Annotated in this window: 62 protein-coding genes (2 of these 62 running past the window's edge); 33 read left to right on the plus strand and 29 right to left on the minus strand. The window is 39.4% G+C overall.

All coding sequences use genetic code 11. The features are described from left to right. From IEV36_RS02715 to IEV36_RS02725, 3 genes are all read left to right on the plus strand, one after another. Positions 1-211: the 3' portion of a hypothetical protein gene (locus IEV36_RS02715; protein ID WP_005257821.1), read on the plus strand. Its footprint begins 1,301 nt before the window's first position; the window shows 211 of its 1,512 coding nt (coding positions 1,302-1,512); its start codon lies beyond the left edge, outside the window; it ends in the stop codon at positions 209-211. A gap of 145 nt (positions 212-356) precedes the next feature. Next, positions 357-1,841, plus strand: coding sequence for an alkaline phosphatase (gene phoA / locus IEV36_RS02720; RefSeq protein ID WP_005257822.1), 1,485 nt, complete (start codon positions 357-359; stop codon positions 1,839-1,841). A gap of 124 nt (positions 1,842-1,965) precedes the next feature. After that, complete coding sequence (locus tag IEV36_RS02725; protein ID WP_005257823.1) at positions 1,966-2,577, plus strand: CDP-alcohol phosphatidyltransferase family protein; 612 nt, start codon at positions 1,966-1,968, stop codon at positions 2,575-2,577. Here the strand turns inward: IEV36_RS02725 and IEV36_RS02730 are convergent. Both IEV36_RS02730 and rpiA read right to left on the minus strand, forming a co-directional pair. Continuing rightward, entirely contained in the window at positions 2,574-3,269 is a 696-nt protein-coding gene (locus IEV36_RS02730) for a M48 family metallopeptidase (protein WP_005257826.1), read from the minus strand. The two genes, IEV36_RS02725 and IEV36_RS02730, sit on opposite strands and share 4 nt — an antisense overlap. After that, positions 3,269-3,940: a ribose-5-phosphate isomerase RpiA gene (gene rpiA / locus IEV36_RS02735; RefSeq protein WP_004772412.1), complete on the minus strand. Its 672-nt coding sequence runs from the start codon at positions 3,938-3,940 to the stop codon at positions 3,269-3,271. Before rpiA ends, IEV36_RS02730 begins: the two co-directional genes overlap by 1 nt. Positions 3,941-4,044: 104 nt before the next feature. Here rpiA and ilvA point away from each other — a divergent pair, with 104 nt between their 5' ends. Beyond that, complete coding sequence (ilvA, locus tag IEV36_RS02740) at positions 4,045-5,583, plus strand: threonine ammonia-lyase, biosynthetic (RefSeq protein WP_004772413.1); 1,539 nt, start codon at positions 4,045-4,047, stop codon at positions 5,581-5,583. 189 nt (positions 5,584-5,772) lie between these two features. Here the strand turns inward: ilvA and IEV36_RS02745 are convergent, their stop codons facing one another. Beyond that, positions 5,773-6,099, minus strand: a complete 327-nt coding sequence (locus tag IEV36_RS02745) for a hypothetical protein (RefSeq protein WP_005257827.1) — start codon at positions 6,097-6,099, stop codon at positions 5,773-5,775. 304 nt (positions 6,100-6,403) lie between these two features. Between IEV36_RS02745 and IEV36_RS02750 the strand changes: the two genes are divergently transcribed. Then, positions 6,404-7,054, plus strand: a complete 651-nt coding sequence (locus tag IEV36_RS02750) for a potassium channel family protein (protein ID WP_004772416.1) — start codon at positions 6,404-6,406, stop codon at positions 7,052-7,054. A 1-nt stretch (position 7,055) separates the two neighbouring features. After that, complete coding sequence (locus IEV36_RS02755) at positions 7,056-8,393, plus strand: TrkH family potassium uptake protein (RefSeq protein WP_005257829.1); 1,338 nt, start codon at positions 7,056-7,058, stop codon at positions 8,391-8,393. On the opposite strand, the gene IEV36_RS02760 is transcribed toward IEV36_RS02755, so the two are convergent. The 4 genes from IEV36_RS02760 to IEV36_RS02775 form a co-directional block, all read right to left on the minus strand. Beyond that, positions 8,381-8,908 carry a cysteine peptidase family C39 domain-containing protein gene (locus IEV36_RS02760; RefSeq protein WP_005257830.1) on the minus strand — a complete coding sequence of 176 codons (528 nt, stop codon included), beginning with the start codon at positions 8,906-8,908 and terminating at the stop codon, positions 8,381-8,383. The genes IEV36_RS02755 and IEV36_RS02760 overlap by 13 nt on opposite strands. Beyond that, on the minus strand, positions 8,909-10,075 hold the full coding sequence (locus IEV36_RS02765) for a phospholipase A (protein ID WP_004772421.1): 1,167 nt from the start codon (positions 10,073-10,075) through the stop codon (positions 8,909-8,911). Positions 10,076-10,095: 20 nt separating this feature from the next. Further along, complete coding sequence (locus IEV36_RS02770; RefSeq protein WP_005257835.1) at positions 10,096-13,035, minus strand: insulinase family protein; 2,940 nt, start codon at positions 13,033-13,035, stop codon at positions 10,096-10,098. A 132-nt stretch (positions 13,036-13,167) separates the two neighbouring features. Beyond that, positions 13,168-13,617 carry a GNAT family N-acetyltransferase gene (locus IEV36_RS02775; protein WP_005257836.1) on the minus strand — a complete coding sequence of 150 codons (450 nt, stop codon included), beginning with the start codon at positions 13,615-13,617 and terminating at the stop codon, positions 13,168-13,170. A gap of 112 nt (positions 13,618-13,729) precedes the next feature. Here IEV36_RS02775 and IEV36_RS02780 point away from each other — a divergent pair, with 112 nt between their 5' ends. The 8 genes from IEV36_RS02780 (at position 13,730) to IEV36_RS02815 (ending at position 19,581) form a co-directional block, all read left to right on the plus strand. Next, the gene (locus IEV36_RS02780) at positions 13,730-14,743 is read left to right on the plus strand and encodes an adenosine kinase (protein ID WP_005257837.1); all 1,014 of its coding nucleotides are present in this window, start codon (positions 13,730-13,732) and stop codon (positions 14,741-14,743) included. Between the two features lie 16 nt (positions 14,744-14,759). Continuing rightward, on the plus strand, positions 14,760-15,065 hold the full coding sequence (locus IEV36_RS02785; RefSeq protein ID WP_104021878.1) for a Rieske (2Fe-2S) protein: 306 nt from the start codon (positions 14,760-14,762) through the stop codon (positions 15,063-15,065). A 22-nt stretch (positions 15,066-15,087) separates the two neighbouring features. Beyond that, positions 15,088-15,699, plus strand: a complete 612-nt coding sequence (locus IEV36_RS02790; RefSeq protein ID WP_171066990.1) for an OB-fold-containig protein — start codon at positions 15,088-15,090, stop codon at positions 15,697-15,699. A 554-nt stretch (positions 15,700-16,253) separates the two neighbouring features. Further along, positions 16,254-16,445 (plus strand): cytochrome oxidase putative small subunit CydP, encoded by a 192-nt coding sequence (gene cydP / locus IEV36_RS02795; RefSeq protein WP_004653758.1) that lies wholly within the window; start codon positions 16,254-16,256, stop codon positions 16,443-16,445. Beyond that, positions 16,445-18,022 (plus strand): cytochrome ubiquinol oxidase subunit I, encoded by a 1,578-nt coding sequence (locus IEV36_RS02800; RefSeq protein WP_005257838.1) that lies wholly within the window; start codon positions 16,445-16,447, stop codon positions 18,020-18,022. The genes cydP and IEV36_RS02800 overlap by 1 nt, the downstream gene beginning before the upstream one ends. After that, positions 18,019-19,164, plus strand: a complete 1,146-nt coding sequence (gene cydB, locus IEV36_RS02805; protein ID WP_005257840.1) for a cytochrome d ubiquinol oxidase subunit II — start codon at positions 18,019-18,021, stop codon at positions 19,162-19,164. Before IEV36_RS02800 ends, cydB begins: the two co-directional genes overlap by 4 nt. 14 nt (positions 19,165-19,178) lie before the next feature. Then, entirely contained in the window at positions 19,179-19,280 is a 102-nt protein-coding gene (gene cydX, locus IEV36_RS02810) for a cytochrome bd-I oxidase subunit CydX (protein WP_000270276.1), read from the plus strand. A gap of 4 nt (positions 19,281-19,284) precedes the next feature. Further along, positions 19,285-19,581 carry a cyd operon YbgE family protein gene (locus IEV36_RS02815; RefSeq protein WP_005257841.1) on the plus strand — a complete coding sequence of 99 codons (297 nt, stop codon included), beginning with the start codon at positions 19,285-19,287 and terminating at the stop codon, positions 19,579-19,581. Between the two features lie 78 nt (positions 19,582-19,659). Here the strand turns inward: IEV36_RS02815 and IEV36_RS02820 are convergent, their stop codons facing one another. Then, positions 19,660-21,819 carry a TonB-dependent siderophore receptor gene (locus IEV36_RS02820; protein ID WP_005257845.1) on the minus strand — a complete coding sequence of 720 codons (2,160 nt, stop codon included), beginning with the start codon at positions 21,817-21,819 and terminating at the stop codon, positions 19,660-19,662. A 168-nt stretch (positions 21,820-21,987) separates the two neighbouring features. Here IEV36_RS02820 and IEV36_RS18755 point away from each other — a divergent pair, with 168 nt between their 5' ends. The 3 genes from IEV36_RS18755 to IEV36_RS02830 are packed head-to-tail and all read left to right on the plus strand — an operon-like array spanning position 21,988 to position 24,195. Further along, positions 21,988-22,245, plus strand: coding sequence for a hypothetical protein (locus tag IEV36_RS18755; protein ID WP_005257846.1), 258 nt, complete (start codon positions 21,988-21,990; stop codon positions 22,243-22,245). A gap of 1 nt (position 22,246) precedes the next feature. Then, the gene (locus tag IEV36_RS02825; RefSeq protein ID WP_005257848.1) at positions 22,247-22,534 is read left to right on the plus strand and encodes a hypothetical protein; all 288 of its coding nucleotides are present in this window, start codon (positions 22,247-22,249) and stop codon (positions 22,532-22,534) included. A 2-nt stretch (positions 22,535-22,536) separates the two neighbouring features. Then, complete coding sequence (locus IEV36_RS02830; RefSeq protein ID WP_005257851.1) at positions 22,537-24,195, plus strand: PepSY-associated TM helix domain-containing protein; 1,659 nt, start codon at positions 22,537-22,539, stop codon at positions 24,193-24,195. Positions 24,196-24,287: 92 nt separating this feature from the next. Here IEV36_RS02830 and IEV36_RS02835 read toward each other — a convergent pair whose 3' ends face one another. Both IEV36_RS02835 and IEV36_RS02840 read right to left on the minus strand, forming a co-directional pair. After that, positions 24,288-24,977, minus strand: a complete 690-nt coding sequence (locus IEV36_RS02835; protein WP_005257853.1) for a DUF2057 family protein — start codon at positions 24,975-24,977, stop codon at positions 24,288-24,290. A gap of 1,195 nt (positions 24,978-26,172) precedes the next feature. Beyond that, complete coding sequence (locus IEV36_RS02840; protein ID WP_005257854.1) at positions 26,173-26,634, minus strand: hypothetical protein; 462 nt, start codon at positions 26,632-26,634, stop codon at positions 26,173-26,175. Between the two features lie 369 nt (positions 26,635-27,003). Here IEV36_RS02840 and IEV36_RS02845 point away from each other — a divergent pair, with 369 nt between their 5' ends. Next, on the plus strand, positions 27,004-27,492 hold the full coding sequence (locus IEV36_RS02845; protein WP_005257855.1) for a pyridoxamine 5'-phosphate oxidase family protein: 489 nt from the start codon (positions 27,004-27,006) through the stop codon (positions 27,490-27,492). 148 nt (positions 27,493-27,640) lie between these two features. Here IEV36_RS02845 and IEV36_RS02850 read toward each other — a convergent pair whose 3' ends face one another. From IEV36_RS02850 to IEV36_RS02865, 4 genes are all read right to left on the minus strand, one after another. After that, on the minus strand, positions 27,641-28,237 hold the full coding sequence (locus tag IEV36_RS02850; RefSeq protein WP_004772449.1) for a nitroreductase family protein: 597 nt from the start codon (positions 28,235-28,237) through the stop codon (positions 27,641-27,643). Positions 28,238-28,569: 332 nt separating this feature from the next. Further along, positions 28,570-29,691, minus strand: coding sequence for a signal recognition particle-docking protein FtsY (gene ftsY / locus IEV36_RS02855; protein WP_005257856.1), 1,122 nt, complete (start codon positions 29,689-29,691; stop codon positions 28,570-28,572). Between the two features lie 116 nt (positions 29,692-29,807). After that, on the minus strand, positions 29,808-30,137 hold the full coding sequence (locus IEV36_RS02860; RefSeq protein ID WP_004772452.1) for a hypothetical protein: 330 nt from the start codon (positions 30,135-30,137) through the stop codon (positions 29,808-29,810). A 113-nt stretch (positions 30,138-30,250) separates the two neighbouring features. After that, a complete protein-coding gene (locus IEV36_RS02865) occupies positions 30,251-30,610 on the minus strand; it encodes a hypothetical protein (RefSeq protein ID WP_004772454.1) in 360 nt (119 codons plus the stop codon). Positions 30,611-30,836: 226 nt separating this feature from the next. Between IEV36_RS02865 and IEV36_RS02870 the strand changes: the two genes are divergently transcribed. The 3 genes from IEV36_RS02870 (at position 30,837) to IEV36_RS02880 (ending at position 32,352) form a co-directional block, all read left to right on the plus strand. Further along, entirely contained in the window at positions 30,837-31,070 is a 234-nt protein-coding gene (locus tag IEV36_RS02870) for an SEL1-like repeat protein (RefSeq protein ID WP_004772455.1), read from the plus strand. Between the two features lie 334 nt (positions 31,071-31,404). Further along, positions 31,405-31,782 carry a DUF2750 domain-containing protein gene (locus tag IEV36_RS02875; RefSeq protein WP_032863918.1) on the plus strand — a complete coding sequence of 126 codons (378 nt, stop codon included), beginning with the start codon at positions 31,405-31,407 and terminating at the stop codon, positions 31,780-31,782. Positions 31,783-31,920: 138 nt separating this feature from the next. After that, the gene (locus tag IEV36_RS02880) at positions 31,921-32,352 is read left to right on the plus strand and encodes a CBS domain-containing protein (RefSeq protein WP_004772457.1); all 432 of its coding nucleotides are present in this window, start codon (positions 31,921-31,923) and stop codon (positions 32,350-32,352) included. 58 nt (positions 32,353-32,410) lie between these two features. Here the strand turns inward: IEV36_RS02880 and IEV36_RS02885 are convergent, their stop codons facing one another. Then, positions 32,411-33,625 carry an aspartate aminotransferase family protein gene (locus IEV36_RS02885; protein ID WP_005257858.1) on the minus strand — a complete coding sequence of 405 codons (1,215 nt, stop codon included), beginning with the start codon at positions 33,623-33,625 and terminating at the stop codon, positions 32,411-32,413. Between the two features lie 163 nt (positions 33,626-33,788). Here IEV36_RS02885 and grxD point away from each other — a divergent pair, with 163 nt between their 5' ends. After that, positions 33,789-34,130 (plus strand): Grx4 family monothiol glutaredoxin, encoded by a 342-nt coding sequence (gene grxD, locus IEV36_RS02890; protein ID WP_004772459.1) that lies wholly within the window; start codon positions 33,789-33,791, stop codon positions 34,128-34,130. A gap of 51 nt (positions 34,131-34,181) precedes the next feature. Here grxD and IEV36_RS02895 read toward each other — a convergent pair whose 3' ends face one another. Continuing rightward, positions 34,182-34,505 carry a hypothetical protein gene (locus IEV36_RS02895; RefSeq protein WP_004772461.1) on the minus strand — a complete coding sequence of 108 codons (324 nt, stop codon included), beginning with the start codon at positions 34,503-34,505 and terminating at the stop codon, positions 34,182-34,184. A gap of 89 nt (positions 34,506-34,594) precedes the next feature. On the opposite strand from IEV36_RS02895, the gene IEV36_RS02900 reads away from it, so the two are divergent. Together IEV36_RS02900 and IEV36_RS02905 are read left to right on the plus strand one after the other, a co-directional pair. Then, on the plus strand, positions 34,595-35,023 hold the full coding sequence (locus IEV36_RS02900; protein ID WP_005257859.1) for a hypothetical protein: 429 nt from the start codon (positions 34,595-34,597) through the stop codon (positions 35,021-35,023). Positions 35,024-35,078: 55 nt separating this feature from the next. Beyond that, on the plus strand, positions 35,079-35,999 hold the full coding sequence (locus tag IEV36_RS02905) for a LysR family transcriptional regulator (protein WP_005257867.1): 921 nt from the start codon (positions 35,079-35,081) through the stop codon (positions 35,997-35,999). 31 nt (positions 36,000-36,030) lie between these two features. On the opposite strand, the gene map is transcribed toward IEV36_RS02905, so the two are convergent. Continuing rightward, positions 36,031-36,825, minus strand: coding sequence for a type I methionyl aminopeptidase (gene map / locus IEV36_RS02910; protein WP_004772465.1), 795 nt, complete (start codon positions 36,823-36,825; stop codon positions 36,031-36,033). A gap of 357 nt (positions 36,826-37,182) precedes the next feature. Here map and brnQ point away from each other — a divergent pair, with 357 nt between their 5' ends. Further along, positions 37,183-38,484 (plus strand): branched-chain amino acid transport system II carrier protein, encoded by a 1,302-nt coding sequence (gene brnQ / locus IEV36_RS02915; RefSeq protein WP_004772466.1) that lies wholly within the window; start codon positions 37,183-37,185, stop codon positions 38,482-38,484. A 426-nt stretch (positions 38,485-38,910) separates the two neighbouring features. Next, on the plus strand, positions 38,911-39,171 hold the full coding sequence (locus IEV36_RS02920) for a hypothetical protein (RefSeq protein ID WP_004772467.1): 261 nt from the start codon (positions 38,911-38,913) through the stop codon (positions 39,169-39,171). Between the two features lie 13 nt (positions 39,172-39,184). On the opposite strand, the gene IEV36_RS02925 is transcribed toward IEV36_RS02920, so the two are convergent. After that, positions 39,185-39,640 (minus strand): hypothetical protein, encoded by a 456-nt coding sequence (locus IEV36_RS02925; RefSeq protein ID WP_005257874.1) that lies wholly within the window; start codon positions 39,638-39,640, stop codon positions 39,185-39,187. 134 nt (positions 39,641-39,774) lie between these two features. On the opposite strand from IEV36_RS02925, the gene IEV36_RS02930 reads away from it, so the two are divergent. Both IEV36_RS02930 and IEV36_RS02935 read left to right on the plus strand, forming a co-directional pair. After that, the gene (locus tag IEV36_RS02930) at positions 39,775-40,632 is read left to right on the plus strand and encodes an alpha/beta hydrolase family protein (RefSeq protein WP_005257876.1); all 858 of its coding nucleotides are present in this window, start codon (positions 39,775-39,777) and stop codon (positions 40,630-40,632) included. 640 nt (positions 40,633-41,272) lie between these two features. Further along, the gene (locus tag IEV36_RS02935; protein ID WP_004772470.1) at positions 41,273-41,737 is read left to right on the plus strand and encodes a MarR family winged helix-turn-helix transcriptional regulator; all 465 of its coding nucleotides are present in this window, start codon (positions 41,273-41,275) and stop codon (positions 41,735-41,737) included. 55 nt (positions 41,738-41,792) lie between these two features. On the opposite strand, the gene IEV36_RS02940 is transcribed toward IEV36_RS02935, so the two are convergent. The 5 genes from IEV36_RS02940 to IEV36_RS02960 form a co-directional block, all read right to left on the minus strand. Continuing rightward, the gene (locus IEV36_RS02940) at positions 41,793-42,458 is read right to left on the minus strand and encodes an SOS response-associated peptidase (protein WP_005257878.1); all 666 of its coding nucleotides are present in this window, start codon (positions 42,456-42,458) and stop codon (positions 41,793-41,795) included. 77 nt (positions 42,459-42,535) lie between these two features. Beyond that, positions 42,536-43,156 (minus strand): 2OG-Fe(II) oxygenase, encoded by a 621-nt coding sequence (locus IEV36_RS02945; protein WP_004772473.1) that lies wholly within the window; start codon positions 43,154-43,156, stop codon positions 42,536-42,538. 177 nt (positions 43,157-43,333) lie between these two features. After that, positions 43,334-45,496 (minus strand): malate synthase G, encoded by a 2,163-nt coding sequence (locus IEV36_RS02950; protein WP_005257880.1) that lies wholly within the window; start codon positions 45,494-45,496, stop codon positions 43,334-43,336. A 290-nt stretch (positions 45,497-45,786) separates the two neighbouring features. Next, positions 45,787-46,932 carry a cell division protein ZapE gene (zapE, locus tag IEV36_RS02955; RefSeq protein ID WP_004772477.1) on the minus strand — a complete coding sequence of 382 codons (1,146 nt, stop codon included), beginning with the start codon at positions 46,930-46,932 and terminating at the stop codon, positions 45,787-45,789. A gap of 118 nt (positions 46,933-47,050) precedes the next feature. Beyond that, the gene (locus tag IEV36_RS02960; RefSeq protein WP_004772479.1) at positions 47,051-48,070 is read right to left on the minus strand and encodes an AraC family transcriptional regulator; all 1,020 of its coding nucleotides are present in this window, start codon (positions 48,068-48,070) and stop codon (positions 47,051-47,053) included. Positions 48,071-48,225: 155 nt separating this feature from the next. On the opposite strand from IEV36_RS02960, the gene IEV36_RS02965 reads away from it, so the two are divergent. Next, positions 48,226-49,740, plus strand: a complete 1,515-nt coding sequence (locus IEV36_RS02965) for a flavin-containing monooxygenase (protein WP_005257882.1) — start codon at positions 48,226-48,228, stop codon at positions 49,738-49,740. 231 nt (positions 49,741-49,971) lie between these two features. Beyond that, complete coding sequence (locus tag IEV36_RS02970; protein WP_005257883.1) at positions 49,972-51,198, plus strand: multidrug effflux MFS transporter; 1,227 nt, start codon at positions 49,972-49,974, stop codon at positions 51,196-51,198. Positions 51,199-51,223: 25 nt separating this feature from the next. Here the strand turns inward: IEV36_RS02970 and IEV36_RS02975 are convergent, their stop codons facing one another. Continuing rightward, entirely contained in the window at positions 51,224-51,799 is a 576-nt protein-coding gene (locus IEV36_RS02975) for a TetR/AcrR family transcriptional regulator (protein ID WP_005257885.1), read from the minus strand. 227 nt (positions 51,800-52,026) lie between these two features. Here IEV36_RS02975 and IEV36_RS02980 point away from each other — a divergent pair, with 227 nt between their 5' ends. Further along, positions 52,027-52,944: a LysO family transporter gene (locus IEV36_RS02980; protein ID WP_005257887.1), complete on the plus strand. Its 918-nt coding sequence runs from the start codon at positions 52,027-52,029 to the stop codon at positions 52,942-52,944. 12 nt (positions 52,945-52,956) lie between these two features. On the opposite strand, the gene pyrF is transcribed toward IEV36_RS02980, so the two are convergent. Beyond that, positions 52,957-53,637, minus strand: coding sequence for an orotidine-5'-phosphate decarboxylase (gene pyrF / locus IEV36_RS02985; RefSeq protein WP_005257888.1), 681 nt, complete (start codon positions 53,635-53,637; stop codon positions 52,957-52,959). A 113-nt stretch (positions 53,638-53,750) separates the two neighbouring features. Continuing rightward, positions 53,751-54,299, minus strand: a complete 549-nt coding sequence (locus IEV36_RS02990) for a helix-turn-helix domain-containing protein (protein WP_004772490.1) — start codon at positions 54,297-54,299, stop codon at positions 53,751-53,753. 89 nt (positions 54,300-54,388) lie between these two features. On the opposite strand from IEV36_RS02990, the gene IEV36_RS02995 reads away from it, so the two are divergent. Continuing rightward, positions 54,389-55,045: an AzlC family ABC transporter permease gene (locus IEV36_RS02995; RefSeq protein ID WP_005257890.1), complete on the plus strand. Its 657-nt coding sequence runs from the start codon at positions 54,389-54,391 to the stop codon at positions 55,043-55,045. Next, entirely contained in the window at positions 55,042-55,368 is a 327-nt protein-coding gene (locus IEV36_RS03000) for an AzlD domain-containing protein (RefSeq protein ID WP_004772494.1), read from the plus strand. Before IEV36_RS02995 ends, IEV36_RS03000 begins: the two co-directional genes overlap by 4 nt. An 85-nt stretch (positions 55,369-55,453) precedes the next feature. On the opposite strand, the gene IEV36_RS03005 is transcribed toward IEV36_RS03000, so the two are convergent. The 3 genes from IEV36_RS03005 to rpsA all read right to left on the minus strand — a co-directional run. Beyond that, positions 55,454-55,819, minus strand: a complete 366-nt coding sequence (locus IEV36_RS03005; RefSeq protein ID WP_004772496.1) for a lipopolysaccharide assembly protein LapA domain-containing protein — start codon at positions 55,817-55,819, stop codon at positions 55,454-55,456. 14 nt (positions 55,820-55,833) lie between these two features. Further along, the gene (locus tag IEV36_RS03010; RefSeq protein ID WP_004653854.1) at positions 55,834-56,136 is read right to left on the minus strand and encodes an integration host factor subunit beta; all 303 of its coding nucleotides are present in this window, start codon (positions 56,134-56,136) and stop codon (positions 55,834-55,836) included. Positions 56,137-56,293: 157 nt separating this feature from the next. Then, positions 56,294-56,524, minus strand: the final stretch of a protein-coding gene (gene rpsA / locus IEV36_RS03015) for a 30S ribosomal protein S1 (protein ID WP_004772497.1). Its footprint extends 1,452 nt past the window's final position; only the last 231 of its 1,683 coding nucleotides appear in the window; the start codon falls outside the window, past its right edge — the gene reads right to left on this strand; the stop codon is at positions 56,294-56,296.

Consider the following 56,524-nt stretch of genomic DNA (forward strand, 5'->3'; position numbering starts at 1 on the left):
GGACAGTACCGACAACCTGTTACAGGTCAATAAAACAACTCACGAATATCTTTTAAATAGCAGTTCATCGCAACCCACCAATGCCACCTTCCAATATAATTTTATTCAGATCCAAATCAAAGCCAATCAGGTAGTCAGTGCAAGTGCTGGGCTTGACAATCGTAAAGCTCCAGATCAACTGCAAACAACACAATTACAATGTAGTTTTTAAAAACTTAAAATATAAATAAAGGCACTGGAATCTCGATTTCAATGCCTTTTTTAAATAATATAAAGAAAATCAAAATATAATTTTAACCAAACCTTAACATTTAATTATTACTATCCATTTCAACTAATCTTTAGGTTGAAATTAAGTGAAACTTAAACCATTACTTTTACCTGCTCTTATTTCATTACTTGTTGGTTGCGGAAGCGACAATGATTCCTCTAATAATAACCAGCCAACCCCACAACCAAAACCACCAACAACTGAACCCCCTATTACCTCTCCTAACCCACAGCCTGGAGAATTATTAGAACCTGGTGCAAAAGGTGATATTCGTCAGTTCGGTGGCGCAACTCGCTTAAAACAAGAACGCACACAAGCATTAAAAGATTCTTTAAGTGATAAGACCGTAAAAAATATTATTCTCTTTATTGGTGATGGTACCAGTGATTCAGAGATTACCTCTGCGCGAAATTATGCAGAAGGCGCTGCGGGTTACTTTAAAGGTTTAGATGTACTCCCTTTTACAGGTAGTTATACAACCTATGCGCTGGATAAAAATGGTGCAATTGATTATGTAACAGACTCGGCAGCTTCCGCGACTGCATGGGCTTCTGGGGTTAAAACTTATAATAATGCACTTGGCGTAGACATTTATCAAAAACACCATGCAACTATTTTGGAACTTGCGAAAAAAGCTGGTTTTGCGACAGGTAATGTCACGACGACTGAACTGCAAGATGCAACCCCAGCTGCTTTGGTCTCTCATATCAGCGCACGTAAGTGTTATGGGCCAAATGAAACAACCAAACGCTGTCCTGAAAGCGCACTGGAAAATGGTGGATTAGGTTCGATCACAGAACAGCTTCTAACAACACGTGCTGACGTGACTTTAGGTGGCGGTAAGAAAACATTCTATGAAGTTGCAAAAGCAGGTCCTTTCAAAGACAAAACTTTGCTTGAGCGTGCGAAATTAGAAAATTATCGTATCGTTGAAGATCTAAACTCGTTAAAAGCCGTTGATAGCGCCAATCAAAACCAGCCTTTACTTGGTTTATTTGCAAATGGCAACCTTCCTGTGATTTGGAGCGGTCCAACAACACAATTAAATGGTCATAAGAAAGAAGCTGAAAGCTGTAGAGATAATCCTGAATTTACGGCCTCTACACCACGTTTGGCTCAAATGACTGATAAAGCAATTGAACTGCTTAAACCAAATCCTAAAGGTTTCTTCTTACAAGTTGAAAGCGGTTCAATTGATAAAAGAAATCACGCTGCTGATCCATGCGGTCAGATTGGTGAAACAGTACAACTCGATGAAGCGATTCAGGTTGCCTTAAAATTTGCAAAAGAACATGGTGATACCCTGATTATTGTTACAGGTGACCATGCGCATACCAGTCAGATCATTCCAGTAGATGGTGACAGCCCAGGTCAAACGGCAGCGCTTAAAACCAAAGATGGTGTCGCAATGGCAATCAACTACGGCACTGCACCTGAAGGTAAGAGCCAGCATCATACAGGTTCCCAAGTTCGTACAGCCGCTTATGGCCCACGTGCAGCCAATGTATCAGGCTTACTCGATCAAACGGATTTATTCTTCATCATGCGCGATGCTTTTGGCATTAAATAAAATCGTTCTAACACAACAGCAGCCTTTCAAGGCTGCTGTTATTTACATGAAATAGATAATTTTAAAATTCATTCATTTACTCGGATGCTATACTCAGAATAAATAATGTTATTTCAATTCATGAATGTCTCTAAAATATCAAATTCCGATCTTACTTGTTTATTCCCGAGTCATTCTCGGTTTTCTTATCGTCGCAGTGACGTTATTCCAGCCAGAATTTTATCCGATCTACACCGTCATTTTTCTCACAATAGGTCTGCTTAGCGATATCTTCGATGGCATGCTCGCCCGACATCTCGGGGTTTCGAATGAGCGCTTACGCCGACTTGATTCCAATGTTGATCAAATCTTTTTTATTTGTGCAATCGTTTCGATTTACCTGCAACAGCCCGCATTTTTTCAACAGCATCTCTATCCAATCATTATTTTAGTTGCATCTGAAATTGCAATTTATGTGGTTAGTTTCATTAAATTTCGCAAAGAAGTTGCCACCCATAGTCTCGGTGCCAAAATCTGGACTTTGTTTTTATTCGCACTATTGGTACAAATAACTCTAACTGGACAATCCCACATTCTATTTCTAATTGTGTTCTGGCTAGGAATTCTGACCCGTGCAGAAATCATTGCCATCATCTTTGTGCTGAAACACTGGCAAAATGATGTTCCAAACCTTAAACAGGCTTGGCGTATCCGAAAAGGTTTAGCTGTGCAACATAACCGCTTTTTTAACGGTTAGTCCTTTTTATAGTACCAGCTCGGCAATTGAATTTGCTTCAGTTGCTGACGATGGATCAGATAATTTTCATCATATTTGGCAACTTCATTCCAGAACGCCGCACTATGATCAAAATGTTTGGTATGTGCTAATTCATGCACGCATACAGCTCGGACATTGTGTTCAGGCATCAGCGCTAATGCTGCACTGAGCATAATGTCATGTTTGGAACTACAACTTCCCCAACGGGTTTTCGGATTTCGAATAGTACAAGCTTGATAAGCCAAGCCGATTTCCTGACTGACCTGATCCAGATAATCAGGTAAAAATTGCTTGGCATAGGCCATAACAGCTGTCTGTAACGCTTTTTCCGACGCCGTATCTCTTATAAAGATCGTTTGCTGTTCCCAATCAAACTTAAAAATATGTCGTTGAGATTGTCGAATAATCTGAAAAGGTTGGGAATGAAAGAATAATGAAAGTTGCTCAGGCAAATCCACGTTCAAACTAAATTGTTTTTGTTGTCTACCCCAAGTTTCAACCAGCCATTGCTCAGAATGAGTTAAAAACTGCTGGATCTGTTTTTTACTACAAAATAGCGGAACCGTTAAACGAATACCTGTGGGCTCCACACGCAAGCGCAGATTTCTCGCCCTTGCATGTCGAACCACCTTAATTTCAGGTAATAACGTTTCTAATGAAACTGCCTGCATTATTGTGCAGTACGCTCTTCGATACCATTATTAGTTGCAACAATCGCAATGCTTGCTGCATTTAATGCAAAGATACCGTTGGTGACAACACCAGGAATGTCATTAATGGTTTTTTCCAGTTCAAGTGCATTAAGAATGTTTAAGTTAAATACATCCAGAATCACGTTACCATTATCCGTAACCACACCTTCGCGATAAACTGGATCACCGCCTAAAGCGACGATTTTACGTGCAACAGCAGAACGTGCCATCGGAATCACTTCAACAGGAAGTGGAAAATCACGACCCAACTGGTCAACCCATTTTGAATCATCAACGATACATACAAATTTCTTTGCAATCGACGCAACAATTTTTTCACGGGTTAATGCAGCGCCACCGCCTTTAATCATATGCATATGACGGTCGATTTCGTCAGCACCGTCCACATAGGCATCTAGGCCACCTACCGAGTTCATATCCACAACTTCAATACCGAGCTTCTTCAAACGCTCAGCGGTTGCATTCGAACTAGCGACAGCTGCTTCTAATTGCAATTCAGGCAATAAATCAATTAAAAAATTAACGGTACTTCCTGTTCCTACGCCCAAAATGCCGCCTTTAGGCAAATGTTTCAAAGCTGCTTTTGCCGCAGCTTGTTTTTTTTCATCTTGGGTTGCATATAGACTCATGACTTCACTCAACTATTTTGACATTTGCTGCAAGAAAACAGCGCAAATGCACAGGGGTTTGCTACAATGATCGTCTATTTTAAACTGTTATAGGGAAGAAGAACATGCTGTCTCGTGTGGTACGACAAATTTTACAAGCAACGGTTTATGATGTTGCAATTGAAACACCGCTTGAAGCAGCTCCACGAATTAGTCAAAAAATTAATAATAACATTCGATTTAAGCGTGAAGATTTACAACCTGTGTTCTCTTTCAAGCTCCGCGGTGCTTATAACCGTATCAGCCAGCTACCTAAAGACCAGCTTGATCGTGGTGTCATTTGTGCATCCGCAGGTAACCATGCGCAAGGCGTGGCATTGTCTGGAAAAAAATTAGGTATTCCTGCAATTATCGTTATGCCGAGCACGACACCTGATATTAAAGTTCAAGCTGTTAAACGCTTGGGTGGTCAAGTAGTGTTATACGGCGATAGCTTTGATGTTGCCAACAAATATGCAAAACAACGTGCGGAAGATGAAGGACTGGTTTTCATTCCACCTTATGACGATGAGCTAGTGATTGCTGGTCAAGGCACAATTGCCAATGAATTACTGCGCCAATGGCGTGATGTTGAATATGTTTTCGTTGCTGTTGGTGGTGGCGGACTCATTGCGGGCGTTGCGGCCTATCTCGGTGAAGTGGCACCGCATGTCAAAGTCATTGGCGTTGAATACGAAGAATCGGCATGTTTAAAAGCGGCACTCGAATCAAATGAACGCGTGGTATTGCCGCATGTAGGTCTATTTGCTGATGGTACAGCGGTCGCTCAAATTGGTGAATTACCCTTTGATGTGATCCGTTTACGTAAGTCGGATAATTCAGGCCCAATCGTTGAACCTGATATCGTAACGGTTGATACAGACGAAATCTGTGCTGCCATTAAAGATACCTATGATGAAAATCGTAGTATTGTCGAACCATCTGGTGCCATGGCCTTGGCTGGCATCAAGAAATATGTTGCAGAGCATCAATTGACTGATAAAAACATGGTCTCGATTGTATGTGGCGCCAACATGAACTTTGACCGTTTACGTTATATTGCAGAACGTACCGAGCTGGGTGAACGCCGTGAAGCAATTTATGCCGTGACGATTCCTGAGCAAAAAGGTGCATTCCTCAACTTCTGCCGTGCATTGCAAGGTCGTAACATTACTGAGTTTAACTATCGTGCCAGCTCAAGCAATCTGGCTCAAGTTTTTGTCGGAATTAGCTTAAAAGGCGGTGAAGCTGAACGTCATGAAATTCACAACATGTTGAAACAGCAATATGAAGTGGATGATTTATCTGATGATGAAGTGGCAAAACTGCATATTCGTTATCTAATTGGTGGGCATGCCAATATTGAAAATGAACGCTTGTTCCGTGTTGAATTCCCGGAACGTCCAGGTGCTCTACTCACCTTCCTTGAACGCTTGGGGCCAACCCATAACATTACCCTGTTCCATTACCGTAATCACGGTGCAGCGGAAGGTCGTGTATTGGTAGGTCTGGAAGCGACGGATGCCAAACAGAATCCAGATGGTCTGATTGAAACATTAGAGCAAATCACTTATCCATATGCTGAAATCAGCAACAATATTGGTTATAAGCGTTTCCTTAAATAAGCAGCTTAGCGACTTAAAGCCGGCATGATGTCGGCTTTATTTTTATATTTGCTCATTGCATATACTGTGTTGTGAAGTCTTACGAAAAATATTCCTTTTTCTATTAGATGGTTAAAAAAACTCCAGTTAGAATCATATTCTAAGCTATCTAATATTACGTTCTAAAACTGGGCAAAATTCAATTTACAATTACTTATCTTTAAATTTTTTATGCCACCATAGAGCTATTGAAATACTTGCAATTAAGTATATAAAAGCAAAAATTGTTTTGAATACAAATAAAAATAGCAAAGCTCCAAGTGATAACATTATAATCACAGGTCTCAATTTATTTTTATTAGGATTATTTTCATAGGTTACTGTTGCAATTATGAAAGCCACACCGACATACATAACTATTAGTGCAACCACCCTCTGATCTTTTTCATTAAATATCTTTGATAACTCCAACAATAAGCCATATAGAAAACCAGGACCAATTAAAGGAACAATTAAAAATATAAGCCATTTCAGCATTTAAGAATCCTAAGAAATATTTAATATAATTTTTTGATAAAATAAATATTATTAAATCATAAGCACATATTACAGAAAAAAATACAATGATTTCAAAAATTATGAGAATAATTCAAAATTACCTTTATATTCTTCCACCTCTTTAGCAACATCCATAGTCTGCAACTTCTTTAAAAAGATGTTTTTTGTCAGAACGATAACCAGTTTAGCTTTTTTCAACTCAAACAAAATCATTACAAACCCATCCATTGATCCATTTTAAAATGAATAAAAAGACATTTTTATCATTTAGTTAAGGACAGTTATGGCACAGTTTGCAGTCATTGGTTTAGGTAGTTTTGGGGCAACTGTTGCATTAGAGCTGACCAAACTAAATCATGATGTCATCGGAATTGATACCATCAAGCGCAATGTAGAAAATCTGGCTGATCGTATTACACATGCCGTGATTGCCGATGCGACAGATGAGCACGTTCTTGAAGAGCTGAACATCCAGAATTGTGATGCGGTTATTGTCGCGATTGGCGAAGATATTGAAGCCAGTATTCTCTGTGTGCTAAACCTGAAGAATTTAGGTGTTGAGAAAATTCTGGTGAAAGCCAAAACCAAAGCACATCACACCATCCTTTCGCATTTAAATGTCAGCAAGATTATCCATCCTGAAGAAGATATGGGTGTACGTGTGGCGCAAGCACTGAACTACCCAATGGTGAGTCGTTATATGGCACTGGATGATGATCATTACATCGTTAAGGTTCCCGTTAATGAGAAACTGAACAATATCAATTTGTCAGGTATTTTAAAGCAAGAGCCAAATATTAAACTGTTATTGCTTAAACGCGATCAGCAGATTTTTTATGAAACAGATCCTAATTTTACCTTACAAACAGATGATGTACTGATTTTGGAAGGTTCGCTTAGCCATCTCAGAAAACTTTCAGGATGTTTCGCATAACATGGCATTCAAAATAAACTCCCAAAAGATTTTTAACCTAAGCCCTCCTTCTTTGCTGGCGATTGGTTTTTTAAGTTTTATTGTCATAGGGACATTATTACTCAAACTGCCGATTGCCAATAAAGGCAACGTGAGCTGGATGGATGCCTTGTTTACCGCGACATCAGCCGTCACCATTACAGGCTTATCCGTGGTTAATCTGAATGAGTCATTCAATCATTTTGGGCAGTTTATTATCCTGTTATTGATTCAATCGGGTGGTTTGGGTTTTATGACCTTTGCCATATTGGCAGCCTTGAGTCTGGCACCAAAGTTGGGGCTTAAACAGCAAATGATGGCACAAGATAGCCTGGGCCAAACCAGCCTATCCAAAGTTACCTTCGTCGCCAAAGGCGTTGTGCTCTACACCCTGTTCTTTGAACTGATTGGTGTTGTGATATTAACTGCCTCATTTGCCCCGATTTATGGTTTTGCCCGCGGACTTTATTACGCCATCTTTTATAGCGTTTCTGCCTTTAATAATGCTGGCTTTTCCTTATTCGATAACAGTCTGATCAATTTCCAGAGTCATTATCTGATCTGCTTAACCATTAGCCTGCTCTACACCTTGGGGGGAATTGGCTTTCTGGTGCTGATCGATGTCAAACAAAATAAGCGCTGGAGCAAACTGACACCAAACAGTAAGCTCATCCTCAGTACCATTGCAATTTTGAATCTGGTCGCCTTTATCTTGATCTGGTTATTAGAGTCAAATAATCCACTGACGCTCGGTTCAATGAGTTTAGGTGAACAGGCCATGAATGCATGGTTTCAGGCCACGGTTCCGCGATCCTCTGGATTTAATACGATTGATACAGGTGCGATGGAACATAGTACAGCCTTACTCACCATGCTATTAATGTTTATTGGTGGTGGCTCTCTCAGTACTGCGGGTGGTATTAAGATCGGTACATTTGTGATCTTGTTGCTGTGTGTGCTTTCTTTTTTACGGCGAAATGAAGAAATCCGTATTTTTAATCATTCAGTTTCAGCAGAAACAACCTATAAAGCCCTTGCCGTGACAGCAATTACAGGCATGTTAGTCTTTGTCGGTTGCTTTATTATTCTGTTGCTCGAACCCAAACTGGATGTGATGGATTTGATGTTTGAGGTCGTTTCTGCCGCCTGTACAGTAGGTTTATCACGCGGCGCGACAAGCCAATTACATGACGGCAGTTTATTTGTTCTTAGCGTATTGATGTTTACAGGTCGACTCGGCCCTTTAACGCTTGCCTATTTAATTGCAACACCGAAAAAGAGCCGTTTAAAACACGCCAATGCCAACATTCAGATTGGATGAAAACTGGAAGGCTGCTCAATCACAATCACTTGTTGGCAGATTCCATCAGCTTGGCGCTGTTGTTCAAATACAGCTTTAGACATCACATCAAAATGATCACAGAAACTCACTTCCTGTTCATCAATTGAATAAAGCAAGGATTGGTTTCCCATTCCTTGCAAGGTGTCATAAAACACAATCACAAAATTGCCACTTTCAAAAGCGTGCTGAATCTCAGCATAGGTTAAAGCAGCGTCGATAGGAATCTGCAGACCTTCCGCTTCGCGATAACACTGCTTTTCATTGTCATCGATGTTCGGATCAGGCGCTGTATAAAATGAAACGGTATAGCCTAATTTCTTCATGGCTACAGCCAGAGCAATCGTGAATGTGCCATTTTTACGATCATGGCGACACAACTGGATCAGATCAGCAATATCAATATGGGTTTGATATTGCTTTAAGATGAGCCACAGTGCGAACACACCACAATTTGCGTCTAGCTGTAATAATGATTCTGGAATATTTAAACTCATTTAATACCAGTTCATCAATGATACGCCCAAGCCTGCGTAGGTCGCACGGTGGTTGTAATCAATCAGACTTTCACCATAACCATCAAACAGTTGCAAGTGTCCACGCAATTTTCCTGTAATTGGGAATGCCCAGTCAAACTGAACCGCACCGTGTGAACGATCACCACCTTTCAAGGAATGACGCAGCATCAATGAAAAATCGTGATCACCTTTGCGGTAAAATGCGGTTAAATCTCCACGACCTACATAATCTTTAATGTCTGGGTTATTGTCATCTTTAGCATCTTCCTCAACGCGATACCACGGACGCAGCATCAAGGCGAAATTGTCTTTCTCGAAGCCAAGATTAAAGATGACACGGTTCCAGCTACGCGATAGCGGATCAGAACGACCATTAGATTGGTGGTTCAACGTCACACCGAGTAAGCGTGCATTCAGACCCAAAACTTCATAATTGGTTCTAAACATTAAGCTCGCTTCAGGCTCGTAGTTCGTTTCACGGAAAGGTCGAGACTCATCCGAGTTATAGACTTGCCAGCGTGAAGACTGGGTATAACCTAACCACAGGTCACCATTATCACCAAAAATATTTTCCCAAGCCTTGGTCTTAAATGAGATCTGGAACTTGGCTTCGCTCGAGGTCAGTTCTTGCTTGTCTTTAACCGTATTTTCAGGGTTCGGACTACTTGGAAACTCATTCTTGTCACTGGTCCAGAACACAGGCAGCAAATAGACAGGTTGATAAGCACGGATATTCCATGTACCTAACTTACTGTCTTCTGATAGCTCCCAACGGCGATCCAGTAAAGAAACATTCGGGTCAAACTTAGGCGCAGCACCAAGAATATGCAGATCACTTACCTTTTGAACCACTTTATCTTTCAAAGACTCAGGTTTGGCTGGCTCATTCGACTCCACCGCAGGCACGGCAGCTGCAACCATTGGAGCGGCATCAGTCTGAACTTGTGTTGGAATAATGGTTGGTGCTTTAAAAATCGCATCATAACACGCCAAACGCTCAGCATTTGAGGCTAAAGCCACACATGCATCCGCTGTAGCTGGACTGGCTGGTGCGGTCGCTTGCGCATGTGCCAACGACGTAGTTAAGCCAAGTATCGTCAAGACACTCAGCTCCAGATAACTACGTTCAAAAGATTTGAACGCCATAGAATTCTCCAATTTTTCTTTTAATTGACTTGCTTGATGCTAAATCCAAGTTTCTGCAATTCTTCGCGTTTCGCAAATGGCGCAACGACCGCTTTCACTGGTTTTTGAGCCAATAAATACTGCTTGGCAACGCGTTGTAAATCATTCAGATTCACATTGAGCAAACGTTCACGCAGAATCTTACGGAATTTTGGTGTACGTGCATGTAGCAATGCATAACATGCAGTAATCGCCTCACCCGCTGGAGAACCCGGTTTATCCATACTCGCGACCAAGCCAAGAATAGCTTCTTCAAGTTGATGTGGCTGTTGCTCGGTATTCAATAACCATTGCACACTGGCTTCAAAATCGTTGAATGTTTCTGCTAAACGTGGATCACGATAGCTATAGAAACGGAACGAACACGCATTACCATCATAGCTTGCACCACCACCATACGCACCGCCTTTTTCACGAATGGCACTATGCAAGAAACCATTTCGTAAATAAGCTGCCAATACCATCAATGGTGCTGCATCTGGATGAGCTACATCAACTGCTTGGTAAGCAGATGCACAGAATTGTACATTGGCTTGAATTAACCACGCTTCATCATCTGAAGTATTCACAGGTTCGACTTGCGTTAATTGAACAGGTGTTTCGTCAACAGCCAGCTTATCCCAGACATTTTGAATTTCTTCGACCAGACGATCCGATTGATGTTCTTCACAGACCAATAGGAATTGTTTAGGCGCTTGTAGTAATTTACGATGAATCGACTGTAACTCGCCAATTAACGCTTGATAAGCTGCATCATCCTGATCAATTTTATTGACCAACTCGGTTAACCAGTTCAATGCGCCCAAGCCTGTGTTGTGATAATCACGGCGCGCCAAAGCACTCATTTGACGAGATGCAGCCTGCATCGCATAGCTATGACCAGAACCGGATAAACGTGACTGCCAACGCGTTTTACGTTGCTGTAATAGTTCAATAATGCGATCTTTCTCATCAAAACGTAGTTGTTCAAATGCCAATTTCAATAATTGAATCGCATCCAGTTTTTGTGTCAGTGATTTGGTGGTTAAAGTCAGCCATGCGCTGATACGGTCTTTATCATCCACCTTACTACGCAACGATGCGCCCATACCCAAACCACCACTTACGGCTGTCTGAATCTGCTGGAATTCAAGATAATCATATTCACCAGCGCCGACTTCACCCATCAGAATCGAAAGTAAATTGAAGTAAGGTGATTGAACAATCTCGTCAGGAATCTGAATCAACACTTGTTGATAGTAAATACCATTGGTGCCTGCATGGTATAAATTTAACGGCGTATCTAAACGATTACAGATAATTTCGCGCAACTGGCCTTGAACAATCTGCAACTCGGCAGGTACATCTTCCAAACCAACTTTTGGTAATAACTCAAGATTATCAGGCGTATCCTGACGCTGCTTTAAGGCTGCAGTTTTTTCTTCAATCTCGATCTTCTGCGCATCGGTTAAATTGGCCGTAATCTCAGCCAGACGCGCCTGTTCTGCTTGCTGCTCTTTCACCGATTTGGTTGCATCAGGGACTAAAGTCATTTGTACACGATGCGGATTATCTAACAGGTGAGTTTGAATCAGATTTGATAACCACATCGGGTCTTTCAACTCTTCTTTCACTTGCTCAATCGCAGAATCTACGTCCCAGACATGAATCGGATCACTATGATGAATGGCACTGCCCAGTCCATTTAAAATCAGGCTTAAACCGTACGGTGTGCCATCGCCATTGATTTCACGTTGATGTAATTCAATCTGATGAAGAATTGCATCGACAAAATCGGTATCTACTGGCTTAGAAGCCACCTCTTTCAGAATATCCAGAATGCCATTTTTAAATGTTTCTGCATGTTCAGCATTTGAACCTTGAACACCACAATAGAAGGTCATTTCAAAGTTGCTGTCATCAACCCCCATGAGTGGGCCTGTTGACTGTGCATAGCCACAGGTTTCCAAATAGTGACGTAAAGGTGAAGCCGAATTCTCTAATAGAACCCCCTCAACCAAACGCATACCTAGACGGAGTTTGGTATCGCTGGTTTGTGGCAATAACCATGACATTACATGATAAGTTTTATCTTTCAAATCTTCGCTATCAACCGCATAGCTTTCAGTCACTTCGACTGGTGCAGTCAAGCGTTTCTCAGGTTTTGAGTATAAAGTCGTGCCTTGAGAGAACTTGTGTAATGCCAGACTTTCGAACTGTTCTTGCAAGTCATATGCACTTTGATTGCCAAAAGTCATGAATACCGCATTGCTTGGGTGATAATGCGTTTTATAGAAATCAACCAGTTGCTCATAGCTTAAATCTGGAATGTCTTTTGGATCGCCACCAGAGTTGTAGTGATAAGTTGTTTCTGGGAACAAATGATGTGCAAGTTGATGATAAAGCTGATCCGTTGGAGAGCTCATCGCACCTTTCATTTCATTAAAGACAACGCCTTTATACACAGCCTGATCATTTTCAAGCTCAATACGAATCCCTTCCTGAGCAAAGTCTAAAGGGTTCAGATTGGCAGCAAATGCAGCGTCCAAATAAACAGACAGTAAGTTTTGAAAATCTTTTTTGTTTTGTGTCGCAAATGGATAAGCTGTCCAGTCGGCGGCAGTAAAAGCATTCATGAACGTATTGAGTGAACGACGGATCATCAGGAAAAACGGATCACGTACAGGAAACTTCTCAGAACCACACAACGCGGTATGTTCTAAAATATGTGCTGCTCCTTTAGAATCCATTGGCTGGGTTCTAAAGGCAACCAGAAACACATTTTCATCATGACTGGTCGCCAAGTGATAGTGAACAGCGCCAGTCACTTTATGCTTATATTCTGAAACTTGAATATCAAGTGCTTCTACATGGTGTTGACGTAATAGCTGAAACGCGGGATGAATAGTTTGAGTAATGCTTTCAGTAACATCTACAGTCATGTGATCTCCAATTTATCTCTATTAAATCATTACGATTGATTATAGAGAGTCTACCGAAGAATACGTATCGATATCCATGTAAATTACTCTATTTTTGTAGAAAAATGCAGCGGCTAAACAGAACACAGTTGATTAAAAAACTTTCCGGAAATTACTGTGCCCCCAATCTACACTTTCATATCCCATACGTTGGTAGAAATTCGCCGCATTTTTAGTATCGGTATATAAACACAACTGCTCAAAATAAGTTTGGGCATACTGCTCGATATACTTCAATAAATATGCACCCACTGTTTTTTGACGACAATCAGGATGAATATAAAAACGGCGTAGTCTGCCCATTTTTCCAGTTTGGTCGAAAGGATCCTGACTAACGCCACCTACTGCAATCAGATTCTGATCTTTATATACTGCAAATAAGCCTTCTCCATATTGATCAAAACGATTTTTGCCCGTTTCAAATTCGTGCTTAAGTCTTTTTAAAAACTGGAACCCTTCTCGTTCAGACAATTCAATCAGCATATTCAGATCAGTCGGCAGCGTTAAAATTCGTTCTATTCTTAATCTTTGTAATAAATCCATGTCTTCGTCCTGAATTTCCCACGTATAAACAGCTGAATTTTTTTCAACAAACTATTGTAATCCTGAGCATTGGTGTAAACTTTGCTTTTTGATTTTTACTGTGATGACAAACATGGCAACTGTTGATCTTTTTGCAATTGGTAATGCACTCATTGACCAGGAATTTAAAGTTTCTAATGAGTTTTTAGTAGAACAAGCTTTGCAAAAAGGTACCATGCAATTAGCTGATGGCGAAACACAGGCAGATTTATATCAAAAATTACAAACTACCCAAAGCTACAAAGGCCAAGCCAGTGGCGGTTCAGCAGCGAATACAAGCGTTGCTTTTAGTGCTCTAGGTGGTACTGCATTTTATGGTTGCCGTGTAGGTAACGATGAACTTGGCTCAATCTATTTAACCGGTTTAAACGAAGCTGGCATTAAAACAGCGACTCAATCAATTAGTGAAGGTGTGACAGGCACCTGCATGGTACTGATTAGTCCAGACTCTGAACGTACCATGCAAACTTATCTCGGTATTACCGCTGAATTGACAGCTGAACAAATTGACTTTGAACCATTAAAAACAGCGAAATGGTTATATATCGAAGGTTATTTATCTACAAGTGATACTGCACGCGTAGCGGTTAAACAGGCACGAGAACTGGCTAAAGCAAATGGTGTTAAAATTGCCCTTTCTCTTTCTGACCCTGCAATGGTGCAATATGCTCGCTCAGGTTTAGAAGAACTGCTTGATGATGGCGTTGACTTGCTTTTCTGTAACGAACAGGAAGCCCTCATGTTTACCAATACAGAAAATCTTGACGCTGCAATTGAAACGCTGAAATTAAAAAACCAGCACATTGTAATCACACAAGGTGCCAAAGGCGCTGTCATCGTAAATGAAGCTCACCAGTTCCATGTGAATGGCCGCGTAGTTGAAGCAGTCGATACCAATGGCGCTGGCGATGCATTTGCTGGCGCATTCTTGTACGCAATTAATGCAGGTTTAAGCTTGGAAGCAGCAGCACAACTTGCTATTTTGATCTCAAGTGAAGTGGTTGCTCAATATGGACCACGTTTAAGCGTAGAAAATTACGCTAAACTCTTTGAACAATTCCAAAAAGCTCAACAGGAATGTGCATAACATGGAAAAGATTTGCATGACCGAAGAAGTCCCTGAGCGTGAGTCTCGTGCATATGATACGATGAAAGGGACAACTATTTTTATTACTCAAAAAGATGGCAGCTTTTATGCCTATCAGAATGTTTGCCCGCATTTGCAGACAGAACTTGAGTTCTTGGAAAATCAGTTTCTTGATCAGGATCGCGAATATATCCAATGTTCTACTCACGGCGCCCTATTTTCTGTTGAAACTGGCGAATGTATTTCAGGCCCATGTCTGGGTGAATTCCTTGAAAAAGTAAATCTGGAAGTTCACTCAGATGGTGGTATCTATATCGATTGATGCTTAAACCATGAATTCTGCAATGACTGAGTTTTTCCTCAACTACTACCTTATGCCATTTCATATGAGCGTAGTCGCTTTGATCGTGCTTAGCATTGCAGAAACCATTGGCATTTTTATCGGCTTACGTCCAAGCCATCTGGTGAAGAAACTGGCCCCCGAATGGTTACTCAATTCGCCTTTAGTGGATGTAAAGTTTTCCAAATATCTGATTTTTGTTTTCTTGCTCATCAACTTTAGTTTTGCGGGCTATTTTCTCGAGCTTTCGTTCTTTGCCTTACAGCATTACTTTATTTCTCCATATTATTTATTTGTTCCTGCTTTGATCATCGACATTTTCTTTACCGTCTTTATGATTCACTGTCTGGATCAGGTAATTAAACCCAAAGTCATTCATACACATACCAATCTGGTTGGTCGTCTAGCAACAATTTCAACGGGAAATGCCCGTCCAGGTTTTTCTGCTCAAGCGCGTGTTCGTGATGAGTTTGGGCAACTATACTATGTACAAGTTGAACCAGAATATGGCGAATTGGAATTACAATCACAAGTCCTGTTGATTAGCCAAAAATCAAATTCACACTATCTTGCAAAAAAGATTTCTCTTTCAAATAACCTGTTTACCCCAGATTAAAACCAATCAAAAGCCGCTAAACGCGATATCCAAGCCTAAAACAAACACAATGTTACAAAAGTACACAATAAAAATAGGTGTTTTATATCTTCCCTTCTGAAGTGATTCGTGATCTAGAAATACGACAAAACACAAAAGTGATGTTCATCACATTTCTACAAATAAACTCTACCTAAATGCTTGGTTTTATCAGTATTTCAATCTAAGAATAATTTAGATATGTAGTTAAAATGATAAGCCACTGTATATATTATATATTTTATATCCATACCATTTTGGTTGGTTTAATATTTATTTAATTCATTTTAAACCAGAGCTTTTTAATCAGATTTAAAATTATAAATACAACTGTTTTAATCAGATTTAAAAATAATTCATATTATTTTAGTTGGATAAAATCATTATTTTTAAATTTTAATCAAAAATAAAATCAAGTTACTGTTTTATATAGACTATTTAAAATTAAATATATTAAAAACCCTAAAGGTTTATTTTCAATGGTTTTTATTTAATAATGTTTTACATCTTTTAAAATGTGTATGAGGCTAAGTTCTATGAACACAAGTTCTCAAGATCCAAATCGGCGGCTCATCCGAGAAATCACGATTATTCTTATTATTAAAGTTGCACTTCTCTTGGTGATTAAACACATCTGGTTTGATGCCCCAACGATTCCAAAAGATTTTAACAATGAAGTTGCCGAGCGTATTGCTGGTGACATGTCCAAAACTCAGGAGACACGTTGATGATTTCTGAAAGCGTGGTCGATCTTTCGCGGTTCCAATTTGCAATGACCGCAATGTATCACTTTCTTTTCGTCCCTCTAACTTTAGGTCTGGCTTTTATTCTTGCCATTATGGAAACCACGTATGTGATTTCTGGTAAAGAAATCTATAAAGACATGACCAAATTCTGGGGGAAACTCTTCGGGATTAACTTTGCCCTAGGTGTAACCACTGGTTTAACCATGGAATTCCAGTTTGGTACCAACTGGGCCTATTATTCCCACTATGTAGGCGATATTTTCGGGGCCCCGCTTGCCATTGAAGGTTTGATGGCATTCTTCCTTGAATCAACCTTTATCGGTTTGTTCTTCTTTGGGTGGGATCGCCTGTCTAAAGTCCAACATTTAGGCGTAACATGGTTAGTCGCAATTGGCTCGAATATGTCTGCCTTGTGGATTCTGATCGCAAACGGTTGGATGCAAAACCCTGTCGGCGCTGCATTTAACTATGAAACCATGCGTATGGAACTGGTTGATTTCGGTGCATTGATCTTCAACCCTGTTGCTCAGGTGAAATTTGTGCATACGGTTTCTGCGGGTTATGTCACAGGTGCGATCTTCGTTCTTGCGATCTCAAGCTATTATCTATTAAAGAAACGTGACTTACCGTTTGCGCGTCGTTCATTCGCAATTGCTGCCATCTTCGGTTTAGCTTCAACACTTTCTGTGATTTTGCTTGGTGATGAATCTGGTTATGAACTCGGTGATGTTCAAAAAACCAAACTTGCTGCAATCGAAGCTGAATGGCATACCGAACCTGCACCTGCTGCATTTACATTATTTGGTCTCCCAAATCAGCAGGAAATGCGTACCGACTATGCGATTAAGATTCCTTATGTGATGGGGATTATTGCAACCCGTTCTACAGACAAAGAAGTGACTGGTTTACGTGACTTGATGAAAGAACATGAAGTGCGTATCCGTAACGGTATGGTGGCTTATAGCGAGTTAGAAAAACTTCGTGCGGGTGACCGTTCTCCAGCCTTATTGGCTTCATTTGAGAAAAATCAAAAAGACTTAGGTTATGGCCTACTTTTGAAAAAATATTCTCCAAATGTAGTTGATGCAACTGAAGAACATATTCAGGCGGCAACTAAAGACACCATTCCAAATGTAGCGGCTCTATTCTTCTCGTTCCGTGCGATGGTGGCTTCTGGCTTCCTGATGTTATTGCTATTCCTTCTTGCAACATGGTCTGTGGCAAAACGTAATGCCGAAGATAAACCTTGGTTACTCAAATTTGCTTTGTTTGCTCTCCCTCTCCCATGGATTGCTGCTCAAACAGGTTGGTATGTGGCTGAAGGTGGTCGTCAACCGTGGTCAATTGGTGAAATCTTACCAACACATCTGTCTGCTTCAAGTGTGAGTACAGGCGATGTATGGGGTTCAATCATCGCATTAGCTGCGTTCTATACCGTGCTACTGATTATCGAAATGTACTTAATGATCAAATTTGCGCGTTTAGGTCCAAGCTCGTTACATACTGGTAAATATCACTTCGAAAAACTCGAAGCAAAAGCTGAGGAGGCTCAGTCATGATCGAATATGAACTCCTAAAAATTATCTGGTGGGTATTGGTCGGTGTTCTACTGATTGGCTTTGCCCTCACCGATGGTTTCGATATGGGCTCAATGGCATTGATGCCATTTGTAGGTAAAACCGATTCTGAACGCCGTGCTGCAATCAATACGATTGCACCGCACTGGGATGGTAACCAAGTCTGGTTCATTACCGCAGGTGGTGCTTTATTTGCAGCTTGGCCAATGGTCTATGCGGTTGCCTTCTCCGGAATGTACTGGGCCTTGCTACTGGTTTTATTTGCCCTGTTCCTGCGACCTGTCGGATTTGACTATCGCTCCAAGTTAGAGAATACCCAATGGCGTACTTCTTGGGACTGGGGTCTATGCATCGGTGGTGCAGTGCCTGCGCTAGTATTTGGTGTGGCATTCGGGAACTTGTTTATTGGTGTACCATTTAGCCTAGATGACACATTACGCTCACAATATACAGGTAGCTTCTTTGCATTACTGAATCCATTTGCATTGATTTGCGGTATTGTCAGCCTATCTATGCTATGCGCACACGGCGGTGCATGGCTCATGCTACGTACGGACGGGAATTTACATAATCGCTCTGCCAAAGCAACACAAATCATGGCAATTGCATTCCTTGTGTGCTTCTTGGCTGCGGGTGCATGGTTATTCTTTGGTAATATCTCGGGTTATAGCTATGCCACTGCTGTAAATACAAATGCGGCACTCAACCCACTTGCTAAAGACGTTGTGACCAATGCCAATCATGGTTGGTTAAATAACTATACAACTTACCCGATTACCATGGCGGCACCGATTGTTGCAATTTTAGGTGCGCTATTGGTCATCATCAGCGCAGGCAAACATAAAGCGGCTGCAAGTTTTACAGGTACAAGCTTAATGATTGTTGGTGCAATCCTAACTGCTGGTTTTGCATTGTTCCCATTCTTGTTACCATCAAGCATTGATCCAACATCAAGCTTGACCATGTGGGATGCTGTTTCTAGTCATAAAACCCTCGGGGTAATGACGGTTGCTGCATGTATCTTCGTTCCACTCATTTTGATCTATACCTCTTGGTCTTATTACAAAATGTGGGGCGTCATCACCAACAAACACATTGAAGAAAATTCACATAGTTTGTACTAATCAGGAGATGTGACATGTGGTATTTTGCATGGATTCTAGGCATTTTGATGGCATGTTTCGCAGGTGTGCTCAGTGCACTGTATATCGAACATCATCAAAATTTAGATGAGGAATAATAAAATGGCTGAAGCAATGACAACACCGAAGAATCGTAAAGCTCAAGTGCTTGCAATGACCATTTCGTTTTTGTTGGCATTGCCCCTTGCGGCTATTTTACTGGTACATCCATCACTGATGCTGGATGCAAACGGACACTATAATCATAGCCTGCTGATGCTGGTGATGATTGGCATTTCTGGTGGCTTCGTGCATGGGGTTGGATTTGTACCAAGATTCTGGTTATGGAAATGGTTATTTAGCCCTTATATCGCCTGGCCTTTGATGGTTCTTGGATACTTTATCTGGTTAGGCCAATAAGTTATTTTCATTTTCTTACCATTTAAAAAAGCTGCCAGATCTGGCAGCTTTTTTAATTTTGGCTGACGTATCAAGTCATTAAAACTTAAAATTCACTGAAGCAGTAAAGTTACGCGCCACACCCCACGTATTTGTAGTATTTGCCTTGTACTCTTTATCAAATAAATTATTCACATTTAAGCCAAGACTGACATCTGGAGTCATTTGATAACGCCCCATCAAATTGACTAACGCATAACTGTCTTGTCTGTTCAATTGAGCAGCTAAGCCTCCAGCTTTTGCGGAAGCGGCATCATAAATTTCACTTTGCCAATTCACACCACCGCCTATAGTGATCTTATCCAGCTTATATGTGGTAAATAATTTAAAGGTATTCTTCGGTAAAATAGGATTCAGAATTTCGCCATTCTGATTTTTAGCATCAGTATGTGTATAGCCAGCCTGAATATTCCAATCTGGTAAAACTTCACCAGCAAGACTTAATTCATAGCCCTTCACTTTCGCACCATCTACAGCAATATAAGGCTGAAAATCCAACTCTGCTGTTCCAGCACTGGTATCCTGAATTGCGAAGTTATCCTGTTTCATTGAGAAATAGGCAGCACTTGCGTTCAAACGCCCTTCATAAAAATCTGCTTTTAGACCCACCTCAAAACTATTGCCTTCTTCTGGATCTAGATAGTTTTCATTTTTATCTTTTCGAGAAGAAGGATTAAAAATTGTGGTATAGCTGCTATAAGCAGATACATTCTCCGTCAGATTAAGAATTAAACCTGCATACGGCGTAAAAACCCCATTCTGTTTTTGTTCATTATCCGTGGTTTTACGTTCCCAGTTACTAAAACGTGTACCTAATACCAGTTTTAATGGATCAAGCAATTGTAATTTCGCAGCGGCAAAGGCACCTAATTGCTGCTCATCTACAAGATTACGACCACTTTCTTTTATATCCGGTCTCAGACTCGCTCCATTCCAACCTGTAATATTTTCAATGACATAGTAACGGTTGAAAGTTGGATCATCCGATTGAATCCGATAACCATTTACCCCAAAACTAACATCATGTTCGTGCCCAAATGCCTGAAACTTCCCTGATGTATATAGATCTAGGGAATGTACCTCTGGTGTACTTTCTAAACGCCCACTCGTCACCACCATTTGTCCTGGTTGTAAGGTTAAGGTTTTATTCACACTATATGGCTTATCATAAGTAATGCCCCCAGATCCAGCGACGCCATACTCACGTTTATTGCTTGCCTTGGTAAATGCATAATTCGCAATTGCCTGCCAGTTATCATTAAACTGATGTTCAAGGCCTAGAAAAATATTTAATTTCTCAGTGTCGCTAAAGGTAAAGTTTGCCGCAGGATTATCCTTTCTCCCAAAACTTACCTGCTTTTGTCCATCATGCGTTATAAATGGAAAACCGTGCGCCGTCGCCCCATCAATTTTGACTTGTTGTGCTGTAAGAGCCGTAGTAAGCGTTGTTTTATCGCTTAAATCAACATCTAAAGCCCCATAAATCACTGCATTTTGACGATGAAACCGATCCTGTTGATTGCCGCCTTCCTCATAAACAGCGACGGTACGACCACGAATCGAGTTATCCTGATTTAGCCCACCGCTTACATCAATTTGACTCCGATACCGATCCCAATTACCCGCTTGTACATTAACGGCCCCTTTTACCTCTGCTGTAGGACGTTTTCGTACATAGTTAATGCTGGCACTTGGATTGCCTGATCCACTGGTCAAACCTGTAGCGCCTTTGGTCACCTCGATACGTTCATAAAGTGCTGAATCTTCAAGACCAAACATATCTGCACCACCAAAAGAAGCAGTTGATGTTGGTATTCCATCGCGTTGAACATTGGTGATTGCAAAACCTCGTGAATAATAAGTGTTATAGCCCGCACCCAATTGCCCATACTGAACCATGGTGACACCAGCAGTCTGAGCCAAGACATCATTGGTACTATTCAGGTTTTGGTCTTCGATTTGTTGTGCTGTAAATACCGTGACACTCTGAGGTGTTTCTTTCAGAGATAAATCAAGTTTCGTCGCAGATTTTGATTTTTTTACGGTATAGGATGGATCTGCTTGTTCTGCTTTTAAATGAATTGTGGGTAAAACATTATTGCTCTTTTGCTCCATACGAGAATCATTTGCCCATGCGACATTGTGATATTGACCAGCCAAAACAAACATGATCGCAGTATATAAATGATGGTGCTTCATTCTTTCCCCCTGAAAATATTTTTTTACATTCTACATAAATGCAAATGATTATCAATAACAATGATTTCCTTTGTTCCTTTTGGATTTGATTAAGTTTTTGAATATAGGCTTTAATTTTGCTAAAATTTAAACAATAATTATTATCATTACTATTTGCAGATTTCACATATGACTTTAAAACTAATCGGGATCACTGTCACACTTTTATCCTGTATGGGTCTTTATCTCAGCCATCCCAATCAAAATTTCTTAAAAAAACAACTGGGTCGTTATTTTTTTTATACGGCCATAATCGGTTTATTGATTGGTTTAAGCATATTGCTTTATGCGTTGCCTTTACTCGTGGCAATCTTGATCTGGCTTGCAATTGCGACACTAGTCTGGTCATTCGCTCCTCTGCTCATGCTAATGAAAAGGTCAAATTAAAATGGATATGCTGAAACAAAAATTACAACCAGACTGGTGGACAAAAACGTTTGCCGGTTTCTTTCTAGGACTGAGCTTTGCCATGGCAATGGGTGCAATCATCGTTCTACTCAACAAGTCACACTCGGACTCCTCTATTGCACCTCAATTAGGTATGTGGTCGATCCCGTGGTTCTGGCTATTTGCTTTCTTTATTGCCTATTTCATCCCGAAAGGTTGGCAAACGATGCTGATTTTCAGTATTGCGAATGTGCTTGCTTATACCCTGTTGTTCTGGTTACGAGGTTAAAAATGAAAGTTCGCGCAGATATCATTAAAACAGGTAAAAATCTTCATACATGGGTCGGAATCAGCGCAGGTATTCTTCTGTTTATCTGTTTTTTTGCTGGTGGTTTAACCATGTTTCAACATCAATTGAGTCAATGGGCAACACCTCCTCAACAAAAACTAGCAGCCATTCAACCTAACCAATATAACCAGCTCGTTGAACAAGTGCAGGCACAATATCCAGAGACAAAGAAAGCCTTTACGCTCAGTTTTAGCTCACCAGAAGGACATAATGCGCCGATTCAATGGGAAGCAGCACATGAGCCAGAAGAAGATCATCATGGAATTGATATTGCTCAAACCAGTATGTTGGCAACACTCGATGCTAATGGTCAGTTGATTGCTCAACAAGTGAATGTGTCTAAATTAGGCTGGCTGATTGAACAACTTCATGAAACCGCAGGCATTCCAGGCATGATAGGACATCATACTGCTGGTGTTATGGTGATGGGTATGGTTTCAGTTCTATATTTTCTTGCAATTATGTCTGGTCTGATCGTGTTATTGCCGACATTGATCAAAGATTATTTTGCTGTCCGTCCAGGTAAAAATAAAAAACGTTTTTGGTTAGATACCCATAATGTTATCGGGATCACCAGCTTACCATTTCATATTATTATCAGCGTTACCGTCGTTGTTTTTGCCTTTCATGATATTTTCTACGGTGCACTCAGCCAACTGGTCTCAAAAGACAAACCACTTTTTGAACGACCGCCTGCGGTAAAAATTGTTGATCCAGCACCACAGCTCGATGTAGAAAAGATTTTCCAGAATATACAGAAAGCTGCACCTGATTATCGCATTGATGGTATCCGTTTCAACCAGCTGGATCATCCTGAACGGGCCTCTGCGTTCGTTGCACTATATCATCCAGATCGGATGCTACGGGGCGATACTTTTGACTATATGAATTTTAATCCTTATCAAGATTCACCTTATCCAACCAAAACCCTATCAACAGAAGAAAGCTCGGCTGCATCACTGATCCGTTCTATGTTCGCACTACATTTTGGAAATTATGGTGGCGATTCCATTCGCTGGATTTATCTCATCTTTGGTTTAGGTGGTGCTTATTTATTTTATTCTGGCAATATCCTTTGGATTGAAACCCGTTTACGGAAACAGAAAAATCCTAATCTGCCAGCTCCACAACAACGTAAGGATGTGATGTTTATTGCTAATCTTACGATCGGCGCATGTCTAGGTTGTATGCTGGCAATATTTGTGAGCATGCTGGTTGGTCGCTGGGCCTACGTCATACCAATGCAATTACAAAGTCATAACCATGTATTCATGTACAGCTACTATTTTGTGTTTATTGCTTGTGTTTTATACAGCTTTCTAATTGGAGCAGCCAAAGCATTACCTCAGCTCTTCTTTGCAATTGCGGTGATTTTATTGCTTATTCCAACTACTTCTGTTCTCGCTTACCTATTTCCTATTCAAAGGTTATGGCATTCAACAGGATATTTAATCTGGATAGATATTGTTGCAGTATGCTTCTCTTTACTGTTTTTACGCTTTTATCAACAAGCAAGAGATCGAGCACTAAGCGCACCCGTAGGTTCAATCTGGTCCAATCAAAAACAGGATCATTCAGTTCTTACAGAAAATCAGGTCTAACTTATTCGTAGATCCAGAGATAAAACAGTCTAATTATTTTTAAAAGCGTAAAAAAGCCGATGATATCATCGGCCTTTTTATTGATATAAGATTTAGTTGCTTTGTCCAGCCAACCATGCCATGAATTTTTGACGTTCAGCTTTCGATGCTTTTTGCCATAATTCTGCCATTTGCTGATCGGTTGTCTTGGTTGCACCTACTTGAGCTGCTGTTGTTACAGCAACAGGTGCAGTTGCAACAACCGCTGCTTGTGTAGCAGTTCCTGAGTAAACAGGTGCTGGCTGATTGGCAACATTGTTTTTATTCTTTTGGGTTAAATCCAGAGTGCGGCTTAAAAAATTATTGCCTGAGAACCAAGGTTGTGCTTCATTGTTCGCACCCGTTTGTTGAACGACAAGCTTTTTATTTTGATCATATAAAGCAACTGTAGGCTGATCAGCATATTTCTTTGCGGCTTCAAAATCTTTAGGTGCGTTGATCAAACCTAAAGTATAAGTTTGATTATCTTGAAGGTTCGGTGCCTGAATCGTGATTACACCTGACTTAAGGATGTCATGCTCACCATTCAAATGCTCAAAATATTCGCGATAACGAACATTAACCACTAAATTACCCGGATCGACCTGATAGTTATTGTTTTTCGAAGGAATTAATCCATTATTCACTTCTTGACCATTTACAGCAAGAATCACGATTTCTTCAGGTGCAGTGATTGTAACTGCTGAAAACACTGAACTACTTAATAATAACCCGAAAGCAGCAACACCAACTCTTAAAGACATTAGACTCTTCTCGTTATAAACAATTTATAAAACCGTATGCACTATGCAATGTGATTATGACGATTTTATGACAAAAGTTAAAACTGCCTATTGCAACTATTTAGCTTCGTTAAGATAAGTACAGCTTAAAACCAGCAAAAGAAAAAAAGCTTTATCTAAAACTTAGTGTTAAAAGGCAAAGATTTCAACATTCTTTGATATCTACAACCCCTTAATACAACCCTATTATTATTTATTTTTTGATTTTTACTGAGTTTTTAATAATTTAGATTGCAATTCAAGATTTCTCTAAAAGATTTTTCTGTAACTTTTCGCGATTGGTACCCTCCAACAATTCCTTAAACACTTTTACACCATATGGTCTAACGGACTTGGTCAAAATGATGATTACACCAATCTTGCAATTTAGGGTATAAAAAATGCCAGACAAGACTTCGTTAGGTGTTAATTTGGACTCACAAAGTAAAATAGAAATATAAGTGCCGCCAGCATAAGACTAGCAATAACCAGATAAAAATCTACCGTATTAAAGCTTTTCAAAAACTTAAAAATATTCATAATTATCAACCTCTTCTCGTTAAAATTTTTATATCAGATTAAGTGTAATCATTCGTAATCAGATTGTAATTATCGTGTTTAAATTATTACCACATTGTAACCATTGAAACATCTTGTCTCTTCCGCAAGAACATATAAGCAGTAAAAAACCACCCGAAAGTGGCTTTGCTTAACAATGATTAATACTTAATTTGGATCAATGAAATAAAAATATAAAATAAGTATGACAAGCACAACGCTTGCAACAATCAGATAAGCCCCAATTGTATTAAAGCTTTTTAAAAACTTGATAATATTCATAATTTTCAACCCCTTGAAAAGTAAAATAAAGTACCCCAAAAACAGCACTTCACTCTATTATTTTACCAAATGGTCAAAAATACTCAATTCAAATCTACAGTACTGAGTTTGTTTTTTATAGATAATTTAAATGGATAAGCTCCAAGCATAGAGAGTGTCTACTCTGGGTAAAACTTAACTATAGGTCGCATTGCCATTCAGCTTTTAATGGCCAATGCATAGCTCGAATAACCTGTCCTATGCAACTAGCTAATGAATGTAAGTCAGATATCATTATTACGGAAGCTTTGGGTGGAAAAGTAATCAGTCCACCCAATTACATCAGAAATCAGTCGCCTTAATCTCCAATCGGAATTGATAATTTAAGCTGATTACTTCTATGCTCTAAAGGTAATGGACTATATTTCATAATTTTTTGTTGATAGTCTTGGTTTGAAATCATCCCTCTATTTCGAGCCTTCTGTAATGAATTGAATTGCTGCTCTTGCCCATGCGCATCTAAAGCACCCAAATGTCGATGCTCAAGATAATACTGCGCTCTGTCATGAGGACTCATATTAGAAGTAATTGATTGAATTTCATTCAAGCTTTCTAAATCTTGAGTCCGTTGACTTAGACGCTCTTGCTCTTGCTGCTTCAATGACTCAAAGAAATCAACTTGTTCACTACTCTCGATTTGAGATTGAGGTTCGTCATTTTGCAAAATCAATATAGATTGAGGTTTATTAAATAAGTCATCTGCACTATAAACTGAACCAGAAATCACCGTACTTATAAGAAGAATTAATATTTTTTTCACCAAGCCACCCAATAAACAAACAAATAAAGACAAGTGTATATTTTACACTTTTCACATAATTATTTCAAATTAAGCATTATAAAACAAAAACTTATAATTAAACCAACAAATCATAACTGCCTCTTAAAGTTACTGGTATTTCAGTAAGTCACAGACCTAATTGGCTTAAAAACATACAAATGGCTTTCCGCGAAATATAAGACAAGCTTCCCAAAGCAATTGAAATAACTAGTTTTAAATATTTTTTAATAATTTAATTAACACGAAGTCATCATTTCTAGATGGATAAAACAAATGCGCCACAAACCGAAACCCTCTACTTTTTTGTTTTCATGGATATTGAGAAATCAAACGTAGGAGAACTTCGGTATGAACAACCTAAACAGTGAATATCAAGAATTAAATCAATTACTTAAAGGCATTAAATTTGCCATGGTTACTTTCATTTCTGAAAAAGGCCACTTACACTCTGTCCCAATGACTACCCAAGATACTAATTTTAATGGAATCGTATGGTTTTTAGGTTCTAAAAGTTCTGAACTGGTGAAAAGTATTCCACTAAATAACCAAGTCAATTTGGGATATAGCAATATATCGAATAATGATTATGTTTCGATTAATGGTATCGCTGAGTGTGTCGTCGATCCTGCGATTCTTGATCAGATCTGGTCTCCTGCTTATGAAGCATTCTTTGAACATGGTAAATCTGACCCAGATATTCAACTACTCCGTGTGATCTGCAACGGCGCTCAATATTGGAAAGGTTCAGGTAAAGTAGCAACCCTATTCAAACTTGCTAAAGCTTCTATTACAGGAGAATCTGAGGAGCTTGGCATGACGAAAAACATCTCCCTGTAAATTTAGTGAGCTTTCTTATAAGACGGCACCTAATTTGTCTTCTCTCAATGAAATGCTCCTCTAACAGCGCATGAGTTTAAAAGAGAAATTTTTTACTCCAATAAAAAAGAGCACATAAAGTGCTCTTTTTTTGATGCCCGATCTAAACTTAGTTGAAAGTTTTGAAACGTGCTGCATCATCCATATATGTTTTGTCGCCAGCAGCAGCTTCGATAGAACCGAATACAAGCTGAGCACGTAATTTCCAGTTTGCAGGAATATCAAAAGTTTCTGCAACTTCAGCATCAATAATTGGATTGTAATGCTGTAATGACGCACCAACACCAATCTCAGATAAAGCAGTCCAAGTTGCAAATTGAGCAATTGCACTTGAGTGTTCAGACCATACTGGGAAGTTATCTGCATATAGCGCGAATTGCTCTTGTAGGCCTTTTACAACATCTTGATCTTCATAAAATAACGCTGTACCAAAACCTGCTGCAAAGCTATCAATTTTCGCACTTGTATTAGCGAAAGCTTCGGCTGGAACCATTTTACGTAAAGTTTCACGTACAATTTCCCAGAATTTTGCATGTGATTCACCATATAAAGTCACAACACGTGAAGTTTGTGAGTTGAATGATGATGGGCTTTGTTTCACAGCTTCACGGATCGTTTCTTCAATTGTCGCTTGGTCTACGGTAAGGTTTTTACCAATCGCATAAATTGTACGGCGTGATTTAATACTATTTAAGAAGTTGCTCATGTTGTTATTCCTACCTTGTGCCCTGAGGCGTTATCTTGGATTGAATGTAGTGTATAACGAGGTATTTTTTAGGAATAGACCAAAAAACATAACAGATCGTTCTTTTTTTGAAACAATGCTAATTAATATACTGTTCTGGTTCAGATGTAATTGGGCTTTAATGGGTTGACTTCTAGCTCTCGGCCCTTGCAAATCTTATTATTTTGTTCTGTTCCACTCTATCTCTTTCAGTAGAATGATTCGCAATCACTCAATGATATTGCCGGCTATATCTTGTTTTTAAAAAGAAAAAAAGCCGAAAACTCGGCTTTTATTTCATATTAGAATCTAATTTATTTGTCTGTTTCAAATAACGCAGCAACGAATGATTTCGCCGAGAAAGGACGTAAATCATCGATCTTCTCACCAACACCAATATAGCGAATCGGCACGTGAGTACGACTTGCAATATTGAATAGTACACCGCCTTTTGCAGTACCATCCAGTTTGGTAATGGTAATACCTGTTAGGCCAACAGCCTCATCAAAAAGCTGAACCTGATTAATCGCATTTTGACCTGTACCGGCATCTACAATCAGCATGATTTCATGCGGTGCAGTTGCATCAATTTTCTGCATCACACGTTTAACTTTTTTCAACTCTTCCATCAAGTTGGCTTTGTTTTGCAAACGACCAGCGGTATCTGCAATCAATACATCAATGCCTTTGGCACGCGCACTTTCAAATGCATCAAAAATCACAGAAGCACTATCAGCACCATGTCCTTGAGCCACAACTGGAATGTCATTGCGCTCACCCCAGATTTGCAATTGTTCAGTTGCTGCTGCACGGAATGTATCGCCCGCAGCCAACATCACTTTCTTGCCTTCACCTTGTAAACGCTTCGCCAATTTACCAATGGTTGTGGTTTTTCCTACGCCATTTACACCTACCATCAAAATCACATACGGTGATTTGTTCGGATCAATATGCAGTGGTTTAACACGTGGGGCAAGCAAAGCAACCAATTCTTCCTGAAGTGCCTTGTATAAAGCATGCGAATAAATCAAATCACCACGAGCAGTACGTTCAGTCAAATTGGCAATAATAGTTTTGGTCGCATCAACACCAATATCTGCAACTAAAAGTTGTTCTTCAACTTCTTCCAGTAATTCATCATCAATTTCTTTGCCACCAATCAGAATATTGACCATACCATCCGTAAAACTACGACGGGTTTTCGTCAAACCATCTTTCATACGACCAAAGAAGCCTGTTGATTTGGCTTCGTCTTCAACAGCTGCCGATGCTGGTTGCTCAACGACTGGTGCTACTACAGGGGTTTCAACTGTTTGCTGTACAGCTGGCTCTATAATGGGAACATCGACAGCAGGTAAACTTGGTAATGTTACATCGTCATCACTGATGTCAGCATTTATCAAGAATTTATTTTGCATATTCGATTGCTGTTGCATGTCGATTCCTTGAGAGTAAAGCAGCTTTTAAAATGGGGCCAGTCTAGCATAAATTGCTATCGTTTTCCCGAATGGGACAATTCATTCATTTATAATGGAAATGAGTCGATTAAAACTCACTCATCTTCTTTCGCCATCGCTGGATATTGTCTAATCCGGCTTGATTCAAATTGATAAGCATTTAATAACTTTAAATAATCTAGACGGCGAATTGGCGTCTGTTCTAAAACATCATGCGCCATATGCTGGGTTCTTGGATGGCTGGCCTGATGAGCAAACTGCACCACTTGCTGATATTGCGATGCATTGATTGGACGTAGTAATGCGTTATACGCAAGTATAAAAATGGACAAAATAATAATACCGACCAAAATATTATAAAATTGGTCCAGTTTGAATCCTAATCTGGATTGCATCACTTTATGTTTAGAAAGTATAGACAACATAACCTACCTCGAATTAGAGGTAGTGTATGTCTCTGATTCGCTTAGGACAAGTACAACGTTCAATAAGTCACAATTCCACAACTTATTGAACGTGCAAACAACTTTAGCTGTGATTAACTGACCAGCGAACGAACAAAAGCAAAGTACAGAATGAATGCAATGATGACGAGAACAATGAAAATTGCAAACATGCCGACCCCACTTTCTGCATCAGCAGGATGTAAATCATCGTCATCGGCAATATTCTTCAGCTCGCCATCATAAATTTTATAAAAACGGTCTTTTTGTTCAGGACTTAAATGGCTAGCAAAGTCATAAACACGCTTACGCTGAGCAAGACAATAATCACCTAGATGAATTTCCTGATGAAAAATCGCTTCATCAAGTAATTTACGATGATGATGAGCAAGCGCAATGATCTGGCTTTCTAATGGAGGAACATCAACGTTCACACCATCAATTACATTTGACATGTTATTCTCCTTTTCTCTTATTCTCACTTTGATTCTACTTAAAATTATTTGTGGTAAATGTTTAATCGTGTAAGCTTTTATTTACGCAAAATTGCTGAATATATTTGACAATTCCATCAAATTGTCATATTACTTTAATAATTCTAAGTTAAAGTAGCTTAAATTCAAAGTAGAGTAACTTTGGATAGAATTTGCGGTAATCATAATTAAAATAAGGAGTTATTATATGATTCAACATTTTACACACCATGAACTAGAGCATCTATATGCAAATGCGGTCAATACAATTCAATCGCAAAAAAACTTCCAAGATGCAGTAAAAGAGCTTGAGGAAGTCGCTAAAGCAGGTCACGGTAAAGCGGCATTATTTTTAGCAGAATTGTATTATCAAGGCTTCCGAGTAGAACGTGATTCCTTGAAAGCTCAGTATTGGCAGAAGATGGCAACCCTTCAAGCTTAAAGAAACGTCCTTGCGCTATATCAAAGCTTTCATCGCTTTGATTTGCTCAGGTGGCGTTTTTTTAATGCCTGTTAAACTATAATTTGTAAGATGATCTCCTTTTTTTCACTCGTACTGCATTAAAACATTGCCCTCTCTTGATCGAATTTCCCGACCAATAAAAACATAATAATTCTATTTTATCCAAAGCCTTAGCTTACAAAATTAAAGAACTAATCACTCAATTTTCTAAGTAACTACAATATTTGCTTACGATTTTAGTCAATTGTTAAACATAAATGACATCTAGATTTCTTATAATGAACCATAAGTTTAAGAATATTAGTTCAATAAAATGTATCGCTTTAACCATTTTCAGCCGGTTTCACGAGAGTTGATGATTAAAATTTCAATTCTAAAAACAATGATGTACTGTGGTGCACTTTGGGGCCTTTACCACGAAGGTTGGGCAATCAAATCTGATCAGGACGGTCATGTCTTCCCTTTCTGGCTCAATGGTGTACAAGCCCATCGTTATGCCAAAGCCAACTGGAAACACTACACGCCACGAAAAATTACCCCTAAGGATTTTCATGAGTCATTGCTTCCCACTTTAACCCGCTTGCAGGTTGAGCCAGCATTATTCAACTCATCACACCGCAAATTTAAGCTCTCAACACAGCAAATGCAGCATTTCTTTTTTATGCCACATGAAGCAGTTATACCTGCTTAAAACATGATTTAGCGCCAGTGATGACTTTTTGAGCATTTATGAGAAAAAGTTATCATTGGAGTGAAATTAGCACTTTGCAATTAAAAAAAATACCGTTAAGTTAAATGAAAATGACAATACAACACAGGTGGATAAACAATGACAATCGTTGCTCAAGTCATCAAGAATAAAGCAGTACAATCAATTTTTACAATTTCACCAAATGCGACTGTACTTGAAGCAATTAAGATCATGGCCGATAAAGGTGTCGGTGCTCTGGTTGTTGCTGAAGATGAAAAAGTTGTTGGAATTTTCTCTGAACGTGACTACACACGTAAAATTGCCTTAATGGAACGTTCATCAAATAACACGCCTGTTGCAGACATTATGACCTCGAAAGTCATTTCGGTCAGTCTTAACCATACGGTAGAAGAATGTCTTAACCTCATGACCGATCGCCATTTACGTCATCTTCCAGTACTGGATCAAGAAAAGTTAGTGGGCTTTATTTCAATTGGAGATTTGGTAAAAGCAGCGATGGACGATCAACGCATTCTGATTGAGCAGCTTCAACAATATATTTCTGGTTAATTTTAATCTAAAACAAAAAGGGCAAATCAATTGCCCTTTTTTATGACTTATATACAGATTAAACTTTTAGAAAATTTTGAATGGCTGGAACAAGACGTTGTAACAATTCATCGGCTTGCGCTTGCGTCATATTCAAAGGTGGTAGTAAACGAACAACTGAACCAGCCGTCACGTTCACAATCAACTTATATTCATCACGCGCAATTGCAACCAGCTCAGCACAATCTTTTGGCAATTGAATACCAATCATCATCCCGAAACCACGCACCTGTACATGATGATCCGCCAATTGCGCTCTTAACTGATCAACAATATAGGCACCGACTGTAGCAGCATTCTCAACAGCATTTTCCTTTTCCAAGGTATCAAGCACGGTATATACCACACGTGAACCTAACACTGTTCCACCATAAGTCGAACCGTGACTCCCAGCACCCAGTAAACCGACTGCTTTACCTTGTGTCATGACTGCACCAATTGGAAAGCCATTGCCTAAACCTTTGGCCGTTGTCATCACATCAGGAATAATGTTGGTGTGCTGATAGGCAAAGTATTTACCTGTACGACCATTGCCCGTTTGGATCTCATCCAGCATCATCAGCCAGTTATGCTGATTACATAAAGCACGCACATCTTCCAAATAGCTAAAGCCTTGAGGTGCAGTATTCACCCCACCTTCACCTTGAATTGGCTCAATCAGGATGGCAACGATATCTGGATGTGTAATGGCTGCTTCTTGAATGGCTTCAACATCTCCAAACGGAACACGAACAAAGCCCTCTACCAAGGGTGCGAAACCTTCCTGTACTTTCTTATTGCCTGTTGCGGATAAGGTTGCAAGTGTACGTCCATGGAAAGATTGCTCTGCCACTAAAATTTTAGGATTGGCAATGCCTTGTTGTGAGCCAAACTTACGCGCAATTTTAATTGCTCCTTCATTGGATTCCGCCCCACTATTTGAGAAGAAGATTTCCTCCATTCCAGAAACTTCAGCGAGTTTCTGTGCAGCGGCAGTTTGCCAAGGAATTTCAAATAAATTACTGGTATGCACTAAAGTTGCTGCCTGTTCAGCAATGGCTTCAGCAATAACAGGGTGTGCGTGCCCTAATCCACATACTGCAATACCTGTTAATGCATCTAAATACTCAGTGCCATCTGCTGTATATAAATACGCCCCTCGCCCTCGTACAAAGCTGATCGCCTGGCGACCATAAGTAGCCATAAGATGTGTGGGTTGATCAGGTTGCACAGGAGCAAGAGTGATATTAGTCATAACAAACTCAATCTATCAGTAGTTGTGGTGAAAAAAGTTATATAAGCAAAAACTTGCATAGATTGAAAGCTTAAAGTCACATTTATACAAGAAAAATCTTTTGCAATCCTCCGCCACGCAATTTTTTAGGTATAATGCAGGGAGATTAGTAGAGGATCTATCTATGACGGAACAAGCGCGTGATACAGTAGCGTTAATTCGTGATCAAATTGCGAAACACCCTGTTTTACTTTACATGAAAGGCACTCCACAATTCCCGCAATGTGGTTTTTCTGCTCGTGCAGTAGAAGCACTTAGCCAAATTGGTCGTCCATTTGCGTATGTAAATATCTTGGAAAATCAAGATATTCGTGCAACTTTACCGCAAATTGCAAACTGGCCTACTTTCCCACAACTTTGGGTAAATGGCGAGCTTATTGGTGGTAGTGATATTATGCTTGAAATGTTCCAGAATGGTGAATTAAAGCCATTGGTTGAACAGTACAGCCCTGCTCCAGAAGCATAAGTTGTAAAGCAAAAAGCCAATCAAATGATTGGCTTTTTTATTGGTTGGTCATTAGTTTTGGCTAAAGCCTACATAGCGAAATAAGCCTTCTACCCCTAAATCAGCTTTATAAATTTGCATTTCAGGATAGTTTGCCTGACTCACCGTTGCAAAAATATTCATATTTGGATCTTCATGAATTTCATCAACCGATTGTGACAAAACCTCATCAAAACGATCTGCGATAAATTCAAAACCTAAATCCATTGCCATAAACAAGGTATGTTCACAAGGTTGAATATATTGTTCCTGATCCCAGTCTAAAACTGCATGCTGGCAATACGGACAGGCAATATTTTGGGTGGCATCGGCAATGTTGATCAGTTGGTATGACATAATAATAAAGCATCAAAAGTTTCATGCAGTTTAAAAGAATATGATGCCCGAATCTATCTTCAATACTTTTGAATGGGAGGATTTCAATCATGGCAACACTTGAACGGGCGATTTCACTTGCAGCAGAACGGCATGCAGGCCAAGTGGATAAAGCCAATGCGCCCTATATTCTGCATCCATTAAGAGTCATGTTGAAAGTGCCAGACATTGAGCACAAAATCGTTGCTGTTTTACATGATATTTTAGAAGACACAACAACCACGATTGATGAACTCTATAAATTAGGTTTTCAGACACATCTGATCGACGCAATTATTGCCCTTACCAAGCAAGAGGGCGAATCCCGAATACAAGCGGCCCAACGGACTGTACAGAATCCCATTGCACGTGTTGTTAAATTGGCTGATATCACAGACAATATGGATCTAACGCGGATTCAGTCTCCGACAATGAAAGATTTTGAACGATTGAAAGAATATCAACAGGTTCGAGATATATTATTATCCCAAAATGTTTAATAATTGCATTTATAATGATTTAACCTGAACACAATAAGCTGGAGTTTATAGCGTAATGCTAACGGATTTAGATGATTTTTATTGCTTTGCGCTTGTGGTTGAGCATGGTGGTTTTAGTGCAGCTGAACGTGCGACTGAGATTCCAAAATCAAAATTAAGCCGTCGGGTATATAACCTCGAAGAACAACTTGGTGTACGTCTGATTCAGCGTAGTTCGCGTCATTTCGCAGTGACTGATATCGGGATGGATGTCTATCGCCACGCGCAAGTCATGATGAATGCAGCGCAAGCAGCACATGATGTGGTGAATCATTTAAGTAGTCAGCCACGTGGTGTGATTAAAGTCAGTGTGCCTGTCGATATTGCCCAGAACCAAATGGCAAAAATCCTGCCTGCTTTCTTGAAAAAGTATCCTGAAGTACGTGTTCAGATGTTGGTAAGCAATCGTCGAGTCGATGTCATTAATGAAGGAATTGATCTGGCTTTACGAGTGCGTTCTAAACTAGATGATGATCCGAATCTGGTACTACGACAGTTTGAAGCGATTGAACAACGTCTTTTTGCCAGTCAAGCCTATTTAAATGAGTTTGGTAATCTGACAACGCCAGAACAGCTTGCCGAACATCGAATTATCAGCATGTCAGAAGATCATCTTGACCAACAATTCTTGTTAACTGGCCCAGATCATCAGCAGAAAAAGATTAAGGTGAATCCTGTCATTATGGGATCAAATCTTTTAATGTTGGCAGAGCTGGCAACACAAAATTGCGGGATCGCTTTGTTGCCAGACAGTATTGCACAAGACTTTGTTAAGACAGGACAACTGGTGACTGTACTACCTGAATGGACAGCACCACATGGTGTTTTCCATGCAGTTTATCCATCTCGTCGCGGCTTGTTACCTGCCGTACGTGTATTTATTGATTATCTGGTTGAGCAATTAACGCAGTGCTCAACAAAGAAAAGGCCCGATTAATCCTCGAGCCTTTTTCTGTATCACAACACTATTAAACTGCTGGATAATGCCCTGTACCTTCTGGCCACGGGGTAAGTAATTCAAAACCATCATCAGTCACTGCAACCATATGCTCCCATTGTGCAGAAAGTGACTTGTCTTTGGTGACCACAGTCCAGCCATCATTTAACTCTTTCACATGCGGCTTGCCTGCATTGACCATCGGCTCAATGGTAAAGACCATGCCTTTTTTCAAAACCATACCTTGGCCTTTTTGTCCATAATGCAAAATATTCGGCTGTTCATGATAGATACGGCCGATGCCATGTCCACAATATTCACGAACAATGCTATAGCCTGCATTTTGGGCAACTGTCTGGATCGCATGACCAATATCACCTAATGTTGCACCAGGTTTAACGGTATGAATACCAGCTAACATCGCTTCGTAGGTTGTTTCAACCAGTTTCTTGGCTTCAGGACTCGGCTCACCGACAAAATACATGCGGCTGGTATCGCCAAAATAGCCATCTTTAATCACGGCCACATCAATATTCAAGATATCGCCTTCTTGCAAAATCTTTTTGGCAGAAGGAATGGCATGACACACTTCTTCATTGACAGAAATACAGGTTGTCTTGGTAAAACCGTGATAGCCAACATTGGCTGGAATCACCTGCAAGGTATTCACGATATAATCATTGCAGATATCATCTAAATATTCAGTTGAAACGCCAGGCTTAATATAAGCACCAATCATTTCTAACACTTGTGCCGCCAAACGACCTGAGATTCTTAATTTCTCAAGATCTTGTTCAGTTTTAATGGTCACAGTAGAAGCTCTCATTCGAGATTTTCCTTATTCATCTATCAGATTAATTTCACATGCAAGCAAAAATATTAGGGCTGCATAAAGTATTTCAATAGTTGTACGCCCTTGCATGCAAATCTTCAATCTTTTTAAGACTAAAAGACCATTTTTATTTTACATTTAATTTCGATTAAGCTGATTGAGAAAAGACATCAGCACTTTTTATTTTCGGAGTTTTAAAAACCTTTTCAATGCATTAGCTTTACCACATCTAATTATATGATTTTAATAATTTCTTTTTAGTCAAAAAACAAACAATTTTCACATAAATTAGTTTCAAATGAACGCTTTTTTATTCTAAAATTTGCACTTTTATTTTATGCCTCCCTCTTTATGAATCAACTTCGTACAGGAGATATCATTGCTTTAGGTTTTATGACCTTTGCGTTATTTATTGGCGCAGGCAATATTATCTTTCCTCCTATCGTTGCTCAGCAGGCTGGTGAACATGTTTGGCTTGCCGCTTTCGGTTTCTTAATCACCGCAGTTGGTTTACCTGTTATTACGATCATGGCTTTATCTCGCATGAAAGGCTCGATCGAAATCATTAGTTCTCCGCTTGGCCGTTTCTTTAGCCTACTGCTCACCATTGCTTGCTACTTAACTGTAGGGCCGCTATTCGCGACTCCGCGTACAGCAACCGTTTCTTATGAAATTGGCTTTGCTCCTTATTTTGGTACCTCAAGTAGTAGTCTCTTTATCTATAGTATTGTTTATTTTGCTTTTGTTACTGCGGTTTCGTTGTACCCGAACAAATTGCTTGACACTGTAGGTCATGTACTTGCACCTTTAAAAATTATTGCACTGGCAATTTTAGGTATTGCTGCTTTTGCTATTCCAACAGGTCTTATCTCGCCTGCGGTGAATAACTATGTAAGCAGTCCAGTTTCTGAAGGTTTCGTCAGTGGTTACCTCACCATGGATACCTTGGGTGCTCTGGTATTCGGTATTGTGATTATTCAAGCGATTCAATCTCGTGGCGTTACAGATACCAAACTCATTACCAAATACGCGATTATCGCAAGCTTAATTGCTGGTGTTGGACTTACCCTTGTCTATGTCAGCTTGTTTAAACTTGGTTTAGGTAGTCACGAAGTTGCACCTGATGCAGCCAATGGTGCGATTATCCTCCATGCTTATGTACAGCATGCATTTGGTGATTATGGTTCTTACTTCCTCACCTGTCTGATTTTCCTTGCATGTATGGTCACTGCGATTGGACTGACCTGTGCTTGTGCAGAATATTTCAATGAATTAACAGGTTTATCTTATAAATTACTTGTTTTCATTCTCACTGGCTTCTCGTTATTAATTTCCAATTTAGGTTTAACAAAGCTGATTGCATTCTCTGTACCTGTACTCAGTGCAATTTATCCACCAGCAATTGTTGTGATCATGCTCAGCTTTTTCTGGAAACGCTGGAATAATCCTTCGATCGTCGTAGGTTCAGTAACAGCCGTAGCTTTCCTTTTTGGTATTGTTGAAGCGATTAAAGCCGCAGGTTTTACAGCACAACTTCCAACATTTATTCAGCATTTACCTTTAAATGAACAAAACCTTGCATGGTTACTCCCATCATTGGCTGTTCTTGTGATTGCGATTGTGGTTGACCGAGCTTTAGCTCAGAAGAAGTAAAATGATTTGTCGTTAAAGTAATGTTTTACCCAAACATGATTTTAGCTATACAGAAAATGTCCTTTTATCCAACGTTCATTTTTTGTTTACGACAAATCTTTCTTTTTTATCCGTTAAAAACCGCGTAAAATCACACTGTTTTCTATCCTTTTGTGATACCTGATATTTCTAAAATAAGCGCTATAACCCACTTTATATAGCTGTCATAAATATTTCATAATGTAAAAATATTGACCAATATTTAACTAAAAAATACTATAAATTAATATAAAAAATACTATAAAGTTATATAAATCAATACATTCCAAAATTTATTTTCAAAATACCCCTTTTTGCTATTGAAATGCTCAGAAAATAGCAGTACAACTTAAAAAACAATTCAGACAAAAACGCATGGTTTTGTCGTCACAACAAGGAGGGATGGAGATGTTATCAATACATTTCAACAAGCAAGTCTTCATTAACGCTCTGAAGGCGAATGATACAATAGTATATGCAACCACAACGCTAGCCTTAATGGTAACGTTGCTGTTTCAAGGCACAATTAAAGGTAATTTAAAACCCGAATATTTTGCATATGCATTGATTGTCTCTGTTGCCTTTTGTATGTGGGCGATCGTCGATCGAAAGTTTCGACAGTTAAGCGCTGCACGCCAAAAAAATTCTCTAGGGAGAATGGATGAGTAATCATCCATTTTTTTTAATTTAAAAACTGAGCAATTGTTCCGAATAACAACACTGTTGTAGCGCCTAACTCGACAATAATTAAACTGAGCATCATCAATGTCATACACCATGCAGGCAAATTTAACCGCCCTACTTTATGCGGTTGCTTAAATTGATTGGTCGTATCTTTTAATAAGCCATGCAGTATATACATCAAGATCGACATCGCAAAAAAGAATAAATTAGCAATCACACAGAATAAAACAATCTCATCCGATAAAACCGTAAAATAGCTGAGTACCGCTAAAATCAGACTTGCTGGCGCATAAAGCAGACTACTCCGATGCGCGATATCTACATAATAATGTGCTCTCGCCAGCTCAGATTGTCTGATTTGATAATATTTCCAAACACCTGTAAGCATCCCCACCCATAGAAAAATCCCACTAAATACAATTGCAAATTGTGTTGCTGTATTTAAAACATACATCTTATTTCCCTATATCCTAATTTCTTATAGGCGCCTATATTACATAAAATTTGACTTTTAAGTCATTTTTTAATCAGGTTTCTTTTTGGAACTTATGTAAAGTATAAAGATAAATACATAAGAGTGTTTTCTCCATGAATAGCGTTGAATCTTTTTGGATCAGTTGTAAAGATGGCTATCAACTTGCTGCCCAGTTCTACCCAATAGAACATTCTGATAAGCCCTATCCAGTTTTGATCTGCCCGGCAACAGGAATTACCAAAAACTTTTATCATGCATTCGCTGAATGGCTGAACCAACAAGGTTATCAAGTACTGAGTTTTGATTTCCGAGGAATTGGAGAATCACTACATGGTCTACTAAAAGACTCCACAGCAAGCATTAATGACTGGGGAATTTATGATATTCCTGCTGCGATAGAAGCATTATTGAATCGTACCCAAGCAGAGAAAATCATTATCGTAGGTCATAGTGCTGGCGGACAGTTGCTTGGTGTTGCATCAAATTATCACAAGGTTGCAAAAGTATTAGCTATTGCTGGCTCAACGGGCCACGTAAAAGGACTCAAAGGTAAAACCAAAGTTCTAGCACCGCTCATGTTTAATGTCATTTTTCCTGTTTCTAGCTTTTTTAAAGGTTATGGCGCGACCCAATTCATCGGAATGGGTGAAAATCTGCCAAAGAATGTTGCACGACAATGGGCAGAGTTTTGTAGCAAACCTGGTTATGTAATGAATGCCATAGGAAAAAGTATCTTTGAAGATTATCATCAGCAAATTCAATGCCCTATCACGTCATTCTGGGCAACAGATGATGAAATTGCGACACATACCAATGTTAAAGATTTGCTTCGTTTATATCCGAATGCAGAAACAAAGTTAATTGAACTGAATCCGCAACAGCTTGGTTATAAACAAATTGGACATATGCTGATGTTCAAGAAATCTCATCAGAAGATCTGGCCCATATTAGAAAATGAATTACGGATTTGACCATGGCCAGATAAAAAGCCAACACAACAACCAGTTTACTTTTGCGCATCTAAACCTGTAATCCTGTTTAGGTGCTTTTTTTATGGGATCTATCATCTTAAATAACGTTATTTAACCAACTACACACTTGATTTTTTAGAAATTTAATAGAAAAGTGTGACAAAGAATGTATTTATTCATCTTTTTAAAAAAAATTGATGTGCTATATTTTAACCAATTGATCAAGACAAACTCATGTATTCGCTATTTATTTAAGCGTTATTTATTTTATAAATATATTGATTTTATATATTTATGACATTTTAGACAGAAATTTTTATAAAAATGTCACGTCAAAATTCGTATTTTTTTTCTACAATACGAGTATTCTATAAACAAGCAGCAATGCGAAACTGTAGAACTCCCTTTAGGGTTAGACGACTGGATAGTTCATCTTTAATAGCTGATTTATGTGAATTTTATGATGACTTCTCTATTCAGAACAAAGATAATTTAAAGATTATCTTTAGGCAAAGATGTTAAAAATGGGATGTTAAAAAAATCAGGAAAAGGATTTTTGTTAACAGGCAAATTGTAGACATTTCATGGAATCTAAGAGCTAAATTGGATTAGCTCCTTGTGCAAGCATAGGAAATAAGTAATGCCAAAAAAATATGCGCGTTTTTTACCTACAGCCGATTCATTTAATCTGGAAGACTTCCCTTTTTACTGGATTTCTCAAGTAAATGCTCAGTATGTCCAAAACATCGACAATGTGCTGAAAAAGTACGGTCTAGACAATTCACGTCGTCGTATTTTGATTGCCCTACACGTCAAACCGCATGCCAGCGTATCTGAACTTTCCGAAATGGTCATTTCAAAAATGTCGACCACCACCAAAATCGTTTATCGCCTGAAAGATGAAGGTTATATTGATACCTACTCATGCAAGGAAGATGGACGTATTACTCGTGTTTATCTTACTGAGAAAGGTCAAGAAATGATTACCAAGATCAATGACCTGACTGCAGTCATACTAGAACAATCTTTTGACGGTTTAACACCATTGCAAATTGAAAAGACCATGGAAATTTTGCGTCATATGTTTAAAAATCTTGCACGTTAATACAATGATAAAAGATAAAAAAGGCTTCCATCATGAAGCCTTTTTTATTTGAAAATTAAAAATCAAACATATTTAACTGCGGTGTTACTTTCTCTATTTTTGCTTTGGGAACATGTAGACACTCAAACTCTTCTACAGGAAAACCATGCATAAAATCATAAAGCTGATGAGGCTGTTTTAAGCTTAACCATTCATCTAAACGCTCATGCGGAATCACCACTACAGATCGTTTTACATCGCCTGGTTCATGAAAATCCTTCATCATCGGGTGGTCTATGGCATCCATCGTTAGCATGGTGGCTGAGCGGATCACCTGATCATTTAGCTTTCTGATCTCATATAATGCCGCAATAAAGAAAGCCTTTCCATCTTTACGGCGTACTGCCCAACGTTGCGGTTTATTATCAATGTACTTACTTTCATAAAACTCAGTGACTGGAATGACGCCAAACTTACATTTGGAAGCAGCTTCCAGAAAACTCGGCTTTTGAAACAGTGTTTCATGTCGGGCGTTATAGGTATGCTTGGAAATATTAATATCTTCCGACCATTTCGGCACCAAACCAAATAACACATTGCGCCACTCAAACCCTTGTTCCGATTTAAACAACAAAGGTGTTTTATAGCTTGGATAAACCTCTTCTACATATTCAAATGGAATCGGAGGCAAACCAAGCTGCTTCGCTTGCTCGTCTGTCAGTGGTTTAAAGTTGGCACACATAGTTCGTTCAGTATTCACCTTCGAAAATAGAGTTAAAAAAAGGAGGTATCAGCCCTCCTTTTTCCATTCAGCCAATATTAGCCAAATAATTTTTTCATTTTTGCACTTAAACCATGAATAAAGCGGTGTTTGGCATTGGCTTTATCACTGGTTAAAAAGTTAATCTGGATTGATTGACGTTGTCCTTCATAAGGGACATAACCATGCCAGCCGTTATCGGTAACTTTAAAAGCAACCAATGTACCCGGACCAGCATCGATTTCTGCAACATAATCATCCATGTTCTTTTCATCATTTAAGATACGTAGACGACCTGTAGGTGCATCCCAAGATTCATTTAAATAAATCAGGATGGTCAAAAGTTTGGTTTTTGAATCCGAGTGGATACGACCATCTTTTTGACGTGAATAACCACGTAAAGTGATCATCATCGGATGTTCCATCACATCCACATCAAATTTTTCAGTTAAGATCTGACGAAATTCTTTGGTATCTAATGATTTTAAGAAACGATCAAAATTAGGCTTAATCTCAACATCTTCAATGTTATAGCTTCCACCTTGTTCAATCTTTGGAAAATCCTGAATCACAGCTTTCACTTCGCTGTCTACAATTGAATTTTCCACCACAAAGTAAGGATATGGCGAAGTTGAAACTTGCGCCTGTTTTAAAGCATCTAATTTTAAAATTTGTGACATCGCTATGATTCGGCTAAATGATCAAACTGTAATAATTATAACAAATATTTCGGTGCTAATCTGTTTTATCCTGTTTTTAAAGATTCAATGCTTAGCTCAATAACAATGAAGAAACCTTATTTTTCCAACTCGTAGACATAAAAAAAGCCTCCGAAGAGGCTTTTTATTCAGATGAAATTAATCACCTGTATAACCTTTTAATTTTAAACGCGCTGCGTGTAGCAATGGCTCTGTATAGCCAGATGGCTGCTCTGCACCTTTGAAGATCAAGTCAGAAGCAGCTTGGAACGCAATACCATCAAAGTTAGGTGCCATTGGCGTATAAAGTGGATCATTAGCATTTTGCTGATCAACAATCACAGCCATACGCTTAAGCACTTCTTCAACCTGTTCACGCGTTACGATACCGTGACGCAGCCAGTTTGCAACGTGTTGAGATGAAATACGTAATGTTGCACGGTCTTCCATTAAACCAACGTTATTGATGTCTGGCACTTTAGAACAACCAACACCTAAATCTACCCAACGAACTACATAACCCAAGATACCTTGACAGTTATTTTCAAGTTCATTGTTTAACTCTTCCGCAGTCCAGTTTGTTTCTGGTGCAAACGGCGGTGTTAACAAGTCATCTAAAGACAACATGTTTTCAGCAGCTAATTCATCTTGGCGCGCTTTTACATTGATCTGATGGTAATGCAAGGCATGAAGTACCGCACCTGTTGGAGATGGAACCCATGCACAAGATGCACCCGCGTTAGGATGAGCCGTTTTGGTTGCCAACATATCTTTCATGCTGTCTGGTTTTGGCCACATGCCTTTACCAATTTGCGCTTTGCCTTGTAAACCACATGCCAAACCAATTGCAACGTTACGGTTTTCGTAAGCAGCAATCCATTTTTGTGTTTTAACTGCTTCTTTACGAACAACTGGTGCAGCTTCCATAGAGGTATGGATTTCATCACCTGTACGATCCATAAAGCCAGTATTGATGAAGATCGTACGATCTTTTGCAGCAGCAATACAGTTCTTCAAGTTTACAGATGTACGGCGTTCTTCATCCATAATCCCGATTTTGAGCGATTTTGCAGGTAAACCAATCGCTTGTTCAGCACGTTCAAACAATTCAACGGCAAACGCAACTTCTTCTGGACCATGCATTTTTGGCTTAACGATATACATTGAACCTTTACGAGAGTTTTTATTCTCGTTTTGACCACGGATATCAGCAACGGTAAGTAATGGCGTCACTAATGCATCCATGATGCCTTCAAATACTTCTTCGCCATCTACAAGAATCGCAGGGTTTGTCATTAAATGACCAACATTACGAAGCAACATCAATGAACGACCATGCAAAGTAGTTGTACCACCAATCAGGTTTTGTACAGTACGATCTTTATTCAAAGCACGGGTAATGGTTTTACCATTTTTCTCGATTGACTCTTGTAAGTCACCTTTCATCAAGCCTAACCAGTTACGGTAGCCTTCAACTTTCTCTTCTGCATCAACCGCAGCAACCGAGTCTTCCAAATCCTGAATCGTGGTTACAGCAGCTTCCAGTGTTAAATCTTTTACACCTGCAGCATCAGTTTTACCCACTGGGCTATTCGCATCGATCTCAATGATGACGTGCAAGCCATTATTTAAGAGTACGATTTCTGTAGGAGCCGCAGCATCGCCATTAAAGCCAACAAATTGAGATGGATGAGCCAAAGCAGTGGTTGAACCATCTTTTAAAGTCACGGCCAAAGCGTTGTTTACAACTGCATATTTGGTTGCATCTACATGTGAACCTTGCGCCAATGGGAAAGTTTGATTCAAGAAGTTCTTAGCAAAAGCGATAACCTTGTCACCACGAACTGGGTTATAACCCTTACCTTTCTCTGCGCCGCCTTCTTCAGAGATGACATCTGTACCGTAAAGCGCATCATATAAAGAACCCCAACGTGCATTGGCTGCGTTTAGGCAATAACGTGCATTACGTACAGGTACAACCAATTGAGGACCTGCAAGTAAAGCAATTTCTTCATCTACATTTTCAGTGCTTACTTTAAAGTCTGCAACTTCTGGTACTAGATAACCAATCTCGGTTAAGAATGCTTTATAAGCATTAAGTTCAAATTTATTATTACGGTGCCATTCATCAATCTTCGCTTGAAGATCATCACGCTTAGCCAATAATGCCTTGTTCTTTGGGCTAAGGTCGACAACGACTTGCTCGAAGTTTTTCCAGTAAGTTTCACTCTCTAAACCAGTCCCTGGTAAAGCTTCATTTTCGATGAAATCATAAAGTTCTTTAGCAATCGCTAGCTTGCCTTTTTGAATACGTACAGTCATTGTCTTTCCTGATGGTGCTAACTTTTTATAACAAGAATTCTAGTATACTGATTTATACTAGCCTGAATAGTAATATCACATTCCTAAATAGTAAGCATTTTCCCCATTAGAAGTATTGACAAACAAGATTTTTTATATTTATCAAAATATCAAATGTCGATGCTTTTCTTTCTAGTTCTGCAACATACTCCCTTTTCAAACTCATCTAGTTATAACAAAAATCAGTCAGGAATAAAGCCTTATCAATGTAAGTTTATAAAAAAAGGCATTCAGAAGAATGCCTTTTTAATTTATGAAGTTTGTGCGACCTGAATCTGTCGATGCTCGGAATGTAGATAATCATCCGATTGCATTTCCAATAAACGTGAACGCGTCCGTTCAATTTCAAATGCCAGTTTCTCACCCTCATACAGATCAATGATTGAATCTTCAGAGGTAAGAATCAGTTTCACACCACGGTCATAGAATTCATCGACCAGATAAATAAAACGGCGTGTTCCTTCTGACAAGAAATCTGTCAAATGCGGAACATTACTCACCAGCACGGTATTGTAAATGTTGGCAATTTCAATAAAGTCGGCTGGGCTACGCGGTTTAAAACACAATTCAGAGAATTCGCACCACAATACATCTTCAGTATGACCTAAAGTCTCTACCACACGATTATTGATCATGATTGGAGAATTAGATTGCGCCTGTGTTTGAGTCAAGGCTTTAAAACGACCAGATAACCAAGCTTGGGCATCATCCGTTAATGGATATTTGAACAACTGTGCTTGTTTCAAGACGCGTAAACGATAATCCACACCGGCATCTACGTTTAATACAACGCAGTTTTTCTTGACCAGCTCAATGGTTGGCAAGAATCGGTCACGATGAATCCCGTTCTTATACAAACCATCTGGTGCAATATTTGACGTTGCAACCAGCGTAATGCCACGCTCAAATAACTTCTGGAACAAATCGCTCAGGATCATTGCATCTGTAACGTTCGATACGAAAAATTCGTCAAAGCAAATTACAACAGCATCTTTATAAATCTGATCCGCAACCAAATCTAAAGGATTGCGTTGACCTGAAAGCTTATTCAACTCTTTGTGGACATGTTGCATAAAGTGATGGAAATGCATACGCATTTTACGGCGGAATGGAACAGATTCGTAAAACTGATCCATCAGCCACGTCTTGCCACGGCCTACACCACCCCACATATAAACGCCTTTCGGATAGGTTTGACGACGGAAACGTCGAAACGCTTTCTTTGAAGCCTTATAGCGAGTGAGTAACTCTTTCCATACTCGGTCTAACTCTCGCACAGCCTGAGCTTGTGCTTCATCTGGCATGAATTGTCCTGACTCAAGTGCTTGAGTATAACGCTCAGCAGGTGACGTTGGGATAAATGCAGTGCTATGTGAGTCTGGTTTAGAATTTGACATAAGGTGTTATTGCAATTTTAATTGGTGAAAATTATATCGAACATTCCGTTCAATGACATTAGATTTTAGGCTTAATTATCATAGAGTTTAAACATCATAATGTACCATTTTTAATCATTTAATGATTGCGATTATATTGTCTTGGACTCAATCCAAACCATCTTTTAAAGGCATGATTGAACGCTGCTGGCTCAGAATAACCCAACATTTCAGCCACCTGTTCAATCGAATATGAACTGTTTTCGATGAATTTTATGGCCTTCTGCTGGATCAGCTTTTCACGAATTTCTTTATAGCTGGTCTGCATTTGCTGCAATTGATGCCTTAAAGTTCGCTCGGGAATATGCAAGGCACAGGCCGTTTCTGCCATCGTCGGAATGACTCCATTTTGCATTTCCAGATAATCCTTCACATATTCGACCACGGTCAATTTTAGACTGGCACTTTTTTCTAGATTTTGAATATCCGCTAGGCATTTTTCTTCATAAATGCGATAGGTCAATACATCAGCAGATGGGATCTTAATGTTGAGTATTTGAGTATTTTCTAATATGAAAGCAGCCTCTCTACATCCAAATTTGACATCTATTCCATAATAATCCTGATAGGCTGCAAGCAAATTTAAGTCTTTCGGACGGGTAAATGGCAATTCAATCCGAATATTAGGGATCTCTAATCCCATCATTTTAAAAATATCTTGTAAGAACTTATACGTACCTGAAATTTCGCATTGTGCTCGCAATTGACCTAAATGCGTATTCAGATCAACAGGCTGATAGAACAAATGAATAAAATCTTCTTTAATTTCGAGATGTAAAGAACCAAATAAATGAGTCAACTGCTGAAATTGCACCCCATTTAACAAAGCCTTATGGAGAGTTTCACTGGTGACCAATAACATCAGAAATGGCCCATAACCTGCCAGCGCATAATGTTGCCCGATGAACAGACCTTGTTCAGGTGAAATATCCTGACTAATATGTTGCAAGATATCCCATTCGATCTCATCAGGAATAATTGAAGCTGGATCTAAAGCATCGGCTTGTATACCCATATTTGCTAAACGTGCATCCACATCAATGCCGACATGACGCATGCCTTGAATCAAATACATCAATCCGAGGATAGATCTCTTCATAGTTCCTAATACAGTTCTCAAAACTTTAATGTTTTACTATAAAAACCTGAGCAAATGAATTGCCGAAATGGTCAAGTTTTACGTCGGTACAATCATATTTAATCTCGATAAAACCATTAAACTTGCATAAAATTTAGCTGTGCAGGATATACGCTATGCGTGATGTAACCAAAAATGCGATTCAAAAAACAAAAGTAGCAATTATTGGTGCAGGTTTTGGTGGTTTAGCAATGGCCATTCGCCTGTTGCAAAGTCAAATCCATGATTTTGTAATTTTAGAAAAAACCACTGACGTCGGTGGCACGTGGCGTGAAAACCAATATCCAGGCGCAGCATGTGATGTGCAGTCGCATATGTATTCCCTTTCATTTGCACCAAAAACCGATTGGTCAAAACGTTATGCAGAAGCAGATGAAATCTTTACTTATATTCAAGACATCACTGAACAATACAAATTAAAAGACTATTGCAAATTCGGACATGAAGTAACCAAAGCCGAGTTTGATGAAAACCGCAATATCTGGACATTAGACTTTAAAGACCAAGCCACTCTCGAAGCACAATTTGTGATTTTTGCTTCTGGCCCATTGCATGTTCCACAAGTTCCTCATGTCAAAGGAATTGAGAACTTTAAGGGTAAAGTGTTCCATTCATCTCAATGGGATCACGATTATGATTTAACAGGCAAATCAGTTGCATCCATTGGTACAGGTGGTAGTGCCATTCAGTACATTCCAGAAATTGCACCCGAAGTGAAGCAGCTCTATGTATTGCAACGTACCGCAGCTTGGGTAATTCCACGTGATGAACGCAAATACTCACAGCTCAGCAAAACACTCTTTAAAGCTTCAAACATCTATCGTCAGATTCATCGTACTCGTCTGTACTGGACCAATGAATCTCGTGTCGTGCCGATTGTACAGCCACAAATCATGAAATATGGTCAAAAACTGGCAGAAGCTTTTATTCGTTTTCAGGTAAAAGACAAAACACTGGCAAAAAAATTAACCCCTGACTTTGTGATGGGCTGTAAACGTATTCTGATTTCTAATAAATACTTCCCGACCTTTAACCGTGACAATGTTGAACTGGTGACGGATGCTATTCAGGAAATTACAGCGAATGGCATCATCACTAAAGATGGCAAAGAACGCCAAATTGATTGCCTGATTTATGGAACGGGCTTTATTACTGACCCACGTATTTACTTAAAGCATTTCAATTGCATTGGTCGTAACGGTATTGAACTCAAACAAGCATGGAAAGATGGCGCGGAAAGCTATTATGGTATTAGCACCAAAAACTTCCCGAATTTGTTCCAGTTACTTGGGCCAAATACTATTCTTGGTCATAACTCTGTGATTTTCATGATCGAATCACAGGTAAACTACATTCTGCAATTGATTCAAACTGTCGATCAAACCAAGACTCAAGCTGTCGAAATCAAGCAGGATGTTCAAGATCAGTTCAATGAGCGTGTACAAGAGCAACTGAAAGGTACGGTCTGGCAAGCGGGAGGCTGTAGCAGTTGGTATCAAGCTGCTGATGGCAAAAACTTCTCACTATGGCCAACCTATACATGGAGATACTGGCTAGAGACACGCAAAGTAAACGTGGCTGATTATAATTTTATCAATAGCTCAACTGCTGCCAAATCCAATGCTGCATAAATAGCAAAATACAGTTGAAAAGCCCTTGAACTTCTCAGGGGCTTTTTTATTTCTGAATGATACAACGACTTGTACCTCCTGCTTGCTCTCTCTTTATTTTTTATCTTTTCTAACTTAAAACCGCATTTCTTTTTATAGGCAAAAACAAAAAAATCATGCTAAGATTTTAACTACCTACCGTTAGGTAGTTAACTAATACCTGTTCGCTTTCTGCACTCGAGTTTACAAGATATGCAATCTGCTCCTCCAATTTCTAAAATCAGTTGGTCTTTGTTACTGCTGCTCTCCTTATTTACCGCCTTAGATGCGCTGGCAATTGATATTTATTTACCTGCATTTCCACTACTTGCAGAAAGCTTTGCAACCACACCTGGACAGGTTCAATTGACGCTCTCGGTCTTCTTGATTGGTCTTGCAATTGGTCAAGGGATTTACGGGCCTTTACTTGATCGTTTTGGACGCCGTAAACCTTTGCTAATCGGTATTGCGATCTTCATTTTAGGTTCATTACTGGCTGCAATTGCACCGTCGATTGAATGGTTACTGGCTGCCCGATTCTTACAAGCCATTGGTGCATCCGCGGGTTTAGTTGTACCCAGAGCGATTATTTCGGATGTATGTGATGCACAAAGTAGTGCCAAAAACTTTTCTATCTTGATGCAGGTGATGATGATCATTCCAATCATTGCCCCTTTATTTGGGAGCTTTATTCTTCGATTCGGATCATGGACAGTTATTTTCTATACATTGGCCGTACTTGGTACAATCTTGTGGTTCTGGGGCAATTACGCCATACCCGAAACCTTAAAGCCTGAATATCGTCAGCCACTCCAACTCATCACAATCAAAACCAGCTATCAAACCTTGAGCTTAAATAAAAGCTTTATGGCCTACACCCTTGCGGGTGGTTTTATCTTGGGTGCTTTCTTTGTTTACCTAAGCCAGTCTCCTTTTATTTTTATTCAGCATTATCATATTCATAATGAAACTTTTAGCACCTTATTCGCAGCCAATGCGATTGGACTAATCATTCTTGGGCAAGTTTCAATCCTGTTATTGAAACGCTGGTCTGCGCAACGCTTACTGGTACTTGGGATGTGTATATTTAGTGGGGCCAGCTTAATTCTGCTAATGAGTGTGTCTTTTTATGATTTAAGCTTGTGGCAATACATTATTCTTTTGGGACTAAGTATCTGGTCTACAGGATTTATCTTTGGTAACGTCACCGCACTGACCATGCAACAAAGCCCACAGCATTTAACGGGCGCAGCCTCATCATTAATGGGCTTACTCCAATATGCTTTTGCTTCACTGATTGGTTTTATTGTCAGCTTTATGGACGTTAATATCAGCCTGCTTCCTGCAAGTTTATTCATCTGTGGCAGTATCGCACTGGGCTTATCTATTTTTGCCGCCTCAGGACAACGGGCTCGCTTTCCTGTTGTAGAAGCTGAATAATGATATTCACACGCATCAGTACCTTTTAAATTGAGGTACTGATCAATACATTCAATGCTTTTAAGATGGCATCTAGACGAAGTCGGAACTTTTCTCGACCGCCATAGATCAATTCACTTTGCAATGCATCCACAAAACTCATGCATACCCGAGCAAGTGTCTGGGAATCGAGTTGATGCTGATTTTTAGCCACTTCAGAGTTTTGAATCGCTTGCGAAAATAATTGTTCCAGATCAGACATAAATACATGCATCGGCTCAATCACTTGATCATACAAATGCACGGGTGGACTGATCAAAGCATTCATCCAGAACTGAACCGCATAAGACTCATTAAAGCGCTGTTCGATACTGATAAAATAATCATGCAATTGTTGCTGTAGATGCTCCCCACCTTGCAAAATTGTTTTGGCATATCCCAGTTCTTCATCAATCATGATGGGAATCAGGCTAAGATAAAGTTCATCCTTATTCTTAAAATGTGCATAAATCGAAGGTTTTTTTATACCAACATCAGTCGCAATTTCATTTAATGACGTGGCGGCAAAGCCCTGTTTTGCAAAACGTTCCAATGCATATTTTTGAATCTTAGCTGCTGTCACAAATCATCTACCTCTTGTACTAATAAAAGTATATTTCACCTCATGCGATATTCATAGATGAATCAGCTCATTCAAGCTACATCTCAAAATAAAAAATGTAGCAGATGCTCTGTTCAACTCTTTCTCATTGTTTCAGTCCCAAACTTTCTTGATCAAATGATATATAAATCTACCCAACTATCAGATTTCCCTGCATAATAAATCAGCACTTTCAACGCTCTGATCGTATGACCTCTTTTGTTCTGATTTTCCAAATTTTTGTTTGTATTAGCTTAGGCTATTTTATAGCACCGCATTTATCTCAATCCCTAAAAAAATTTGTATTTAGAATTCTTCCTTATTTTTCTTATATTTTACTGGTCAGTGTTGCATTTGAACTCACACAAGCACTCAACCATATTCCAAATCCAGCCGCAATCTTGCCACCAGCAGTACTCATTGCATTTACCACTTCGATTGGTTCTTTTTTCATTTGTTTAATGACGTATAAGCTGATTGATCGCCAAAGCGTACAAGGGAAAATTTCACTCCACTTGTTTCTAAATGCACTGAAAAACATTTGTAAAGCCTTTCTTGCCTTAGCCGTCGGTATTGGTTTGGGTATGCTCATTCAAAAATTAGATCTGCATATTGCCTTTAATAGCTGGTATTTATTATTAATCTTTATTTTCTTGATTGGTGTTGAACTGGCCTTTACTCAATTCGATCGTAGCTGGTTAAGCTGGAAAATCTTATTGGTACCTGTCGCAGCGTTTATTGGATCTTGCCTTGCAGCAATTGTTAACTACTTTATTCTATCGAATCATTACAGCCTGAATGAAGTCATGGCCCTAGCACAAGGCTATGGCTGGTACTCAATGTCTGGAATTTTATTTACCGAACTGCATTCGGCCAAACTGGGTGGTATTGCCCTGTTAACCGATTTATTTAGGGAAATTTTTGCGATTTTATTGATGTACTGTTTAGGTTGGCGTTTCCCACGCTCTGCGATTTCCAGTGCGGGTGCTACCTCAATGGATGTAACGCTTGCGATGGTGAAACAGTCATGTGGCACACATTATGTCCCACATGCCATGATGAGTGGATTGATTCTGTCGCTCCTCGCACCACTCTTGATCAGCTTATTTCTCAGTATGAAGTTTTAAACTTTGACTTCATTAAATCGAAGCCAAAATTGATTTCAACATCTCAGTCGGTTTTTCCGCTTTAGTAATTGGACGACCAATTACTAAATGCGTTGAACCATCAAGCATGGCCTGTTTTGGGGTAACAATACGTTTTTGGTCATCTGCATTTGAACCCTCTGGACGAATACCCGGTGTCACCAATGCAAACTGTTGACCTAACATATCACGAAGGATCTTGGCTTCTTGTGCTGAACACACCACACCATCCAGCCCGCTTTCCTGAGTGAGTTTTGCTAAACGCTTCACTTGTTCAACTGGTTCGATATCCAGACCGATATCACGCAAATCTTCACGTCCCATTGACGTTAACACAGTCACTGCAATCAACTGAGTTTGATAGTTGCCAGCCTTCAATCGTTCAACGCAAGTTTCCATCATCTTACGGCCACCTGAAGCATGCACATTCACCATCCATACCCCTAAGTCGGCAGCAGCACATACTGCTTGAGCGGTAGTGTTCGGGATATCATGGAACTTTAGATCAAGAAAAACTTCAAAACCTTTGTTTTGCAAGTTTTTCACAATTGATGGACCTTCATGAGTAAAAAGCTCTTTGCCAACTTTCACACGGCAAAGTGACGGATCAAGCTGATCAACAATTGTTAAGGCGTCATATTGGCTTTTTGCGTCTAGGGCAACAATAATACTCACGAATCTAGTTCCATCACATAAAAATCAGTTAATTATAAAGTGATTCACAGCATGAACAAAGCAAGAAATCACCCATAATGCAAAAAAGCTTTTCGATCATACGGAAATAACCCTTATCTCTGCTCGGAAATAAGAATTGCTCTGGTATCGTCTTGCAAAGCCTCAAAAATATGGGGCTGATCGGCAGGATAACAAATGTAATCCCCTTCATTCAGCAAAACTGGCTCGGAAATTAAGCCTACTCTGGCCTGACCTTTCATAATCACAATATGCTCAATACTGCCAATCGGATGCGGCTGACTGCAACGTGGTTCACCAGGCTGTGTGGTGAGCATATATACATCACGTCTGGCGCCCGTAGGACAATTGGCCAATAGGATCGCTTGATAATGGGCAATTTCAGAGGAAACAGATGGCCCTTCGCCAAAACGAATGACCTGAGTTTGTGCAATATTGCTTTCCATTAACTTTGCAAATGGAATGTCCAAAGCCACACACAAGGCCCATAATGTTTCTAGACTAGGATTTCCTTGTGCAGCTTCCAATTGCGACAAGGTTGATTTGGCTATACCCGCCCGACGCGCGACTTCTGCCAATGACAGCCCTGCTTTTTGTCTCTCTCTTTGCAAACCCTTTGCAACAATTTCAATGGGCAATGCCATAAATCACCATAAAAAACGACTGTTCGTTTTGACGAACGATATAAAATTAATCTATTATATAGTACGGTCGTTTGATATAGAAAATAAAGATGCAAGATAAAGAACGCTATAACTTAATCAAAGCCATCATTCTCATCTCAGTCGCAACAGGAATTGTCGGCATTTCTCTTGGATCAGTTGCAGCCAGTTTTGACCTGCCCATGTGGATTCCTCTCGCTTTGTCCTTAACTGTACTGGCAGGTGCAGCTGAATTTACTTTTATTGGCATGATTGCAACAGGAGCAAATCCTGTATTTGCCGCATTCACAGGCATACTCATCAATTTGCGTCATCTGCCGTTTGGCTTATCGGTCGCGACATTTATTGAGAAAAATGTCTATCACTTTATTGCCTGTCACATCATGAATGATGAAAGTGTTATGTTCGGACTGAGTCAACAAGAAGCGCATTTGAAAAAATGGGCTTACTGGATGTGTGGCCTAGGCATCAGCATACTTTGGCCGCTCGGTGTATTCATCGGTTATCTGCTCAGCAAAAATATTCCAGATATCTACGTCTTTGGTATTGATGCAGCATTTCCAGCCATTCTTTTTGCCTTGATCCTGCCGATGCTCAAGAATAAAACCACACGAAATCGAGTATTTCTAGGCACATCACTTTCCTTAGCTTCTATTCCCTTACTTCCAACAGGACTTCCTGTTTTAGTGTCCATGCTGGGTTTAATGATAGGTCGAAAAACGAAATGAAATACAGCGAGAGTTATATCTTCATAGGCATTGTTGTACTTGCTTTAGGGACGTACCTGATCCGTTATTCAGGCTTTTATCTGGCAAATCGCATTGAGATCAAAGAACATCATAAACAGTTATTGGCTGATTCTGCCTGTGTTCTGCTGTTCACCTTAGCCGTATTTAATACCCTTTTTACAGAAACTCATTTTAGTGGCATCAGTAAAATTATTGGCGTTTCGGTTGCGATCATTTTTGCATGGAAAAAATATTCTCTTATTGTGGTGATTTTAGTCGCTATGCTCATTACCGCCATGTTGAGATATTTCGGTTTTCCATAAAAACAAAAAAAGCTCTTTAATCCAATAAAGAGCTTTTAAGGGCCTTATACAATCATCAAGATTTTATAAGGCTGAAATATAAAATTTATAACGGAGTACGCGGCTGGCTTTCTGGGTTAATATCCAGAACCGTTTTCTCATGTCTTACACTCGCAGCAGCTTCTGCGGCAGCTTGCTGTGCAAGTTGAATTTGCTCTTTACGAAGATGATCAATATCTTTGCGCAATCTCTTAATTTCCCAACTGGTTTGGAAAACGCGGAAAACCTGTACGCCTAGAAGTAAACCAACAACAACACCTAAGACTAACGTCAATAAAAGTAATAACCCCAAACGCATCGCTGGAACTTGAGTAAATAACAAGTCTACTTGTAGCTCAGCCGGGTTTTGAAGTACCAAAGCAAGTGAATAACCAAAAATGGCAACGAGTAATGCAATTAAGACATAACGCATAAAGACCTCAATACTTATTCAGCAGATTCGTTTACTGCATCACGAAGTGCCTTACCAGGTTTAAAGTGTGGAACTGCTTTCGCTGCAACATCAACTGACTTACCTGTTTTAGGGTTACGACCTAAACGTGGTTCACGGTGATGTAATGCAAAACTACCAAAACCACGAATCTCAATACGATCACCGCTTGAAAGTGCTTCAATCATTTGATCAATCATGATCTTAACTGCATCTTCAACTAAAGGTTCAGCCAAGTGTGGGTTTTTAAGAGCAATCCGTTCAATTAAATCAGATTTATTAAGTGCTTCAGTAGTCATTGATGACCTCTTTAATTATCGCTACTTTCCAATGTTTTTAATAATAACCTGTTTAAATACAAAACGGTAGCGCAGTACATGATTACTACGCTACCGTTTACAGTATTTTTGTATAAAAAAGTACGTCTCTGTTACAAGAAACGTACTTTTTAACAAATTACTTCATTTGAGCTTTAATTAAGTCACCAATAGTCTTAGGACCATTGCTTTCTGCAGCTTGAGTTGCAGCAGCTTGGCGAGCATTGTTCACAGCTTCTTTCTCTTCAGCTTCGTCTTTCGCTTTGATAGACAAGTTAATAGAGCGAGATTTGCGATCAACGTTGATGATCTTAGCTTCAACTTCTTGACCAACTTCTAAGAATTTAGTCGCATCTTCAACGCGGTCACG

It is taken from the genome of Acinetobacter vivianii (assembly GCF_014635885.1).
In the GTDB taxonomy this organism is placed as follows: domain Bacteria; phylum Pseudomonadota; class Gammaproteobacteria; order Pseudomonadales; family Moraxellaceae; genus Acinetobacter; species Acinetobacter vivianii.

Bases quoted from the DNA above. Each gene is read 5' to 3' on its own strand.
- IEV36_RS02815 (WP_005257841.1), top strand. From the start codon at position 19,285: ATGGCTGAAGCAATGACAACACCGAAGAATCGTAAAGCTCAAGTGCTT.
- IEV36_RS02935 (WP_004772470.1), top strand. From the start codon at position 41,273: ATGCCAAAAAAATATGCGCGTTTTTTACCTACAGCCGATTCATTTAAT.
- IEV36_RS02825 (WP_005257848.1), top strand. From the start codon at position 22,247: ATGGATATGCTGAAACAAAAATTACAACCAGACTGGTGGACAAAAACG.
- map (WP_004772465.1), bottom strand. From the start codon at position 36,825: ATGAGAGCTTCTACTGTGACCATTAAAACTGAACAAGATCTTGAGAAA.
- IEV36_RS18755 (WP_005257846.1), top strand. From the start codon at position 21,988: ATGACTTTAAAACTAATCGGGATCACTGTCACACTTTTATCCTGTATG.
- IEV36_RS02835 (WP_005257853.1), bottom strand. From the start codon at position 24,977: ATGTCTTTAAGAGTTGGTGTTGCTGCTTTCGGGTTATTATTAAGTAGT.
- IEV36_RS02820 (WP_005257845.1), bottom strand. From the start codon at position 21,819: ATGAAGCACCATCATTTATATACTGCGATCATGTTTGTTTTGGCTGGT.
- cydX (WP_000270276.1), top strand. From the start codon at position 19,179: ATGTGGTATTTTGCATGGATTCTAGGCATTTTGATGGCATGTTTCGCA.
- IEV36_RS02745 (WP_005257827.1), bottom strand. From the start codon at position 6,099: ATGCTGAAATGGCTTATATTTTTAATTGTTCCTTTAATTGGTCCTGGT.
- IEV36_RS02950 (WP_005257880.1), bottom strand. From the start codon at position 45,496: ATGACTGTACGTATTCAAAAAGGCAAGCTAGCGATTGCTAAAGAACTT.
- IEV36_RS03005 (WP_004772496.1), bottom strand. From the start codon at position 55,819: ATGCGTTATGTCTTAATTGCATTACTCGTTGCCATTTTTGGTTATTCA.
- IEV36_RS02970 (WP_005257883.1), top strand. From the start codon at position 49,972: ATGCAATCTGCTCCTCCAATTTCTAAAATCAGTTGGTCTTTGTTACTG.
- ilvA (WP_004772413.1), top strand. From the start codon at position 4,045: ATGCTGTCTCGTGTGGTACGACAAATTTTACAAGCAACGGTTTATGAT.
- IEV36_RS02760 (WP_005257830.1), bottom strand. From the start codon at position 8,908: ATGAGTTTAAATATTCCAGAATCATTATTACAGCTAGACGCAAATTGT.
- IEV36_RS02830 (WP_005257851.1), top strand. From the start codon at position 22,537: ATGAAAGTTCGCGCAGATATCATTAAAACAGGTAAAAATCTTCATACA.
- IEV36_RS02755 (WP_005257829.1), top strand. From the start codon at position 7,056: ATGGCATTCAAAATAAACTCCCAAAAGATTTTTAACCTAAGCCCTCCT.
- IEV36_RS02880 (WP_004772457.1), top strand. From the start codon at position 31,921: ATGACAATCGTTGCTCAAGTCATCAAGAATAAAGCAGTACAATCAATT.
- IEV36_RS02990 (WP_004772490.1), bottom strand. From the start codon at position 54,299: ATGGCATTGCCCATTGAAATTGTTGCAAAGGGTTTGCAAAGAGAGAGA.
- IEV36_RS02920 (WP_004772467.1), top strand. From the start codon at position 38,911: ATGTTATCAATACATTTCAACAAGCAAGTCTTCATTAACGCTCTGAAG.
- brnQ (WP_004772466.1), top strand. From the start codon at position 37,183: ATGAATCAACTTCGTACAGGAGATATCATTGCTTTAGGTTTTATGACC.
- IEV36_RS02725 (WP_005257823.1), top strand. From the start codon at position 1,966: ATGTCTCTAAAATATCAAATTCCGATCTTACTTGTTTATTCCCGAGTC.
- IEV36_RS02860 (WP_004772452.1), bottom strand. From the start codon at position 30,137: ATGTTGTCTATACTTTCTAAACATAAAGTGATGCAATCCAGATTAGGA.
- IEV36_RS02905 (WP_005257867.1), top strand. From the start codon at position 35,079: ATGCTAACGGATTTAGATGATTTTTATTGCTTTGCGCTTGTGGTTGAG.
- IEV36_RS02930 (WP_005257876.1), top strand. From the start codon at position 39,775: ATGAATAGCGTTGAATCTTTTTGGATCAGTTGTAAAGATGGCTATCAA.
- IEV36_RS02730 (WP_005257826.1), bottom strand. From the start codon at position 3,269: ATGCAGGCAGTTTCATTAGAAACGTTATTACCTGAAATTAAGGTGGTT.
- IEV36_RS02895 (WP_004772461.1), bottom strand. From the start codon at position 34,505: ATGTCATACCAACTGATCAACATTGCCGATGCCACCCAAAATATTGCC.
- IEV36_RS02940 (WP_005257878.1), bottom strand. From the start codon at position 42,458: ATGTGTGCCAACTTTAAACCACTGACAGACGAGCAAGCGAAGCAGCTT.
- IEV36_RS02980 (WP_005257887.1), top strand. From the start codon at position 52,027: ATGACCTCTTTTGTTCTGATTTTCCAAATTTTTGTTTGTATTAGCTTA.
- cydB (WP_005257840.1), top strand. From the start codon at position 18,019: ATGATCGAATATGAACTCCTAAAAATTATCTGGTGGGTATTGGTCGGT.
- IEV36_RS02780 (WP_005257837.1), top strand. From the start codon at position 13,730: ATGGCAACTGTTGATCTTTTTGCAATTGGTAATGCACTCATTGACCAG.
- IEV36_RS02850 (WP_004772449.1), bottom strand. From the start codon at position 28,237: ATGAGCAACTTCTTAAATAGTATTAAATCACGCCGTACAATTTATGCG.
- IEV36_RS02765 (WP_004772421.1), bottom strand. From the start codon at position 10,075: ATGGCGTTCAAATCTTTTGAACGTAGTTATCTGGAGCTGAGTGTCTTG.
- zapE (WP_004772477.1), bottom strand. From the start codon at position 46,932: ATGTCAAATTCTAAACCAGACTCACATAGCACTGCATTTATCCCAACG.
- grxD (WP_004772459.1), top strand. From the start codon at position 33,789: ATGACGGAACAAGCGCGTGATACAGTAGCGTTAATTCGTGATCAAATT.
- IEV36_RS02770 (WP_005257835.1), bottom strand. From the start codon at position 13,035: ATGACTGTAGATGTTACTGAAAGCATTACTCAAACTATTCATCCCGCG.
- IEV36_RS02845 (WP_005257855.1), top strand. From the start codon at position 27,004: ATGAACAACCTAAACAGTGAATATCAAGAATTAAATCAATTACTTAAA.
- IEV36_RS02800 (WP_005257838.1), top strand. From the start codon at position 16,445: ATGATTTCTGAAAGCGTGGTCGATCTTTCGCGGTTCCAATTTGCAATG.
- rpiA (WP_004772412.1), bottom strand. From the start codon at position 3,940: ATGAGTCTATATGCAACCCAAGATGAAAAAAAACAAGCTGCGGCAAAA.
- IEV36_RS02790 (WP_171066990.1), top strand. From the start codon at position 15,088: ATGACTGAGTTTTTCCTCAACTACTACCTTATGCCATTTCATATGAGC.
- IEV36_RS03010 (WP_004653854.1), bottom strand. From the start codon at position 56,136: ATGACTACTGAAGCACTTAATAAATCTGATTTAATTGAACGGATTGCT.
- ftsY (WP_005257856.1), bottom strand. From the start codon at position 29,691: ATGCAACAGCAATCGAATATGCAAAATAAATTCTTGATAAATGCTGAC.
- cydP (WP_004653758.1), top strand. From the start codon at position 16,254: ATGAACACAAGTTCTCAAGATCCAAATCGGCGGCTCATCCGAGAAATC.
- IEV36_RS02885 (WP_005257858.1), bottom strand. From the start codon at position 33,625: ATGACTAATATCACTCTTGCTCCTGTGCAACCTGATCAACCCACACAT.
- IEV36_RS02775 (WP_005257836.1), bottom strand. From the start codon at position 13,617: ATGGATTTATTACAAAGATTAAGAATAGAACGAATTTTAACGCTGCCG.
- IEV36_RS02995 (WP_005257890.1), top strand. From the start codon at position 54,389: ATGCAAGATAAAGAACGCTATAACTTAATCAAAGCCATCATTCTCATC.
- IEV36_RS02925 (WP_005257874.1), bottom strand. From the start codon at position 39,640: ATGTATGTTTTAAATACAGCAACACAATTTGCAATTGTATTTAGTGGG.
- IEV36_RS02945 (WP_004772473.1), bottom strand. From the start codon at position 43,156: ATGTCACAAATTTTAAAATTAGATGCTTTAAAACAGGCGCAAGTTTCA.
- IEV36_RS02875 (WP_032863918.1), top strand. From the start codon at position 31,405: ATGTATCGCTTTAACCATTTTCAGCCGGTTTCACGAGAGTTGATGATT.
- IEV36_RS02965 (WP_005257882.1), top strand. From the start codon at position 48,226: ATGCGTGATGTAACCAAAAATGCGATTCAAAAAACAAAAGTAGCAATT.
- IEV36_RS02900 (WP_005257859.1), top strand. From the start codon at position 34,595: ATGGCAACACTTGAACGGGCGATTTCACTTGCAGCAGAACGGCATGCA.
- IEV36_RS02785 (WP_104021878.1), top strand. From the start codon at position 14,760: ATGACCGAAGAAGTCCCTGAGCGTGAGTCTCGTGCATATGATACGATG.
- IEV36_RS02865 (WP_004772454.1), bottom strand. From the start codon at position 30,610: ATGTCAAATGTAATTGATGGTGTGAACGTTGATGTTCCTCCATTAGAA.
- IEV36_RS03000 (WP_004772494.1), top strand. From the start codon at position 55,042: ATGAAATACAGCGAGAGTTATATCTTCATAGGCATTGTTGTACTTGCT.
- IEV36_RS02750 (WP_004772416.1), top strand. From the start codon at position 6,404: ATGGCACAGTTTGCAGTCATTGGTTTAGGTAGTTTTGGGGCAACTGTT.
- IEV36_RS02960 (WP_004772479.1), bottom strand. From the start codon at position 48,070: ATGAAGAGATCTATCCTCGGATTGATGTATTTGATTCAAGGCATGCGT.
- IEV36_RS02870 (WP_004772455.1), top strand. From the start codon at position 30,837: ATGATTCAACATTTTACACACCATGAACTAGAGCATCTATATGCAAAT.